Consider the following 57671-nt stretch of genomic DNA (forward strand, 5'->3'; position numbering starts at 1 on the left):
ACGCCGTGACGGGCCATCCTTGGCCCAACACGGCTCTCCCGGCATCCATGCCGGTCGACCCACTCCGCGAAACCTCCACTCGGCCTCCCGAAGGGGCGGCAGATCAAAAGCCAAATCAAAAGCCAAATCAAAAGCAGATCAAACGCTCGCTTACGCTCTTGTAGCCGCTGACGAGGAACGAAGGCTGCGATCGAGTGCGCAGCGCTCGCAATAGGCATCACTCGGGTATGTCAGCCTCTACGAAACCGCAAAACCCCACTGCCTCTTATCAGCCCAGCCGTTTAAAAACAGGCGACCACGACGAAAAGGAGTAACCTGCCGTCCGGCTTTAATTCCCCGCCCCATGGAACCCCTATGTTTCCCAACGCTGAACGCTACAACCACTCCACCGAATACGCCAACAAACTGGTCGACCGCATCGGCCAAACCCCCGCCTGGATTGCCCAGCGCATCGGCGTCACCGAAAAACGCATGCGCTATATCCTCGCCGGCGTGCGCACGATCAAGGGTGACAGCACCGAAATCCTGATGAGCTACGCCGAGCAGTTTTGCCTGGAATGCCTGGCCGCCGAAGCCAAGGCCGCCAAAGACCGCGCTCGCTCCAAAACCGCGACTCAGGATTAAAACAAGCCCATCTGGCCGCCCACCAGGGCGCTGAAGTCGTCGTCGACGAACACCAGAATGGCATCCGCCACCGGTTGCAGTTGACGCGTCAGGTAGTGGTCGTAGTCCAGCTCAGCGGTGCGGTTCTCCAGCGGCTGTGGCCCGGCCAGGGTAATCACGTAGCTGATGTACCCACCATTCTGGTACTGGCGCGGTCGCTTTTGCTGGTCGTTGTACTCATCAGCCAGCCGCGCCGCCCGCACATGGGGCGGCACATTGCGCTCGTAGTCGCTGAGCGGACGACGCAGGCGTTTGCGGTAGATCAGCAGTTCATCATGCTCACCGGCCAAGGTAGCGCGCACAAACTCGCGCACGTAGTCTTGGTACGGTTCGCGATTGAAGATGCGCAGGTACAACGCCTGCTGAAACTGCCGAGCCAGCGGCGACCAGTCGCTGCGCACGGTCTCAAGGCCTTTGTAGACCATCTCGCGCTGCCCGTCGGGGTGCGCCACCAAGCCTGCGTAGCGCTTTTTACTGCCCTCCTCGGCGCCCCGGATCGTCGGCATCAAAAAGCGGCTGTAGTGGGTTTCAAACTGTAGTTCCAGCGCGCTGGTCAAGCCGTATTCGTCACGCACGTGGGCTTGCCACCACAGGTTGACGTGTTGTACCAGTTCGCGACCGATACGCGCCGCATCGGCTTCGCTGTGTTCACTGCGAAGCCAGACGAAGGTGGAGTCGGTGTCGCCATAGATCACACTGAAACCCTGCGCCTCGATCAGGGCACGGGTCTTGAGCATGATTTCATGCCCGCGCAAGGTGATCGACGACGCCAGCCGGGTGTCGAAAAAACGGCAACCGCTGGAACCCAGAACCCCGTAAAAAGCATTCATGATGATTTTCAGCGCTTGCGACAACGGCGCATTTTTTTCCCGTTTGGCCACCTCACGGCCATGGGCGACGCGCTCGATGATCGCGGGCAAGCAATGCCGGGTGCGCGAAAAACGCGCGCCGCGAAAACCCGGTACGGAGGTTTCGTCACCTGGCTCACGCAGCCCTTCTACCAACCCCAGCGGGTCGATCAAAAAGGTGCGAATGATCGACGGGTACAGGCTCTTGTAATCGAGCACCAGCACCGATTCGTACAAGCCCGGCGCCGACTCCATGACAAAACCACCGGGGCTGGCCTGCGGCGGGTTGGCGCCGACATTCGGCGCGACGAACCCCTGACGGTGCATCAGCGGCATGTATAAATGGTAAAACGCCGCCACCGAACCTCCGCTTCGGTCAACTTCCAGCCCCGTGACCGAAGCGCGTTCGAGCAAAAAGGTCAGCAGTTGGGTCTTCTCGAAGATGCGTGTCACCAACTCGCAGTCCTTGAGGTTGTAACGCGCCAGCGCAGGCTTGTCCTCGGCGAACATGCGGTTGATTTCGTCCATGCGCTGGTACGGCGTGCTGATGTCCTTGCCCTCGCCCAACAGCGTTTGGGCAACGTTTTCGAGGCTGAAGGAGGGAAACGACCAGGTCGCTGAACGCAGGGATTCAATGCCGTCGATAATCAGGCGGCCCGGCGCACTGGCAAAGAAATGATTGTTGCGCGTGCCGTGTTCGCGCCACTGCATCTCGCTGCCCCCGCGCCCCAGCAGCAGCGGGATGCCCAGTCGCCGTGCATGCTCGTGCAACACGCGCATGTCGAACTGCACCACGTTCCAGCCTATGATGGCGTCGGGATCATGTTCGGCCATCCACTGGTTCAGCTTGAGCAGCAGGTCGCCACGGGTGGCGCAGAATTCAAGGTCGAAATCGACCGCTGCGTCGGTCTCAAGGGCTTTGCCCAGCATGTACACCTGACGCTGGCCACAGCCCTCCAGGGCAATGGAGTACAGGTCGCCGTGAGCACTGGTTTCGATGTCCAGTGACACCAGTTTCAACCGCGGCCGGTAATCGGGATGCGCTTTTATCCGGGTGTCGAGCCACACGCCATCGGCCTGCGAACCCGCGCCAAAGCTGACAGGCGCGGTGATAAAGCGTTCCATCAGGAAACGCTCTGGTGGGCGCACATCGGCTTCATATACGTCGACACCGGCGCGACGTAGACGCTGGGTGATGTCCAGCAACTGGGCGTATTGCCGACAGTACAGGCCGACCACGGGCCGCGACTGAAAATCACACAGCGCCAGCTCACGCAACTCGACACCACGCTCATCGCTGAGCAGCGCGTGTGCCTGATCACGCTGCGCCAGCGGGATAAACGCATTGCAGGTTTGATAGGGCAGGCGTACGCGTTGCGGCCCGTCATCGGTGGCGAGCCAGAATTCAACCTCGATGCCTGACGGCGTATCGCGCCAGTGCCGGGTCAGTACAAAGCCGTGTCTCAAGCCCATTGCACAGCGATTACAGGCATGTAGCCAACATCGCCAGACGGCGCATGGCCGAACTGTCGTCAGGTTGTTTGGCGTAATAACTGACTGCCGTACCGGTGCCTTGTGGCAGCAGATCGGCGAAGGATTCGGCGCTGCGGGTATAGACCGTCAACTGACCGGATTTTTCAGTGTTGATGTAAGCGCTGGCGTCCACGCCGAAGACGTTTTCGTCCTGCCATGAAAACTTGATGCACTCCGCCACCAATGGCGTGGGTTTGGCGGACGCCAGCACCCGTGTCGCAGGCTTGCTGCGGGCATCATCCATCGCCGGGGACACACAACCGGCCAGCAAGGCCACGCTCATCACGCCAATCAGCATTCGCATTGAAAATCCCCCTGAAAAAAGGTGAGCACGATAGCACGCTGCCAGTGTGAAAAGTCCCTCAGCCTAATCAGTTTCCGGCCAATCAGGAGACGCAAAATCACGTAGCAGCTGACGAGCAGCGCGAGGCTGCGTTCGGTCGCAAAGCGATCGTAAACCGCATATTGAGGTTTATCTGATGTACCGGTTTGAATGGTTTTACGACGGCTGCGCCGACGAACGCAGCCTCGCGCTGCTCGACAGCTGCTACAGGTTGCCATCGGCGATGCCTGCGAAACCTGACTCAGTCCACCGCCATGCGCTCAAGGCTGTTGGTCAGGTGCAATAACATCGCCGCCCGCGCCGCATCGGGATCTTGTCGACGAATCGCGCGCAAAATGGCCTCGTGCTCAAGCACGGCCATTTGCCCCAACTGTTTCAAATCAGCATCCCCGCGCTCATCGGCATCAAGGCGGGTTCGCGGAATCACCGAACGGCCCAGCTGGCAAATAATATCGGTGAACCAGGTGTTGCCCGTCGCCTGTGCAATCAGTTTATGAAAGCGCATATCCGCCTCGACACTGCTGTCGTTGTTGGCCAATGAACGCTGGTAGTCATCCAGCGCTTCACGCATGTGCAGCAATTGCACTTCAGTGCGGCGCAGGGCTGCCAACGCCGCCGCTTGCGTCTCAAGCCCCAGACGGAACTCGATGATCCCGCGCACGCTTTCAGCGGTATCGCGCCTGAGGTGCAAACCCTGACGCTGATCGCGCTCCAGCACAAAGGTGCCGATCCCGTGCCGGGTTTCGACCAGCCCCGAGGCCTGCAATCGGGAGATGGCTTCGCGCACCACCGTGCGGCTCACTCCATGCTCGCGGACGATGGCCGACTCGGACGGTAATTTGTCGCCCGCCGCCAATTGGCCCAACAAAATCCGTTGCGTCAAATCAGCCACGATGTCGTGGGCAAGACCTTGCGGGCGTTTGCGTTTCAAAGGGTCGTGCATAGGGCTTCCCTGTCTGTGATAACGCCCATTCAACCTCGCGCCAACATGTATGACAAGTAAAATAACCGGGTCCATTAAAGCCCCATCACCTCATCGCCAATCACCAAAACCAGTAAAAAAAGCCCCTAAATAGCCTCAGAAGACCATTGCTTGGCTAAAATTCAAGTCGTATGATGTCCGTCAACTGAAGGAAGGACCCTCAGCACATACCAACCCGCATAAAAATAATCAGTGGGGTTTTGCTCTGTGAATACTGTCGAAAACGTGTCTGCTGCGCCCGCCAACGACCCCGTCCTGGCGCGCGCGATCCATAAAGTGAAGCGCCATATCCTGCCGCTCTTCGTCATCATGTTTATCGTTAACTACATCGACCGGGTCAATATCGGCTTTGTGCGCACGCACATGGAGCATGATCTGGGGATTGGCGCGGCGGCCTATGGCTTTGGCGCCGGGCTGTTTTTTATTGGCTATGCACTCTTTGAAGTGCCTTCCAATATGCTGCTGCAAAAAGTCGGCGCGCGCATCTGGCTGACCCGCATCATGTTCACTTGGGGCATCACGGCCACGCTGATGGCCTTTATCCAGAACGAAACCCACTTTTATATCCTGCGCTTCTTGCTCGGTGTGGCCGAGGCCGGGTTTTTTCCGGGGGTGATTTATTACTTCACCCGCTGGCTGCCCGGCGCCGAGCGCGGCAAGGCGATTGCCATTTTCCTCAGCGGTTCTGCGCTGGCGTCGTTGATCTCTGGCCCGCTGTCCGGCCTGTTGCTGCAAATCACCGGCCTGGGCCTGCACGGCTGGCAATGGATGTACATCATCGAGGGCATGGCTTCGGTGCTGTTGTGCGGTTTTGTCTGGTACTGGCTGGACTCAAAACCCCATGACGCCAGCTGGCTCAGCCGCGCCGAACAAGATGCGCTGGTCAATGAAATTGACCGCGAACAACGCGAGCGCGATGCCGTCAACACGGTCAAGCCGAGTGTGTTCAAGCTGCTCAAAGACCGCCAGATCCTGCTGTTCTGCGCGATCTACTTCTGCATCCAGCTGACCATCTATGCGGCGACCTTCTGGCTGCCGAGCATCATCAAGAAAATGGGCGACCTGAGCGATATGCAGGTGGGCCTTTTCAACTCGATCCCGTGGTTGATTTCCATCCTGGCCATGTATGCGTTCGCGTCGCTGGCCAGCCGCTTCAAATACCAACAGGCGTGGATCGCTGCGGCCTTGCTGATTGCCGCCTTGGGCATGTTCCTGTCGACCACCGGCGGGCCGATCTTTGCCTTTATCGCCATCTGCTTTGCGGCCATCGGTTTCAAATCGGCATCGGCGCTGTTCTGGCCCATTCCACAGGCGTATCTGGATGCGCGCATTGCAGCGGCAGTGATCGCGCTGATCAACTCGGTGGGCAACCTGGGCGGTTTTGTGGCCCCCACCACCTTCGGCTTTCTGGAACAGACCACTGGCTCGATTCAAGGCGGCCTATACGGTTTGGCCGGTACGTCGATTCTGGCGGCCATCATTGTGTTCTTTGCCAAGACCAGACCCAAGCCTGCGGACGATGTTCGCGCCGTCTTGCAGCCCGCTTAGCCTCTAATAAAAATTCAAGGAGCACGCCATGAATGCCGAACACCAACACCACGCCAGCCAAGCACCTGTCATTACCAGCCTGCAAGTGATCCCCGTGGCCGGGCATGACAGCATGCTGCTCAACCTCAGCGGCGCCCACGGGCCGTTTTTCACCCGTAACATCGTCATTCTCAAAGACAGCAGCGGTCGTACCGGCGTCGGCGAAGTGCCCGGCGGCGAGCGCATTCGTGAAACCCTGGAAGATGCCCGCAGCCTGGTGGTGGGCCAGCCCATCGGCAACTACCAACGCATTCTCAACACCATGCGCACTACCTTTGCCGCACGGGATTCGGCGGGCCGTGGCCTGCAAACCTTTGACCTGCGCATCACCATCCACGCCGTCACGGCGATGGAAGCCGCCCTGCTCGACCTGCTGGGGCAATTTCTGCAGGTGCCGGTGGCTGCCCTGCTCGGTGAAGGCCAGCAGCGCGATGCAGTGAAGATGCTCGGCTATCTGTTTTATATCGGTGATCGTCAACAGACCGATCTGGCCTACCGCAATGAAGCGGATGGCGATGACTGGTTCCGCCTGCGTCATGAAAAAGCCATGACCCCACAAGCGGTGGTGCGTCTGGCCGAAGCGGCACAGGCCAAATACGGTTTTAACGATTTCAAGCTCAAGGGCGGCGTGTTGCGCGGCGCGGAGGAAATCGAAGCGGTCACGGCACTGGCCGAACGGTTCCCCGAGGCCCGCATCACCCTGGACCCCAATGGCGCCTGGTCATTGAAAGAGGCGGTGGCCCTGTGCCGAGACCAGCATAATGTACTGGCCTATGCCGAAGACCCCTGCGGTGCCGAAAACGGTTACTCGGGTCGCGAAGTCATGGCCGAGTTCAGACGCGCCACCGGCTTGCCGACCGCGACCAACATGATCGCCACCGACTGGCGCGAAATGGGTCACGCCATTCAGTCACAAGCCGTGGACATTCCACTGGCCGACCCGCACTTCTGGACAATGCAAGGCTCGGTACGGGTCGCGCAGATGTGCCACGAATGGGGCCTGACCTGGGGCTCACATTCCAACAATCACTTCGATATTTCCCTGGCCATGTTCACCCAGGTCGCCGCCGCGGCACCGGGCGACATCACCGCCATTGATACCCACTGGATCTGGCAGGACGGCCAGCGCCTGACCCGTGAACCGCTGAAAATTGTCGACGGCCATATCAACGTCCCGTCCCGTCCCGGTCTGGGCGTGGACATCGACATGGACGCCGTGGCCAAAGCCCACGAACTGTACAAAGGCATGGGACTGGGCGCACGGGACGACAGCGTCGCCATGCAGTACATTGTTCCGGGCTGGAAATACGACAACAAAAAACCCTGTCTTGTGCGCTGATCACTCACTGCGTGCTTAAAGCCTATCTAGCGAGGATTGAAACCATGTCGACCGTAACCGGCCACAACTTTATCGGCGGGCGCCGTAGCGCTGCTGGCACCACGACCCTTGAAAGCCTGAACGCCAGCACCGGTGAGGCGCTGCCTTACCGTTTTTATCAGGCCACCGCTGACGAAGTGAATGACGCCGCCAACGCTGCCGACCACGCGTTTGTTGCCTTTCGCCAGCTCAGCCCTGAACGTCGCGCCGAATTTCTCGATGCCGTGGCGGAAGAAATCGACCAGTTGGGCGACGATTTTGTCGCCATTGTCTGCGCCGAGACGGCGTTGCCTGCCGCCCGAATCCAAGGTGAGCGCGGCCGTACCAGCGGGCAGATGCGCCTGTTCGCCAAGGTGCTGCGACGCGGTGACTTTTTAGGCGCCCGAATCGACCTGGCCCTGCCGGATCGCAAACCGCTGCCTCGGGTTGACTTGCGCCAATACCGCATCGGCGTCGGCGCAGTGGCGGTGTTTGGCGCCAGCAACTTCCCGCTGGCCTTCTCCACCGCCGGTGGCGACACCGCCGCCGCCTTTGCCGCTGGCTGCCCGGTGGTGTTCAAGGCGCACAGCGGCCACATGGCCACCGCTGATCTGGTGGGCTGCGCGATTATCCGCGCGGCGGAAAAAACCGGCATGCCCCAAGGCGTGTTCAACATGATCTTCGGCGCAGGCGTGGGCGAAGCGCTGGTCAAGCACCCGGCCATTCAGGCCGTCGGTTTTACCGGTTCGCTGAACGGCGGCAACGCCTTGAGCAAAATGGCCGCTGAACGCGAACAGCCGATTCCGGTGTTTGCCGAAATGTCGAGCATCAACCCGGTCATCCTGCTGCCTCAAGCACTGACCGCGCGCGGCAGCAAAGTGGCGGGCGAACTGGCCGCCTCAGTGACCATGGGCGGCGGGCAGTTCTGTACCAACCCTGGGCTGGTCATCGGTATTCGCTCCCCGGAACTGACCGGGTTTATCGAACAGCTGACGCAGAACATGGCCGAACAAGCGCCACACACCCTGCTCAATGCAGGCGGGTTGCGCAGCTACGCCAAAGGCGTCGAACACCTGCTCAGCCATGCTGGCATCACCCATCTGGCAGGCCATGCACAAGCGGGCCAGCAAGCCCAACCGCAATTGTTCAAGGCGGACGTCAGCCTGCTGCTGAACAAAGACCCGCTGCTGCAAGAAGAAGTGTTCGGCCCGGCGACCATCGTCATCGAGGTTGAGGATGACGCACAGCTCAAAGCCGCCTTGCTGGCCCTGCGCGGGCAACTCACCGCCACCCTGATCGGTGAACCGGCCGACCTGCAACAGTACCAATGGCTGGTGCCGATTCTTGAGCAAAAGGTCGGGCGCATTCTGGTCAACGGCTACCCGACCGGCGTCGAAGTGTGCGATGCGATGGTTCACGGCGGCCCGTACCCGGCCACCTCGGACGCGCGCGGCACATCGGTGGGCTCGCTGGCCATCGATCGCTTCCTGCGCCCGGTGTGCTACCAGAACTACCCGGATGCCTTGCTGCCGCCCGCTCTGCAAAACAGCAACCCGCTAGGCCTGCAGCGTCTGGTCAACGGCGAGTGGAGCGCCAAAGCGATTGCTTGAATCACGCTGAGTAGCTGACTAACGGCGCCCGCAAAGGGCGCCGTTTTCGTGTCTGCGCCGTCACACGCATTGGATCGACACTCAAATTTCAGGCAAAAAAATCCCAGGTAGCTGATGGAAACCTGGGATTTAAAAATGCATTAACCGTGGTAGGTGAACGCCGGGCGATATTATCCCATTGTCATAACCAGTAACAACCCATTGTCCACGGTTTGTTGCGGCCCGGTACTGACCCACATCAGTGAATCAGCACCGGGCTGACGGCCGATGCGCGATCAACCGGGAAAGTTTGCCTTCAAGGCTGCCAGGCCACCTTCGTAGACACCTTTGAACAAGGCGTGGGCCTCTTCATCGCTCACGCCCACCGGCGTAAAGCTGCCCGACCAGGTGACGCGAGTGCCCTCTCCCTGAGCTTCCACTTTCAAAGTGGCCAGATAATCGGCGACCGGGAACGGCGACTCAACGATGGAATAGCTGTAGGTTTTGCCCGCGTTGTCGAAGGTTTGCAGGCGCTCGACAATGGCGGCGTCGGCGGTTTTAAGGTGGCGCAAGCGCCCGCCTTCACTGGCTTCGCTGCTGACAATGAACGGCAGCCAGTCCGGCAGCGAGTTGAAACCACCTACCAATTGCCACACCTGATCGGCCGAAACAGGAATATCGATAAACGCTGATGCAGTTGCCATGTGATGTGTGCCTCTGGTTGTGAAGATGATGCGACCGGCAGTTTACGCCATGAGGTCAGTCACCGATCAACCCCGTTTGAATGTTACCCACCACCTCGTGCATGGCCGGGAGGAATCGCCGGGCGGCTTCTTCGACGGGCATGGCTTTAGCGATATACACCAGATTCAGGCAGCCCATGACTCGCGCCTCGTGCATCACCGGGATGGCAATGGCGGCGATTTTGCGTTCCTCGCCCCAATGCGCGTTGTTTTCGCCATAGCCTTTGCTGCGCGTGTGTTCGATCAAACGCTCGACAAAACGACGGTCCGCCGCCAGCGCCGACTGCCCATCGTCACGGCTGATCATCAGCTCGATCAATTCTTCCCGTTCGGCTTGCGGGCAAAAGGCAAAGTAAGCACGCCCGGTCGCGGTCATCAGCAACGGCAAACGGCGGCCGACCATCGAACGGTGAAATGACAGACGGCTGAAGCGATGGGTGGTTTCGCGGATCACCATTGCGTCGCCGTCCAGGGTACAGAGGTCGGTTGGCCACGCCACTTGTTGCAGTAACTGGCCGAGCAAGGGGGCGCCAATGGCGGATATCCACTGTTCATCGCGAAAGCCTTCGCAGAGTTCGCGCACTTTGAGCGTCAGCCGGTAGCTGTCATCGGATTCGCTGCGCCGCACGTACCCTTCAGCCTGCAAGGTTTCCAGTAATCGACGCACGGTGGTGCGGTGCAGACCGCTCTGTTCGGCCAGTTGCGCCGTACTGGCACCGCCATCGAAACGGTTCAGACCGTTGATCAAGGCCAGCCCCCGGATCAAGCCACGCACGGCTTTGTATTCGGTTTCGCTCATGTGTCTTCCATTATTTTTATCGGTAAATCAACGATGTGCACAGAGTGCACCCTAACAAGGGTTGTCGTTGTTCACCAGCCTCTGGATTTCCATACTGCGCGCAACAAGAAATCCAAAAAGCGCTGTACGGAGATACCCATGAGTACTGCCCACCTGTCTTGCCCTGTGGAGCTGTCCACTGATGTCGCCATTGTTGGCGCCGGCCCTGTCGGACTGATGATCGCCAACTACCTGGGCCAATGTGGTGTGAACGTCACCTTGGTAGAAAAGCTCGACAGCCTGATCGACTACCCCCGCGCCATCGGTCTGGACGACGAAAGCCTGCGCACGTTTCAGGCCGTCGGCCTGGCCGAAAACGTGTTGCCGCATACCACTCCGTGGCATGCCATGCGTTTTATGACGCCCAAGGGTCGCTGCTTTGCCGATATTCAGCCCAAGACCGACGAATTTGGCTGGTCGCGCCGTAATGCCTTCATCCAGCCGTTGGCCGATCGAGTGCTGTTTGAGGGGCTGGCCCGGTTTGACACCGTCAAGGTGCTGTTCAGTCGCGAACTCGAAGGCTTTGAGCAAAGCGACAGCGGTGTGCAACTGACGCTCAAGGGCGCGGACGGTCGCCGTGAATGCTTGAAGGCCCAGTACCTGATTGGTTGCGACGGCGGCAACAGTCTGGTGCGCCGCAGCCTCAACATCAGCTTCGAAGGCAAGACTGCGCCCAACCAGTGGATTGTGGTGGACATTGCCAATGACCCGTTGAGCACACCGCATGTGTACCTGTGCTGCGACCCGGTGCGCCCGTATGTGTCCGCCGCCCTGCCCCACGGCGTGCGCCGCTTCGAATTTATGGTGATGCCCGGCGAGACGGAGGCCGAACTGAGCCAGCCCGAAAACCTGCGCAAGCTGCTGGCCAAAGTGCTGCCAGACCCGGACCGCATCGAGTTGATCCGCAGCCGTGTCTACACCCACAACGCACGCCTTGCGGGCCGCTTCCGCGAAGGTCGGGTGCTGCTGGCCGGTGATGCCGCGCACATCATGCCGGTGTGGCAGGGTCAGGGTTATAACAGCGGCATGCGCGACGCCTCCAATCTGGCCTGGAAACTCTCGCGGGTGATCAAAGGGCTGGCCCACGACCGCTTGCTGGACAGTTATGAACTGGAACGCCGTGACCACGCCAAGGCAATGATCGACTTGTCGGTACTGGCCGGCCATGTGTTGGCGCCGCCCAAGCGCTGGCAAGGCACCTTGCGTGATGGCGTGTCATGGCTGCTCAACTACGTGCCGCCGATCAAACGCTACTTCGTTGAAATGCGCTTCAAGCCGATGCCGCAATACACCCGTGGGGCCTTGATCGTGCCCAGCGAAAAAGGCTCGCCGGTGGGCAAAATGTTTATTCAGCCACAGGTGCTTACCGACGCCGGTATCACGGTGCTGCTCGATGAGGTGATCGGTGAGAACTTTGCGATTATCGGCTGGGGCTGCGACCCGACATGGGGCTTGAGCGCCGCGCAGATGGCCCACTGGCAAGCGCTGGGAACGCGCTTTATTCAAGTGCTGCCGGATGTTCAGCTAAAAGCGCCGAGCGACGCCCATCACGAGGTGGTGCGTGTGGGTGACAGCAGTGGCCGCTTGCGGGAATGGTTCGCGCGCGGTTCTTCGTCTATCGCCCTGCTGCGTCCTGACCGTTTTCTGGCCGGGCTGGCTACACCGCAAACCCTGGGCAGCGTCTGCGATGAGTTGGCGCTGGCACTCAGCGCCCAGCAGCTTGTCAGCCTGACCCCTGTCGTCAGCAAGGTGGCCTGAGATGAGCGCATATTTGCACTGCATGTCGCACACCCCGCTGGTGGGCTTCGTGGACCCGGCCCCTGAGGTACTGGCTGAAGTAGACGCCATGATCGATGAGGCCCGCGAGCGTATCGCCCGCTTTGATCCGCAACTGATCGTGCTGTTCGGCCCGGATCACTACAACGGTTTTTTTTACGACGTGATGCCGCCGTTTTGCATGGGCATGGCCGCCGAGGCCATCGGTGATTTCGACACCGCCGCCGGGCCGCTGGACGTGCCTAAAGCGCTGGCCGAAGGCTGCGCACAGGCGGTCATGGACGCGGGTATTGATACCGCCGTGTCCTACCGCATGCAGGTCGATCACGCCTTTGCGCAACCGCTGGAGTTGCTGCTGGGCGGGTTGAGCCGGTGCCCGGTGATTCCGGTGTTTATCAACTCGGTGGCAGTGCCGCTGCCGGGTTTCAAACGCGCGCGATTGCTCGGTGAAGCCATTGGCCAATGGGCCAAATCGCTGAACCTGCGCGTGCTGTTTCTGGCCTCCGGCGGCCTGTCCCATCAGCCCCCCGTGCCGGAGTTGGCCAAGGTCGATGCGCGTATGGCCGACCGCTTGATGGGCAGCGGTCGCCAGTTGCCCGCCGATGAACGTCAGGCGCGCCAGCAACGGGTGATTCAGGCAGCACGCCACTTTGTTGAAGACCAGAACAGCTTGCACCCGCTGAACCCGGTCTGGGATCAGCACTTTCTCGACACTCTGGAACAGGGCCGGTTGAGCGACTTCGACGGTTTGGGCAATGACGAACTGTCAGCGCTGGCCGGTAAGTCGACCCACGAAGTGAAGACCTGGGTGGCCGCCTTCGCCGCCCTGTCAGCCTTCGGCCCTTACCAGAGCGAAGGCCGTTATTACCGCCCGATTCCCGAGTGGATCGCAGGCTTCGGCGCGTTAGGTGCCAAGCCGCTGCACACCTCCCTTTGAATTCAAGGAATACTGCCATGACTGCCACTGCATTCACAGAAGCGTCCACCAGCCGGTTTGCCCGTATCAAAGAGGGCGATCTGGATCTGCAACTGCACTACAACGATGTCGGCCAAGGTAAAGAAACCGTGGTCATGCTCCACGGTTCTGGCCCCGGCGCCAGCGGCTGGGCCAACTTCAACCGCAATATCGAGCCGTTGGTCAACGCCGGTTACCGGGTGATCCTGCTCGACTGCCCCGGCTGGAGCAAAAGCGACCCGGTGGTCAGTCAGGGCTCGCGCTCCAACCTCAATGCCACCGCGCTCAAGGGGTTGCTGAACGTGCTGGATCTGGACCGGGTGCATATCATTGGCAACTCGATGGGCGCCCACAGCACCGTGGCCTTCGCCCTGGAAAACCCAGAGCGCATCGGCAAGCTGATCCTGATGGGCGGCGGCACCGGCAGCCCCAGTGCGTTTGTGCCGCAACCCACTGAAGGCATCAAATTGATCGGTGCGCTGTACCGCGACCCGACCATCGACAACCTGAAAAAAATGATGAGCGTCTTCGTGTTCGACGCCAGCAGCTTGACCGAAGAGCTGTTTCAAACCCGCCTGGACAACATCCTGTCGCGCCGCGATCACCTGGAAAACTTCGTTAAAAGCAGCACCCTCAACCCCAAGCAATTCCCCGACTTTAGCCATCGCCTGCACGAAATCAGCGCCGAGACCTTGGTGGTGTGGGGCCGTGAAGACCGCTTCGTGCCGATGGACACCGGCCTGCGTCTGCTGGCTGGCCTGCCCAAAGCTCAGTTGCACGTTTTCAACCGCTGCGGGCACTGGGCGCAGTGGGAACACGCCGATGCGTTCAACCGCATGGTGCTGGACTTCCTCACCCATTGATCACTGAGACCCTTATGACTTTGACTTCGCAAACCTTGGCGCAACTGGCCGCCGACCTGCGTCACGCTGAAACCAGCGGTGAAGCCATCGAGCCGCTGCGCGAGCAGATCGGTGAAGACAACGCCGACGCTGCGTACGCCATTCAACAGCTCAACGTCGCCCACGGCGTGGCCAATGGTCGCCGTGTGGTCGGCCGCAAAATCGGCCTGACCAATCCCAAGGTGCAAGCGCAACTGGGCGTCGACCAGCCGGACTTCGGCACCCTGTTTGCCGACATGTGTTACGGCGACAACCAGACCGTGCCGCTGGAACGCGTGCTGCAGCCCAAAATCGAGGCAGAAATCGCCTTGATCCTGCAACACGATCTGCCGCACCCCGACACCACTTTTGACGAAGTCATGAGCGCCACGGGTTGGGTGGTGCCTGCACTGGAAATCGTCGGCAGCCGGGTGCAGCAATGGAATATCCGTTTCGTCGACACCGTGGCCGATAACGCGTCCAGCGGCTGCTATGTGCTGGGCGGTCCGGCCCAGCGCATTGACGGACTGGACTTGCGCGCCGCCGCCATGCGCATGACCCGCAACGGCGAAGAAGTGTCCACCGGCAGCGGCGCGCAATGCCTGGGCCATCCGCTCAATGCTGCGGTGTGGTTGGCCCGCACCATGGCGCGGCTGGGTACTGCGCTCAAAGCCGGCGACATCATTTTGACCGGCGCCCTCGGGCCGATGGTGGCCGTGGCCGCCGGGGACCGTTTTGAAGCGCACATCGAAGGCATTGGCCAGGTTGGCGTGGATTTCTCGTAAGACAGGCACCGCCGGGCAACCGGCATCCTGCGTGCACTTGAGGCAACAACCATGAATAAGAAACTAAAAGTCGCCATCATCGGTTCTGGCAATATCGGCACCGATTTGATGATCAAGATTCTGCGCCACGGCAAACACCTGGAAATGGCCGTGATGGTCGGCATCGACCCGGCATCCGACGGTCTGGCCCGCGCCGAGCGCATGGGCGTGGCCATCACTCATGAAGGCGTCGAAGGCCTTACCCGGATGGACGTGTTCAAAGACATCGACTTTGTCTTCGATGCCACCTCAGCCGGTGCCCACGTCAAGAACGACGCCTTTTTGCGCGGGGTCAAACCGGGTATCCGCCTGATCGACCTGACGCCTGCGGCCATTGGCCCGTACTGCGTGCCGGTGGTCAATCTGGAACAGAACCTCAACCAGCTCAACGTCAACATGGTCACCTGTGGCGGGCAAGCAACCATCCCGATGGTGGCGGCCGTGTCCCGTGTGGCCAAGGTTCACTACGCCGAAATCGTCGCTTCGATTGCCAGCAAATCCGCTGGCCCCGGCACCCGCGCCAATATTGACGAATTCACCGAAACCACCTCCAAGGCCATCGAAGTGATCGGCGGCGCGACCAAGGGCAAGGCGATCATCGTGATGAACCCGGCCGAGCCGCCGCTGATGATGCGCGACACGGTGTTTGTGCTGTCCGAGGCTGCGGATCAGGGTTTGGTTGAAGCCTCCATTGTCGAAATGGCAGCCGCCGTGCAGGCGTATGTGCCGGGCTACCGACTCAAACAAAAGGTTCAGTTCGACGTCATCCCTGAAAACGCGCCCTTGAACATTCCCGGTCTGGGCCGGTTTTCCGGCCTCAAGACCTCGGTGTTTCTCGAAGTCGAAGGGGCTGCCCATTACCTGCCCGCGTACGCTGGCAATCTCGACATCATGACCTCCGCTGCCTTGGCCACCGCCGAGCGCATGGCGTTGTCGATGCTTAACGCTTGAGGAGATGATCATGAACGGTAAAAAAATCTACATCAGCGACGTGACCCTGCGCGACGGCAGCCACGCGGTGCGCCATCAGTACTCGTTGCAGAACGTGCAGGACATCGCCCGCGCGCTGGACAAGGCCCGCGTCGACGCCATCGAAGTGGCTCACGGCGACGGCCTGCAAGGTTCCAGCTTCAACTACGGTTTTGCCTCGCACACTGATCTGGAATGGATCGAAGCGGCGGCGGACGTCATCACCCACGCCAAAATCACCACCTTGCTGCTGCCCGGCATCGGCACGGTGCACGACCTCAAGGCTGCGTATAACGCCGGGGCACGAGTGGTGCGTATCGCCACCCACTGCACCGAAGCCGACGTGTCGAAACAACACATCGAATACGCCCGCGAGCTGGGCATGGACACCGTCGGTTTTCTGATGATGAGCCACATGATTCCGGCCGAGCAATTGGCCGCGCAGGCCAAGCTGATGGAAAGCTACGGCGCCACCTGCGTGTACATGGCCGACTCGGGCGGGGCGATGAACATGCAGGATGTTCGTGATCGCTTCAGGGCGTTCAAAGCGGTGCTCAAACCGGACACTGAAACCGGCATGCACGCGCACCACAACCTGTCGCTGGGCGTGGCCAACTCGATCACGGCGGTGGAGGAAGGCTGTGACCGGATTGACGCCAGCCTCGCGGGCATGGGCGCAGGCGCAGGCAATGCGCCGCTGGAAGTGTTTATCGCCGCAGCCGAGCGTCTGGGCTGGAACCACGGCACTGACCTGTACACCTTGATGGATGCGGCGGATGACATCGTGCGGCCGTTGCAGGACCGACCGGTGCGGGTCGACCGCGAAACCTTGGCGCTGGGCTATGCGGGTGTGTATTCGAGCTTCTTGCGCCACGCCGAAATCGCCGCGCAGAAATACGGTTTGAAGACCCTCGACATTCTGGTCGAGCTGGGCAAACGGCGCATGGTCGGCGGTCAGGAAGACATGATCGTCGATGTCGCGCTGGATTTGCTTAAACGCTGAATCAAACACCCCCACCCCGTAGCAGCTGCCGAAGGCGGCGTCCGGCGACGCAGTCGTCGTGAATCCAGCTAACGCGTTTTGCCTGAAGCACCGCGTTTTCAGGATTTACGATCGCTTCGCAATCGGACGCAGCCTTCGGCAGCTGCTACGGGCGTACTACAACAATAAAACGGGTACAGCCCATGACATCGCTCAACGTCAGCACCGCCTTGCCGGTGGTGCGCACTATCGCTTTGTGTTTTCTCGTGGCCATGATGGAAGGCCTCGATCTACAAGCCGCCGGGATCGCGGCCCAAGGCATGGCCGCCGCTTTTGAACTGGATAAAGTACAGATGAGCTGGGTGTTCAGCGCCGGGATCTTTGGCCTGCTGCCCGGCGCGTTCGCGGGTGGCTGGCTGGCTGATCGCATCGGCCGCAAACGCGTGCTCATGGCGTCCGTGGCCCTGTTCGGGGTGTTCTCACTGGCCACGGCGCTGGCCTGGGATTTCAATAGCCTGTTGATCGCCCGGTGCCTGACCGGGGTAGGCCTGGGCGCCGCCCTGCCCAACCTGATTGCGCTGACCAGTGAAGTCGCCGGACCGCGCTTGCGCGGTATGGCGGTCAGCCTGATGTACTGCGGCGTGCCGCTGGGCGCCGGGTTGGCCGCGATCATCGGCATCGCCGACCTGGGCGGCAGCTGGCAGAGCGTGTTTTACGTGGGCGGTATCGTGCCGCTGTTAATCGTACCGTTGCTGGCACTGTACTTGCCCGAGTCGCTGGCACTTCAAAATGCTCAAGGGGCTTGCCCGCCCGGCGTGGTTCAGGGTTTGTTCCGCGAAGGCGCCGCGCTGCCCACGCTACTGATCTGGGTCAGCTATTTTTTCACCCTGATGGTGGTGTACATCCTGATCAACTGGCTGCCGAGCCTGGTCATCGGTCAGGGCTTTAGCGGGCGTCAGGCCAGTTGGGTGATGCTCGCCCTGCAACTGGGCGCCGCCGTCGGCACGCTGTTTCTGGGCTGGGCGATGGATCGCCTGCCCGCTTGGGCACTGTCGGCGTTGATCTACCTGGGCATTCTGCTGTCACTCACCGCGCTGGGAATGGCCAAAGACTTGCAAAGCATGCTGCTGGCAGGCTTTGTCGCCGGTTTTTTTGCCACCGGAGGCCAGTGCGTGCTGTATGCGCTGGCGCCGCACTTCTATCGCCCGTCCGTGCGCGCCACAGGTGTGGGCAGCGCGGTGGCCATCGGCAGGCTTGGCGCCATGAGCGGCCCCTTGGTGGCCGGTAAAATGCTTGCACTGGGCACCGGCACCGCTGGCGTCATGCTGGCGTCTGCACCGGGCATCGTCATCGCCGCCGTGGCGATGTTTTACCTGTCGGTGCGGCGTAACAGCACCGCCGCTGACCATTTAAAACAGCAGAAAGGGGCCAATGGGCTGGCTCAGCAGGCCGAAGTTTCGCTAAGCTCTGCCACCCCCATCAGCCACCAGCGGTAAGCGCATGATTGAAGTCACCGAGGTTTCCATTGCCCACCTGCGCGCGGCGCTTGAGTCCGGCCAGACCACAGCTGTGGAACTGGTGCAGGCTTATCTCGCGCGCATCGACGCCTATGACGCCCTCAACACGCCCACCGCGCTGAACGCAGTCGTGGTGCGCAACCCTGAGGTGCTGGCTGAAGCGCAGGCGTCTGACGAGCGCCGGGCCAACGGCCAAAGCCTCGGCCCGCTGGACGGTATTCCCTATACCGCCAAGGACAGTTATCTGGTCAAGGGCCTGACCGCGGCTTCGGGCAGCCCGGCCTTCAAGGACCTGATTGCCTACCGTGATGCGTTCACCATCGAGCGCTTGCGCGGTGCCGGGGCCATCTGCCTGGGCAAGACCAATATGCCGCCGATGGCAAACGGTGGTATGCAGCGCGGTGTGTATGGGCGCGCTGAAAGCCCGTACAACCCGGACTACCTGACGGCACCGTTTGCCTCAGGCTCGTCCAACGGTGCTGGCACCGCGACGGCGGCCAGTTTTTCGGCTTTTGGTCTGGCCGAAGAAACCTGGTCGAGCGGCCGGGGTCCAGCCTCCAACAATGGTTTGTGCGCCTACACGCCTTCACGCGGGGTCATTTCCGTGCGCGGTAACTGGCCGTTGACCCCGACCATGGACGTGGTGGTGCCTTTTGCCCGCACCATGGCCGACCTGCTGGAAGTGCTGGAGGTGGTGGTCGCCGCCGACCCGGACAGCCGTGGCGACCTGTGGCGCCTGCAACCCTGGGTGCCGATTCCCAGTGTCGCCGGTGTGCGCCCTTCTTCTTATGCAAGCCTTGCGGTCAAGGCTGATGCACTGGCGGGCAAGCGTTTCGGTGTGCCGCGCATGTACATCAATGCCGACCCTGAGGCCGGTACGTCCGAGGCGCCGGGCATCGGTGGCCCAACCGGGCAACGCATCATCACCCGCGCTTCGGTGATTGATCTGTGGCAAGCCGCGCGGGCAGCCATCGAAGCGCAGGGCGGCGTGGTGATCGAGGTGGATTTCCCGCTGGTGTCCAATTGCGAGGGCGACCGCCCTGGCGCACCGACCGTGTTTAACCGTGGTTTGGTGTCCAAGGAGTTCTTGCGCGACGAATTATGGGAGCTGTCAGCCTGGGCGTTCGATGACTTTTTGCGCGCCAATGACGATCCAAAACTGAACCGTCTGGCGGACGTCGACGGTGCGCAGATCTTCCCCCACGACCCCGGCACCTTGCCCAATCGCGAAGATGATCTGGGTGCGGGCATGGACGAGTACGTGCGCATGGCCCAACGCGGCATCACCCCGTGGGACCAGATCAGCTCCTTGCCGGACGGTTTGCGCGGGCTGGAACAGACCCGTCGTGTCGACCTGGAAGACTGGATGGACCGGCTGGAGCTGGACGCGGTGGTGTTCCCAACGGTGGCCGATGTGGCCCCGGCGGATGCCGACGTGAACCCGGTGTCGGCCGACATTGCCTGGAGCAACGGTGTGTGGGTGGCCAACGGCAACCTGGCGATTCGTCATCTGGGCGTGCCGACCGTCACCGTGCCGATGGGCGTGATGGCCGACATTGGCATGCCGGTGGGGCTGACGTTTGCCGGCCGTGCGTACGATGACTCAACGCTGCTGCGTCTGGCTTCAGCCTTTGAAGCGACCGGCAGCAAGCGCCTGATTCCGCCACGCACCCCGCCGTTGGCTTGATGCCACGTCCGTAGCAGCTGCCGAAGGCTGCGTCCGATTGCGCAGCGATCGTAAATCCAGAAAACGCGGTGCGACAGGCAAAACGCGTTAGCTGGATTTACGACGACTGCGTCGCCGAACGCAGCCTCCGGCAGCTGCTACGCCATTCAGGGTCAGAACGTGTATTTGCCGTTAAACGACACGTAGTCGCGGTCGGACAGCGTTCGCCCTTGCGCGATGTTGGCCGAACTCAAGTACGCCACATAGGTCAACCCCAACTGGAAGTTGCCCAGGTATTTGAAGTCGCCGCCCACGGTCAGGCGTTTCTCGGCGCGGCCCAGACCCGAGTAGGCACTGCCGTCGATGTTTTGCGTCCAGGTCGCCTTGGTAGTCAGGTCCCAGCCATTGAATACGCTGGGGTGATCAAAGTACGCACCGATTCCCAACAGGCTCGACCCGCGTGTCTGGCCGTCATACACAAACTTATTGAACGTGCCGTCCGTCCCCTCCCCGCCGCCGGTAATGGTCAGGTCATCGACGCCTTGAATTCGCTGATGCACCACTTCGGTCATCAAGGTGGTTTGCTGAGCCATAAAGGTCGGCCCAATCATGTACACGGCATTCAGGTTGCCTTGCCACACTTGCCCGCGGGCCGGTGCGCCATTGCTCAGGTACACCGCTGCGCCGTCGCGATAGCTCAGGTCACCGGCAAACTGCACCGAATCGCCCACCTTGGTGGTAAAACTCACGCCAGTCAGTTTGATGTTGTCGAAGTAACCCAACTGGTAGCTGGGGCCATTGCCGTTACCGCCGACTTTGCCCAGCGATGAATAGTGGGTCTGCCCGGTAAAGTCGAAAAACAGGGCCGGTACGCGGTCGTGATAGCGGTAATGGAACAGGCCGATTTCGGTGTTCTGGGTCAACCGATAACGCGTGCCAAGCCCCCACTCGCCACTGTCGCCGGGTTTGACTGAACCGCCATAGCCCACGGCGCGAAACTGCGGGTCGGGCAAGCTTTCAATAATCCCCGGCGCCAACCGATAGAACTCGGCGCCGGGGCCAAAGGTGTCACTGCCAAAGTAGTCACCCACCGGATTGAGCAGGGTTTCTTCCCATTTGTATTGGTAGAAACCGAGCAAGGCCAGGTCTTCGTTGATCGACCAGGAGCCGGACACTTGTCCGACTGGCAGGTAGGCGTCTTTGGCTTCGGTGCCCGGCACGTTGAATTTGGTCGAATCGACCGGCGCCTGCCCCTGAGAGATGTTGGGCCAGAACAAGCTTTCGCCCCAGGCCACCAGATGCCGCCCGGCCTTGAGCGACAGATACTGGTCGTCATTGACCGTGAAGTCGCCATACACGTAGGCATCCAGCAGGCGCGCCTTGCTGCCGCTGAGCTTGCGGGTATCACTGATGAATTCGTCATAACGCCCGGTTTTGTTAACCGTATCGGGCGAGTCGTTGGCGTTGCGCTGATGGTAGACCTCATCGTAGAAATGGCTGCCGCGCAGTACCGCACCGAGGTTTTCATGCTTGAGCATCAATTCGCCAAACACACTGACCCGGTTGTTGATCAGCGAGCCACGCTTGAAGTTGCGCGTGGCGTCGTCGTAATTAAGGTTGTTGAGGTATTCGCTGTCGGGTTTGACGGTTCGCATCGAGGCGGTGTAATTGACCGTCAAGGTGGAGTCCAGGGTGGTGTTATCACCGAATTCCAACGTCGGCAAAGCCACTGCAAAGGTGCTCAACCCGCTCAGAAAACCGGCCCCCAGCACACGGCTGACAGGCTTGATGCGTGTGTACGGCGTCAACATGCGATGCTCCTTTTTATTGTTTTTGTGCTCATGTGCAACGCTGCGCAGCCGACTGCTCACAGGCCGGGCCTGTGGCAGTCATGACGTGCGCAGTGGGGGTTATTTGCCTGCGCGGCGAGCGGCTTCAGGGCCGAAGTCACCCGGCCCAATCCCGCCTTTGTTGAGGATGTAGCCGTCGCGCTGTTCGTTGATCAGGTTGAAGGCCAGGTAACTGCCGGCGTTCAAGTCGTGATAAAGGCCAACGCCGGCTTGCCAGGTCTGGGTTTCGGGGGCGTAGAAGTAGTTGACCATCGAGGTGCGCCACAGCTCGCCACGGTTGTCGTAGTTGTCACCCATGATCGGGAACCAGGTGTCTTCGTCGATGTACATCGTGCGCTTGCCATACAGGTGGCGGTTGCCGGGCTTGAGCACGCCTTCAAGTACCCAGACCCGATGCAGCTCGTAGCGCATGTTGTCGGGGTTGATATGACCGGGGGTCAACATGCTCGCGTATTTGAGGTTATTGGCATGCAGACGCGCCGTGTTGTACGGGATGTACAACTCTTTTTTGCCGACGATGTTCCAGTTGTAGCGCTGCGCCGAACCGTTGAAGATGCGCACTTCATCGACCGTGATCGAACCGCCGGAGCCGGGGAATGCCATGTCGAAGCCATAGCCCGGTGATTGACGAACGCGACGGGTGCCGGGGTCGTAGCGCCAGCTTTGGCGAGGCTCGGTCTTGTCGTTCCAGTACTCGGTGCCGGTGTTAATTTCGCCTTTGTCGCGTTGCGGCAGCAGGGTTTCGTTCAGGTAAAAGGACGAGTTGCCGGTGGTGTCACCGATCTTGCCCGGCGCCAGGCCCGGCGCCAGGTTGCGCGAGTGCACGCGGCCCCAGTTGATATTGCCGCCCTTTAGTACATAGGCGTTGTCGGAGGTGTATTCCTCGGTCCAGGCCCGCACGGTGAACAACGAGGCATTTTTCAGCAGTTCGATGCCGCTTTGCGGGATGGGAAACGCCACGCCGCCGGTGCGTGCCACGACCCCTTCGCCATCGTCCACCAACTTGGCCATCGTGGCGTTTTCCAGTGCGGCTTTGCACACGCTGTCGGCGAAACGGAAGTCGCGGTGCGAGGGGTAAATCGGCATGCGGAACGTTGCCGGGTAGAGCTTGAACAGGGCTTTCTGCCCTTCGGACAAATGCGCGCCGTATTGATCGAGGTTTTGCGCGGTGATCACAAACAGCGGTTTTTCGTTGGGGTACGGGTCAATCGGGTGCTTGCCCGTGCCTTCAAACGTGATGCCGGGCGGCGCGCCCAGCCACTGGCCGCTGTAGGCCGGGATGGTGCCCTCGGCATTGCCTTCTTTTTGCGCGCCGACGCAGGTCAGGTCTTTGCCCAAACGGGCAATCTGATCGGCGGGTGCCTGAGCGAGCGTCAGGGCGCTGTAACTGTGTAAGGCCAGAGCGACTGAGAGCCAGCCGCCCATCTGAGAGAGTCGTCGCATGGGGGGTCTCCTTGTTATTTTTGTCGGTAAAGCAAAACCCCGTAGCAGCTGCCGAAGGCTGCGTTCGGGCGCGAAGCGGTCCTGATGCGAACCACTCAATCTGTCGATATGGATGCGTTAAGCGCTTCACGGCCGCTGCGCGCCCGAACGCCGCCTGCGGCAGCTGCTACGGGTGATTTGTCTACCACCAACGGCTTGCCCAGGTTGAACCACGCAGCCAGCGCCGGTAGCAGGAAGATCGCGCCCAGCACGTTGACCATGAACATGAAAGCCAGCAGTAAGCCCATGTCGGCCTGAAATTTGAGCGGGGCAAACACCCAGGTGCACACCCCCAACGACATCGTCAAAGCCGTGAACACCGCCGCCGTGCCGCGTTGGCACATGGCCCGGTAGAAGGCTTCGCGCAGGTTCTGGCCCTCGGCCATTTCATGCTCGATGCGCTCGTAGAGGTAGATGCCGTAGTCCACCCCCACGCCGACACCCAAGGCCATCACCGGCAAGGTGGCGACTTTGAGGCCAATGCCCAGCAGCGCCATCAAGGCGTTGCACAGCACCGCGACTATCGCCAGTGGCACCAGAATGCACAGCACTGCGCGCACTGAGCGGAAGGTCAGCAGGCAGAACAGCGCCACCGAGATAAACAAGGCGGCCAGCATCACCACTTCGGCTTGTTTGACGGCTTCATTGGACGCCGCCATCACCCCGATATTGCCGCCTGCCAGTTTGAAACTCACACCCGGTACGTGGATGCCGTTAATGATGCGTTTGGCTTCGCTGAGCACGTGGGCTACGGTGGCGCCTTCATGGTCAGTCAAAAACACCAGAATCTGCATCTGCTGACAGCCGTCGGTCACCAGCCCGGAATCCGGCGAATAGGCGTAGGCGCCCTGCTGCAAGCCCTGAGATGAGCCGGGTATGGCAGCCCAGCGCGGGTTGCCTTCGTTGTTGCCGGCAATCACCTCTTTACTCATGCCCGCCACGCTTTGCACCGACTGCACGCCGGGCACCTCGCGCATCTTGAAATCGAAGGTTTCCACCGCACGCATCACGGCCGGGTCAAGGCAGGCTTCGCTGCGATCGCTGACGGTCAGGAACACTGACAACACGTCCAGCCCAATGGAGTAGCTGCTGATAATCGCCTGGTTGTCCTGGTTGTAGCGCGAGTCTGCGCGCAACTCGGGGGCACCGGCACCGATGTCGCCGGTGGCCAGATCCCGAGCTTTGTAGGCCCCCGCTGCCAGCAATATCAGGCTGACAGCAAACACCCACAAGGCCGGACCGGGCGTGGCCAGTGCCGATAAACGCCACCACAGCGGGTGACGCTGCTCGTTGAGACGTACGCGGGCCGTCATCAGGCGAGGCTCAAGGTGCACGTGGGCGATGATCAGCGGCAGCATGATTTTATTGGTGATGATCATCAGCATGACGCCGATGCAGGCAGTGATGCCCAGCTCATGGACGATAGGAATGTCGATCAGCATGATCACCCCGAACCCCAGCGCGTTCATCAGCAGCGCCAATGCGCCGGGGATGAATATCGTGCTGAAGGCCGCCTTGGCGGCCGTCACCGAGTCACTGCCTGCGAGCACTTGCTGCTTCCAGGCATTGGTCATTTGCACGGCATGGGACACGCCAATCGAGAAAATCAGAAACGGCACCAGAATCGACATAGGGTCGATCCCCAAACCCAGCAGAGGCAGCAGGCCAAGCAGCCAGATGACCGGCAACAAGGCGACAAACAAGGCCACCACCGTCAAGCGTAACGAGCGTGAGTACAGCCACAGCAACACGCCGGTGATCACAAAGTCGATGGCGAAAAAGCCCATCACAGTGTTCAGTCCTTCGACGACATCCCCCACCAGCTTGGCAAAGCCGACAATGTTAATGTCGATGTCAGCGCTGCTGTATTTGCTTCGAATGTCTTCAAGGCGCTGGGCAATTTGCACATAGTCCACCGGCTGCCCGGTTTTGGGATCAACGTCTTGCAGGTCGGCCCGCACCATCGCCGACTTCAGGTCATTGGCCAGCAGGCGGCCGATTTGCCCGGAACGGGCCGCGTTGCTGCGCACTTGCTGCAGGTCTTCGGGCGTCGCGGCATATTGCGGCGGCACCACCAGATCGCCGACATAGCCCTCTTCAGTGATTTCGATATAGCGCACGTTGGGGGTAAACAGCGAGGTCACACTGGGGCGGCTGACGCCCGAGATATAGAACACGTCGTCCGTGACCTGTTGCAGGGTTTGCAGGAACTCGGGGTTGTAGATATCGCCCTCGCCCTTCCAGTGCACACTGACCAGCAGGCGATTGGCGCCGGTAAAGATCCGGCTGAAATCCAGAAAGTTGAGCATGTACGCATGGCGCACCGGGATCTGTTTGTTGAAGCCGGGGTCGAGCCGTACCTGAGTGGCGCTGTAGCCCAGCGCCAGGGTGATCAGCAGAAACAGTCCGAGCAGGGGCTTGCGGTGGGCGAGCAGCCGCTCGGCACACTGGTTGACCAAACGCTGCGTCAGGGTGAGTTCAGGCGCAATGCTCATCGCAGCCTCGCACAGCAAATGAAAAGACGATGGCGCCCATGCACACGATCCCTCGCAGATTTTTATTGTCAGGGATCATCAGGCGCAGTTGTGCCTGGAACATCGTCCATAAGGCTTAGGCTGTTTGAAGGGGGAAACGCGGACTCGTAGTCGCTGACAAGGAACGAAGGCTGCGATCGAGCGCGAAACGCTCGCAAAACGGGACAACGTGGTGTATCTGAACCCACACCCGACCATCGCGGCAGGGCTGAGACTTTGGCTGGATGGTTTTACGACGGCTGCGCCGCCAATCGCAGCCGTCGTTCCTCGTCAGCGACTACGCGCGACAGGGTCATTCTTTGCTGGGTTTGAACTTGAGCACACCTTTGGGCCAGGTAGCTGCCTTCTTGGTGATCGCCTTCAGGGTTTTGGTCAAGCCGCCTTCCAACTGCTGGTTTGCCGCAAATACCAGCATGACCGTTTGACCTTCCTTGAACACAACGCCTTCACCCTCGGGCGAAATGACATAGGCATAGTCGCCAATGCCATAAACCGTCATTTTGATTTCACGAAACTTGATGTCGAATTTGCCGCCTTCACGACTGGGCAAAACGGCGGCGCTGAAATGATCACCGACTTTAAGCTTGAGACCGGGTTTGTCATCGACCACCAACGCTGTTTCAGTGTCGATCTCGGCGATGTAAATACCTTCCGCCGTTTGCTCGGTGACATAGACAAAACGGGAGTGGAACAGCTTTACCAACCGAGCCCGCAAGTCACCCAAAACGAATAACGCATGCATCTCCAAATTGCTGACTGCCAACGAAAAACCCTCGAAACCTGAAGTGAAACCACCTGAAAAATCAAGGCAGCAAAAAAAGGCATCAGCCACGTAATGAAAAAATTCGAGTACCACAATGTCTCCTGACTGCTGGAGTCGGGAGACAAGAAACATCAAGACTAAAGGATCCGCACTCTGATTACCCCGGCGAACAGACGCCAGTCACTGAAGGAAATCAGCCTGAACCTGCACGTAGAAAACGGATAAAAAAAATCAGTCGGGCCGGCATTCTACCGGCCATGCACGCAGATGGGTATAAACATCCTCATCCGAGTCGAGCATTTCTGGCATTTTTTGCCACTTGACCCTTCAAATGACCCGGCATTCGTCGCGCACATCAGTTAACTGCGCCACACACCATCAACTACTGCCATACTCGCCGAAAAAATCGACTTGGCCCATGAAGCCGGGTTCGCCGGGCTCCATTACCTATAAGGGAACGTGACACGTGACGGAATTTGATATTGGCGAGTTTTTCATCCACGGAGACGTCAGAGAAGTCGAAGGCGAGTTTCAGGCCGTGATCGTGATGCGGGCCAAGCCACCGCTGACCACGGTCACTTACCACCAAGTCGAAAAGGATCGCTGGTTCAAGACCGCTGATGGCGCCAAAACGGCGGGTCTTGAATCCGCCCAGGCATTGAAAAATGCAGTCGATGCAGGTGCCCTCAACGCTTGACTCCACCCGGATGCGCTGGCTCAGGCGTGCCGGGCATTACCCGCATAGCCTCTGTGCTGGCCTCCCAGTTGCGCAAGCCAGGCTGCGCGGCACTCTTCAGCTTCAAGGCGAGTTGAAAAAGCCGTGCCGCGCTGCTCGCCATTGACCAACACCACCCAGCAGGCTTTACGGCCCGCCTCGCGCAAGCTTTTGGGAACACCGCTGCCAATCATGACGGCTACATCAACCTGGTGAGGCATGATGAATTCTCCAGTTATTAGTTAGTCACCTAACGATGTCGGCCATTCTAGTGACTAACGCACGCCGGAAAAAGCTATCTGGGGCATAGCTCAATTGCATGGGCGGTAACAATCGCAGACTTAAACCCATTCGCCGAGCGGCATGCGCTGATCGAACACCGAGCGCCCGCCTTCGCGCGGCCGGTTGAAAAATGCCTGAGCCATCACACCCGTACCGCTGCCCACGCCCGGGTTCCAGTTGGCCGAGCGATGAACATAGCGTTGGCGCAACAGACGCTCCTGGGCAGCGCTGAGTTGAATAACGCCCGTGCCCACCTGAGCCTCAATACTGGCGGCAATCGCTGACAGTTCGTCGGGCAGCTGGGCCTCAGCGGCGGTCAAGGCACGCAAAGGCACACCCTGATCACACGCCAGCCGGTGCATGATGCGCATGTACACACACGACAAGTGCCCATACACCCTGCGCTGCATGAATATGGCCGCCTGCACACGCTGCATCGGGTCCTGACGGGAGCCTGCGGGATGAGACTCGCTGCGTATCTCCAGCAGTCGACCCGGGTCGTGGGGGTCCAGCAAATCTTCGCGCTGCCACTCAACCAAATCTGTCGCGGCGACCGCCCAGGCACGGGTCAGTTTGAGCGGTGTGGACGGGCTGACCAGATTGGTTTGCCAACGGGTCAGATATACCTGCTCTTGCATCTCCAACGGATAGCCACCACCCACATCGGCGTGCACGCCCGGCACGGCTATGTCCAGCGTCCACTGCGGGGCAATGCGGCTCAGTGCGAAATTCCTCCGCTGTTCATCTCGGGCACTGAGTTGCACCACCTGACGGGCACACTCCGGGCTCAGATAAAGGTTAAGTCCCGGGTTGAAGTCGTCGCCTATGTCGCCCATATCGACCAGCCCACCCATGGCAGCCACGGTGTCGAACAGGCCGACAAAACAGATCTCACAGCTAAAATGATCCGCCAGCGCAAAGTGCGCAGCGAAATCAGTTGCGTTGATTTGATTGGTGAAATGACGGGCCGCCGCCGCGCCTCGACTGAAACCAAAAATATCCAGTTGCAAGCGGCTCAGGGTGCCAGGCGCGAGGGTTTGCACAAACGCTTTCAGGCACTGATTCAGTTGCGCCTGAGCCTCCTCGACTTTGCCCAGTACGCCCGTGCTGCCCCGCCCATAGGTCTGCGCCGGAAAGCGCGTATCCGCCTTGCCGGTGGTGGTGCCTATGCCGCTGACATACAGCGAAGTGACGGCCTTGCCCGTGGCATCAAAGGCTGATTGCACGGGGTAGCACTGATGCAACCGGGCAATATTGGTGTCAACACCGTCGTAGCTGCTGCCGGAGTCAACCCTCAGGCCCTGTGCTTGACGCTCCTGTCCCAGCAAGCTGTTGCACGTGTTATTCGCCGTCCCGTCAAAAAAGACACCGACACGCAACACAGGTCCCGTGTGGCTGGAATTGCTCATGAATGCTGCCCTCTTATTCGTTTGCACGCACAAATGCGCGGCCAAATATAAGGGTGCTCAGCACCAGCGACCAGTTCAAGACCAGCAAATTGTATGTGGACGGATTACTACGGATGGGAGGCAGAACAACAGTACGAATGACTGTCGCTTGGGGCAAATAACCGAAACCAATTTGGCTACGAAAACCCAGGAGGTGTTCTCATTCAGTTTGCACACGGGGCAAAACCTGTGAGAACACCTCCGCTGGCGCTTAGGCCTGACGCTGGTGCTTGTCGATTTGCTCGTGACGCTCTTGAGCTTCGATGCAGTACTTGGTCGTCGGGCTGATCAGCAGACGCTTAAGGCCAATGGCCTCGCCGCTGTCATCGCACCAGCCGAAGCTGTCTTCTTTAATGCGCTCCAGCGCTTGCTCCAATTGCGGCAGCATACGTTGATCGCGGTCGATAGAGTTCACCAGCCAGGTGCGCTCTTCTTCTACCGAAGCAGCGTCCGCCGGGTCGGCCGGGGTATCCAGACTTTCAATCGCGATACGGTTCTGCTCGATGCGCTCGTGGGTTTCAACCTTCATGTTTTGCAACAGCTCACTGAAAAAAGCATGTTGCTCGGCATTCATGTAGTCATCCGCCGGCATGGCCAGCAACTTATCCTTTGTCATTGATTTCTCTATAAAAAATACGTGCATTAAGGCGAACTGGGGAGCGTTCTGACCGATATTCGCCCCAACCCGTCAGGTGCCATCTGTTTCAAGCGCCACCCGGCACTCAATTTACGAGGGGCGGCAGTCTAAGGCCGAGTTATCGACTCAGCAACTGAAATGACATCTATTTGTCCAGCAAAACCTGAAAAGCGATAAAAAGGGCTCTAATGGAGTGCGATCGCTGCCAGAAATTCCCTGCGCGAAGCCATTCCTCCCTTAAAACCCAACGGACTCTGCTGAAAAGGATGCCAACATGCCATCTCTTTTCCGGTGCCGACAGCTCAAATGGCCCGATCCGGTTAATGACACAGCTCTTTGAGTAGGCATTGGCGACAGGCGCTGATCGACCCAGCGCCATTGCGCCAGCGAAAAATACTTCACTTTATTACCTGAATGTCATTGGACGTAAAAATGATATCCCTTGAAGGTGCGACACTGCCTTTGCCGATGTACGAAACAAACCCCTCAAAACTCCTCCTTTTCACGCTGAAGAATCCCACGAATATCTCCGTAAATCTTATCGATAGTTACGCATTGACTGACAAGACTGAGGGGGCCTAGCCCTTTACAATCGATCGCACGAATCCCAGATCCCAAGCCAAGTAAATGCCCGATATGTCACTGCTTGTATCGCGACCAACGGCATTTACGAGCTCTGCCCCCACTCAGTTGAGAGTCCAAATCTGAACCACCCCCTCAGATAGCCCAAATACCGGTCAACCCATGAAGACTGCCAACCAAGCACTGACTGCCTGGTTGACACATTCGCCACAAGACACTGCCCGGTATTGTCCAAATAGCCTTACTTAGGGAGCACGACACGATGAGTTATTCCTTGTTTGCCCAGACTAAGCCTGCACTTGAACCCGACTTGTGTGCCACAGCCCCGACGGCTGACGGCCCGGCCCCTATAGACGTGCCGGAACTGAGCAGGCTGGTCAAGCTGCGAGATGCACTGTTGATGCTCAAGGTTCCCATGACCCATAACGAAGGTTTGCGCGACGTTATCAAAGGAAGATTGTTAAACAACGAAGTCTATGAGCGCGTTTTGGGCAAACTGGCGTCCGAGAACCCCAATCACGTGTCAGTGACGCCTCCCTAGGGTTAACAACACATCATCGTCGTGTGAAACAGTGAAACCGGCTTAAGCTCAATAATAATGCAGTTAACGCTCATTATTATGAATTTGCAGATTGGTTGAGCATTGGGCAGACTTCACGCGTTCCTCCCCCACATGAAGGGACATTTTCAAGGGCTTGACGGGATACCCGCCAAGCCCTTTTTTAATCTTCATACTCGCCAAACCGGATTGTCATCACCATGCAAACCCGCTGGATCAGCCGTCTGTTGCCTGCTTCTACCCATACCCGACCGACCGAATGGAGCCGCGCCGCCATTGGCGTATCACTGGGGACCCTGTTCAGTGTATGGGTCTGCAGCCTGTTTTTTGGCCTGCCGGTTGCCCTGCATCTGATCGGCCCGCTGGGAGCTTCCGCAGTGTTGTTGTTTGCCGTTTCTTCGGGCGCGCTCGCGCAACCCTGGTCGATTCTGGGCGGCTATTTCTGTGCCACGCTGGTGTCATTGGTGGTGGTGTACTTTTTGGGCCGCAACCTCAACAGCGCGTGCCTGGCGGTGGGCGTAAGCCTGATAGCCATGTGCCTGTTACGCTGCCTGCACCCGCCTGCCGGAGCACTCAGCCTGCTGGTCGTGCTGGCGGACCCCGACAGTGCCAGTCTGGGCTGGGCCGTGCTGGAACCCGTGATGCTGGCAGCTGCGTGCATGCTGGTATCGGCGATGGCCTATAACAACCTGACCCGAGTGCGTTACCCGAAAAAAGCTGAAGCCGCCGCCGTCCCAACTGTGCCGGCCGCTGCCGGCGATCCGCGGATTACTGCACAGGATTTGCAAAAAGCCCTGGAGCAGATGGAGGCTTTTATCGACGTGACCCCTGAAGACCTGGAAGCCCTGATCAAAGCCAGCGAACAGAATGCACGTCGGCGCAGTGTCACAGAAGTTTTCACTCAAGGCCCGAACTGACAAAACGGCCTCTGCCATCAGGGGCCGGTTAAATCAGGCGCTGTATCTGCTTGTGCCTCCACACCAGTCGGTAATACAGGGTTTGCAGAATCAGCATGGCGATATACGTCACCGGAAACGCCATCCACACCCCTTGAAGACCAAAATGGGCATCCAGTGCATAGGCTGCAGGTAACTCAATGCACAACACACAAAACAGGGTGATGCCCATAGGCACCAGCACCACGCCGCTGGCCCGCATGATCCCGCCGATGACGGCCTGAAAGCCGAACACCAGAACGCTCCAGAGCATGATGTGCAAGAGGTGCTCAGCCCTGATCAGTGCGTCCACGTCCGTGATGAACAGCCCCAGCAACCAGTTGGACAATCCATACCCCACCAGCACCAGCGCACCGGTCAGGCACAGGTTGATGAGCAGACCAGTGCGCAGGATCGGGCTGATGCGCTCCATGCGCCCTGCCCCGATGGCTTGCGCCCCCAGAATCGACGCCGTGATGGCAATCGAAAGCGCCGGAAACTGCACATAGTTGACGATCTGCGTGACCGCACCGTAGGCCGCCGTGGCCGATGAGCCATGGCTGTTGACCAAGGCCAGAATCACTAGCTCGGACAGCGACAGCACCACCATCTGCACCCCGGTCGGCAAGCCGATGCGCAGGACTTTCTGCAAAATGGCCCAGTCCAGACGCAACGCTGCAAAGAATTCCCGATCCGGTGCCATCGCACTGCGTTTGTGGCGCAGACGCAGCACCAAAAAAACCATCGCCAGGGCATTGCCCACCAGCCCGGCCAATGCAGCGCTTTGAATGCCCATGGGCGCGATGCCCAACCAGCCGAGTATCAACGCCGGGGTCAGCAACAGGCCTGTTGCCGTCGACACAATCAGCGCCAACAAAGGCGAAACCGTGTCACTGATGCCCCTCAACAGTTGGGTGAACAGAATAAACACCAGCAAGAGCGGCATGATCAGCATCATCACCCGCGCGTAGGCTACGGCGTCTTCCAGCACGTCCAACGGCGTGCCCAAGCCCTGCAGTGCAGGGCGAGCCAATACGCTGCCGAGTACGGCCGCCGCCAATCCAATGATTGCGCCCAGGGTCAGCGTGGCGCCGGTGACTTTTTTCACCAGCAAGGTTTCCCCCGCCCCCCACGCCTGACCGATCAACACCGATGCACCGGCGCCCAGACCAATCACCAGGGCGATAAAGAAAAACACGATGGGGAACATCCCCGACACGGCTGCCAGAGCCTGAGTGCCCAGCAATTGACCGACATAAATGCCGTTAAGGGTGCCTGAAAAGCTTTGCAGGAAATTGGACAGCACCATCGGCGCCAGGAAGATCAGGTAGATCTTCCACAGCGGCCGTTGTGAAGGGGTTTGCATAACGGTTTGCCCTTGGAAAAAACGCATGGGCCGTTATACCGCAAAAGATTGAAATAAATCTCTTCAGGGTGCCGCGATGGCCGCGGCCACCTCCTTAACTCAACTCAAACAACCCCGCAGCCCCCATGCCGCCGCCAATGCACATGGCCACCACGACAAACCGCGCGCCCCGGCGACGGCCTTCCAGCAGGCTGTGCCCCACCATTCGCGCCCCGGACATGCCAAACGGATGGCCAATGGAAATCGCCCCGCCGTTGACGTTCAGGCGGTCATTGGGGATCTGCAAACAGTCGCGGCAGTACACCACCTGACACGCAAACGCCTCATTGATCTCCCACAGGTCGATGTCCGACACCGTCAGGCCGAAGCGCTTGAGCAGTTTGGGAATGGCAAACACCGGGCCAATACCCATTTCTTCCGGCGCACAACCACTGACCGCGATCCCGCGATAAATACCCAGCGCTTCGATCCCGCGCTGTTTGGCCTCGGCGCGGCTCATCAACAAGACGGCGGCAGCACCGTCGGAGAATTGCGAAGCATTGCCCGCGGTGATGAACTCGCCCTGCTGCACCCATTGGCCGTCTTTCCACACCGGTTTCAACGCAGCCAGGTCTTCAAGGGTGGTCGAGGGGCGATTGCACTCGTCACGGTCGGCCACCACCTCTTGATGGCCACTGGGCCTGCCTTCCTTGTCAAAGCACAGCTTGCGCGCGGCCAAGGGCACAATCTCCTCGGCAAACAGCCCGGCGGCCTGTGCGGCGGCCGTTCGCTGCTGGCTTTGCAGTGAGTACTGATCCTGCACCTCACGGCTGATGCTGTAGCGCCGGGCCACGATTTCAGCGGTTTCAAGCATCGGAATATAGGCCGTTGGCATGCACGCCAGCACGGCTTCGGACTGTGCCCGATAGGTGTTTTTGTATTTGTTCTGGGTCAATGACAGCGACTCGACCCCGCCCGCGACCGCAATCGACAGTTCGCCGGTCATGATGCCCTTGGCGGCCACACCGATACTCATCAACCCCGAGGCGCACATGCGGTCAATGGCCATGCCCGGCACGGTGTTGGGCAAGCCGCCGGTATTGGCGCACAAGCGGCCAATGTTGTAGCCCTGGGTGCCTTGTTGCGCCGCAGCGCCCATGATCACGTCCTCGACCGAGCCTGGCTCGATGCCCGCGCGCTCAACCACAGCCCGCACCACATGGCCACCGAGCACCGGGGCTTCGGTATCGTTGAACGAGCCACGGAAGGATTTGGTCAGGGCCGTACGGGCCGTGGAGACGATTACAACGTCATTCAGGTTCATGTCAGCACTCACTGTTCAATAGGGTTGAAGGTGTAACGGCTGATGGTGTCCACCACACAGCCGGGACGCTCGCTGCCTTCGATTTCAACGCTGATGCGCACCACCGCCTGTAAGGCCGCCCCGAGCGCTTCGACCTGCATGATCTGGCCATGCCCGCGCACCCGCGAGCCGACTTTGACCACGGCCGGAAAGCGCAAGCGGTCGCTGCCGTAATTGACCCCCATGGCCAGATTGGCGAACTGCATCAACTGCGGCATAAACAGATTGGCCAGTGCCAGCGTCAAATAGCCGTGGGCAATGCAGGCACCAAACGGGCCGTTGGCCGCTCGCTCAGGGTCGACATGAATCCATTGATGATCGCCCGTGGCTTCGGCGAACAGATTGATGCGTTCCTGCGTCAGCTCCAGCCACTCGGTCCGGCCCAGATCCTGCCCCTGGGCGCCAAGCAATTGCGCGGCGCTGCTGAAGAGTGTGCTCATGGGTTCCCCTCAGGCCTGCTGCGAACTGACCGGTAAGACTTCACCGACCATATAAGAGGCGTAGTCGCTGGCCAAAAACACCATGACGTTGGCCACTTCCCAGACTTCAGCCGCGCGACCAAAGGCTTCGCGGCTGGTCAATTGCTCCAGCAACTCGCTGCTTGAGGCTTTTTTCAGAAAGTCATGCAAGGCAATCGACGGTGCGACGGCATTGATCCGCACCCCGCTTTCGGCCGCCTCCAACGCGCTGCAACGGGTCAGCGCCATCACGCCGGCCTTGGCTGCGGCGTAATGGGCCTGTTCTTTTTGCGCCCGCCAGCCCAGTACCGAGGCGTTGTTGACGATGGCCCCAGCGCCGCGTCGTTCCATGTGCGGCAGCATGGCGCGGGTCATGCGCATGGTGCCGGTGAGGGTGATGTCGAGCACTGAAGACCACTGTTGATCGGTCATCTCGGTGAGGCGCACCTGACCGCCCAGCCCTGCGTTGTTGATCAGCACATCAACGCCGCCCAAAGCGTCTTCGGCGGCAGCGATGAGGGCTTGCACGTCGGCTTCGACCGTGACGTTGCACAGTTGGCCGTAGACCGCTTGCAGACCGGTTTCAGTTTTGAGGCGCTCAACCGCTTCTTCGAGGCGACGTGGGTGAATATCGGAAATCATCAAGGCGCGACAGCCTTCTTCGGCGCAGCGTTTGGCGGCGGCATAGCCGATACCTGCACCGGCGGCGGCGGTGATCAGGATCGACTTGCCGGCCAGTAGCTGGTGGCCGGGGACGTAGGGAGGTGCTTGTCTCATGGTTGAATTCTCTTATTGTGATGGCAAACAAAAGCCCCTCACCCTAGCCCTCTCCCAAAGGGAGAGGGGACTAAGAGCAGATCAAAGCCCCTCACCCTAGCCCTCTCCCGGAGGGAGAGGGGACTAGAAGCGGATCTGCTTTTGCCTTTAGCCCCCTCTCCCTCCGGGAGAGGGCTGGGGTGAGGGCAAGGGATCTCAGCTCCCCCAAACCCTTTGCGGCTTGGGCGCTTCAGCCAATATCTGGCTCATGGCGACGCCCACTTCTTCAAGCTGCCATTGCGCGCCCTTGTCACGGGTCACTCCGGTTCGCCAGCCATCCCCCAATGACAGCCGCCCGCCCTGGCTCTCGATAATCTGCCCGGTCACATCACGGGACAGGCTGCTGCCCAACCACACCACCAACGGAGCGACATTTTCGGGCGCCCAGGCATCAAACCCGCCGTCGTCAGGCTTTTTAACAACGTCCGGCATGGCACTTTCCGTCATCGAGGTGCGCGCCGCCGGGGCCAACGCGTTGGCCGTAACGCCATAACGCGCCAGTTCAGCCGCCTGTACCAGCGTCAGCGCGGCAATCCCGCCTTTGGCCGCGCTGTAATTGGATTGCCCCACCGAGCCCTGCAAACCCGCACCGGAGCTGGTATTGATAATCCGCGCATCTACGGGATGCCCGGCCTTGGCCTGATCGCGCCAACGCTTGCCCAGAATATTGGCCAGACAGAAGTGCCCCTTGAGGTGCACGCGCATCACCGCATCCCAGTCATCTTCGCCCAAGCTGATAAACATCCGGTCGCGCAAGATCCCGGCGTTGTTCACCACCACATGGACTTCACCGAACGCAGCCAGCGCGGCATCGACGATCAATTGCGCCGTCGCAATCGTGGTGATGTCATCGGCGTTGGCAATCGCCTGCCCGCCGCGCTCACGAATTTCGCCCACCACCTCTTCAGCCGCTTCACGGCGAATGTCGTTCACCACCACATTGGCGCCCTGCTCGGCAAACGCCAGGGCATAAGCGCGGCCCAGGCCACCGCCTGCGCCGGTAATAATCACGGTACGTCCTGCACAAATGGCCATCTCGGTACTCCTAAAGACGCTCAATGATGGTTACGTTGGCTTGCCCGCCGCCTTCGCACATGGTCTGCAACCCGTAACGACCGCCACTGCGTTCCAACTGATGGAGCAGGCTGGTCATCAACCGGGCACCACTGGCGCCCAAGGGATGGCCCAAGGCAATAGCGCCGCCATTGGCATTGGTTTTCGCCGGGTCATAATCCAGCTCCTTGGCCCATGCCATGACGACCGAGGCAAAGGCTTCGTTGATTTCCACAAGGTCGATGTCTTGCATGCGCATTCCGGCTTTTTTCAACGCCATGCGCGTAGCCGCAATCGGTGCCGTGAGGTGCCAGATCGGATCGTCGCCCATCACGCACAGGTGATGGATACGGGCTCTGGGGGTCAGGTTATAGCGCTTGAGCGCCGCCTCGGAGACCACCAGCAAAGCGGCCGAAGCGTCACAGGTCTGACTGGAAACGGCTGCGGTGATCGACGGAAATTCAGCGGACACCGGCTCCAGTTCAGCCATTTTGGCCAAGCTGGTCTGACGCGGTGTTTCATCGTCCCATACGCCTTCGCACGGCACGATTTCAGTGACAAAACGGCGCCCGGCAATGGCGTCCAGCGCACGCCGATGACTTTCCAGTGCGTAAGCTTCCATCTGCTGGCGGCTGATGTGCCAGTGATCGGCGATGCGCTGCGCCGCGTAAAACTGATTGACCGGCTGGTTGCCAAATCGCGCCTGCCAGCCCTTGCTGCCGGAAAACGGATCACTGAACCCCAGCGGCTGCCCCGCCAACATCGCCGATGAAATCGGGATCTGGGTCATGGTTTGCACGCCACCCACCGCAATCACATCCTGGGTACCGCTCATCACCGCTTGCGCGGCAAAGTGCAGCGCCTGCTGCGATGAACCGCACTGACGGTCAATGGTGGTGCCCGGTACGGTCAAGGGCAGCCCCGCCGCCAGCCAACTGGTGCGGGCAATGTCCCCGGCCTGGGAGCCAATGGTGTCAACGCAACCAAATATCACATCGTCGTATTCGTCGGCGGGGATCTGGTTGCGCTCCACCAGCGCTTTAAGCACATGGGCGCCCAGGTCAATTGCATGCACATGGGCCAACCCGCCTTTACGCTTGCCGGTCGGGCTGCGCAAGGCATCAACAATATAGGCTTGAGGCATCATCATTCCTCGAAGGTGTGGCCTGGGCCCAGAGGCGCAGCACCGCTGAGTACGTGGTCAGCCACGCGTCTTTTATGCAGGGCGCGATCGCCCCAGGCGTTGTCCAGTGCCCACGCGCGCTTCATGAACATTTGCAGGTCAACTTCCCAGGTGTAACCCATGGCGCCGTGTACCTGAATGCCGTGACGAGCCGCCAGCCAGCTGGCCTCACAGCACGCCAGACGCGCTTGCGAGACCCAAACAGCGGCGTGTTGCTCACCGTGAGCCAGCGCATACGCCGCGCGATACAACACCGGCTTGGCAAACTCAATCTGCGTGGCCACATCGGCCAAGTGATGTTTGACCGCTTGAAAACTGCCTATCGGTTTGCCGAACTGTTTGCGCTGCGCGGCGTAGTCCACCGAGAGGTCGAGCATGCGCTGAGCCAGACCGAGCAATTGCCCGGCCACCGACAGCGCCCCCCGGTTCAAGGCCTGCGCCCATAAGTGGCGACCCGCAGGGCCGTCGGCCACCAGCGTTGAAGTGCTCGACTGCCAACTGACACGGGCCAGACGCCGTGAGGCATCCAGGCTGCTGAGGGGTTGCACATCGACCTGGCTACGGGGTACCACGTGGACTTCGTCGCCCTGGGCCAGCAGCAGCAAATCCGCGTGAGCCGCATCGGCCACCAGCGGGTTGACCGGGTGACCAAGCGCAATGCGCAGGCTGCCGTCTGCAATGCCGCTCAGCCATTCCTTGCGGGTGGCGGTGTCCGGTGCCAAACCGGCAATCATCGCGCTGGCTACATAAGCGGTGTCGCTGAGTGAATCAGGAATGGCGTAGTAGCCCAGCTCCTGGGTCATCAATGCCCACGCCACATCGTCCATGCCCAAACCGCCGTAAGCCTCGGGCACTGAGAGCGCAGTCAACCCCTGCGCCGCAATCTTGTTGCGCAAGTCTGGCGAACGACCGAGATCGGTTTCCCAGATTTCGCGGAGCATTTCGGGTGCGGCTTCAGTCATCAAAAAACGACTGATGGCTTCGCGAAACGTTTGCTGGTCTTCGGTAAAGGTAAAGTCCATGCCCGGCCTCACTTCGGCAGACCGAGCATGCGCTCGGCGATGATGTTGCGCTGGATCTCGTTGGTGCCGGCGTAAATAGGCCCTGCCTGAGCAAACAAAAAGCCTTCGAGCCAGTTGTAGCCACTGTCCGTTTGCCCGGTCAATTCGCCCAGAGCACCGAGAATACGCATGGCGATTTCGTGCATGCGCAGGTCAAGTTCCGACCAGATGATTTTATTGATGCTCGACTCGGCACCAATCTGCGCTCCACGGTTCAGGCGTCCCACCGTGTGATACGCGGACAAGGCATAGGCCTGGGCGTCCGACCACGCCTTGCACACCTCGTCCCCCAGGGTTGGGTCGCGGTCGGCACTGAAGCGATGGTGTTGATACAACTCCACCAACTTGCGCGCGGTGTACTGAAAACGGGCAGGCGAACGCAACAGCAAGCCCCGCTCAAAACCCGCCGTAGCCATCGCCACGTGCCAGCCCTGCCCTTCATCGCCAATACGGTTTTGCAGCGGGATACGCACGTCATCAAAAAAAACTTCGGCGAAAGCATCTTTACCGTTCAGCGCCTTGATCGGCCGCACCGTGACGCCCGGCGCATTGAGCGGCACCATGACAAACGACAAACCATGATGGCGGCTGGACGACGGATCGCTGCGAAACAGGCCAAACAGCCAGTCGGCAAAAATCGCTCGGGTCGACCAGGTTTTCTGACCATTGAGCACATACTCGTCACCCTGACGAGTGGCTTTACTGGTGATGGCGGCCATGTCGGAACCGGCGTTCGGTTCAGACCAGCCTTGCGCCCACATGTCGGCACTGGCGGCCATGCGCGGCAGAAAACGTTTTTTCTGTTCCTCGGTGCCGAACTCCATCAAGGTGGTGCCGAGCAGCAGCTGACCGTTCTGGTTAACCCGCATGGGGGCACCGGCGCCGTAATATTCTTCCTCGAAGATCAACCACTCAATCAGGTCGCAGCCGCGCCCACCCAGTTCGGTGGGCCACATGACCATCGACAGGCGATTCTCAAACAGCTTGGCTTCCCACTGGCGGTGCTGCTCAAAGCCTTCGCGGGTGTCGTAACTGGCCAAGGGACGGCTGGGCAGATTGGCGGCCAGCCATTGCCGCACTTCCTGTCGAAAGGCCTTTTGTTTCGGGGAGTAAGTCAGGTCCATCGTCAGCTCCTCAGAACGTAGCGTCGCGTTTTTCAACAAACGCGCGGCGGGTTTCAGCGGAGTCCGCACAGGTGTAAGCCTGTAAGGTAAAACCCTGTTCCCAACGGTATTTATCTTCCAGGTTGCCGTCTTCGATACCGTTGAGCGCTTCTTTGGCGATGCGGATCATGGCCGGGCTTTTGCTGGCGATTTTGTGGGCGATCTGCAACGCGGTTTCGCGCAGTTGCTCACGGGGCACAACACGCTCGATAAAGCCGTATTGCTGAGCTTCCACGGCTCCGATCTTGTCGCCGGTGAAGAACAGATAACGGACTTTTTGCACCGGAAACAGGCGCTGCAAATGTGCGCCGCCGCCCATCGCCCCGCGGTCCACTTCGGGCAAGGCGAAGGTGGCGCAATCGGAGGCCACGACAATGTCGGCGGCGCCGGTAATGCCAATGCCACCGCCCAGTACAAAGCCATGCACGGCCACAATCACCGGCACCGGATTGCGATGCACCGCCTTGAAGGTGGCGTAGTTACCGGCATTGACCTGCACGATCAGTTCGGGGTTGGCGTCCAGTTCCTTGATGTCGACGCCAGCGCAGAAACCCCGGCCTTCGGCTCGGATCACGATGACGCGTACGTCCGGGTTGGCGCCCAGGGCCTCAATTGTGTGCGCGAGGTCCAGCCATTGCTGGCTGTTGAGCGCATTGACGGGGGGCCGATCAATCACCAGCTCAGCGACGCCGGCGTCGATGGCGGTGTGAAATGCAGTGTGGGTTGCGCTGATCACAGGTGCTCCTGAAATGGCCGTAGGCATGGGAGCAGTATGGGAATGTGCAGGGGGCCAATCATCGTCCATAAAGACTAAGCACAACGTCTGGCCCGGACGTGTCAGCAGGGTTGTAGCTGCCCGTCAGGTTCGCTGGCCCAGCGATCCGAGGTTAACGGCTGAATGGACTAGTCCACCCAAAGGTTTTCTCCACCTTGGGCCACTCTCATGCTTGCGCCTTAAACCGTATTCATTTATGAGAGCCCCCCTATGGAGTTAGCCCTGACTGACGAGCAACGCATGATTGTGCAGTCTGCCGAGCGCTTTTTGGCTCAGGTGGCCGACAGCACAGCTGTGCGCACGGCAATGGCCAGCGAGCGCGGGCATGACGCTGACACCTGGGGGCGCATTGCCCGCGAACTGTACTGGCCGGCGCTGGCCATTCCTGAGGCGTATGGCGGGCTGGGCCTGGGGTTTGTCGAAGTCAGCCTGCTACAGGAACAACTCGGCCGTCGCCTGCTGCCCTCGCCGTTCTTCGCGACCTGCTGCCTGGCCACCCCCGCCCTGCTGCTGAGCCAGAATCAGGCGCTCAAGGAGCGCTGGTTGCCCCTGATTGCAGCAGGCGAACTCAGCGCCAGCCTGGCTTACACCAGTTCAACGCGCTGGGATGACGCCGGCGTGCAGGTCTACGCCCAAAGCCACGGCGGCGGTTACCGCCTCAATGGTCACTACCTTTACGTGATCGACGGCGCCGACTGTGACCTATTGATCATTGCCGCACGCACACCGGGCAGTGTCGGAGAAGCCGGTATCCGTCTGTTCGCCGTGCCTGCCGACACCCCCGGCATCAGCCGCCAGCGCCAACCAACTTTGGACCAAACCCGCAGCCTGGCGACCATCACCCTTAAAGACGTAGCCCTGAGCGATGAGCATTTACTCAGCGAACCCGGACAAGGCTGGCCCCTGTTGCGCACTGTGCTGCATATGGCCGCCATCGGGCTGGCCGCCGAGCAGACCGGAGGCGCCCAGCAGTCGCTGGACCTGACGTTGGAATACATAAAAGGTCGTGAACAGTTTGGCCGCAGCATTGCCAGTTTTCAGGCGGTCAAACACCGTTGCGCTGACCTGATGCTCGCCATTGAATGCGCACGCTCGGCCAGTTACTACGCCGCCTGCATTGCCGATGAATGCTTGAAAATCGATGGCGATCCACTGGCCCGACGAGAACTGGCCGAGGCGGCCAGCGCAGCCAAAATCCACGCCAGCGAAGGGTTTTACCAGTGCGCCGCCGAGTCCATCCAGTTACATGGCGGCGTCGGCTTTACCTGGGAATACGACCCGCACCTGTATTTCAAACGTGCCCGTGCCAGTGAACAGCTGTTGGGCAGCCCGGACGTTCACCGCGAGCAACTGGCCAAACTGATTTTTGGAGAATACCCATGAACACCGGCTTTAGCGCGGCAGATGAACAGTTTCGCCAGCAGGTGGCAGCGTGGATGCAGCAACACTTGCGCGGCGAATTCGAAGCCCTGCGTTTTCGCGGCGGGCCGGGCGATGAGGACTTCGCGCCCGATCAGCGCAAGGCGTGGGAGCAGGTCGTGGCCAGTGGTGGCTGGATCGGTGCCGGCTGGAGCACTGAACATGGCGGGCGGGGGTTGAGCATCAACCAGCAAGTGATCTTTTATGAAGAATACGCTCGCGCTGGTGGGCCCGGTCGCATGGGTCACATTGGTGAGGGGCTGGTCGGCCCGACCATCGCCGCCTTCGGTACCCCTGAACAACAACAGCGGTTTTTGCCGCCGATTCTGGCCGGTAAACATTTTTGGTGTCAGGGCTACTCCGAACCGGGCGCCGGGTCTGACCTGGCCAATATCAAAACCCGCGCCAGCCTCGATCCCCATAGCCATCAATGGCTGATTAACGGCCAAAAAGTCTGGACGTCGCTGGCCCACGAGTCTGACTGGTGCTTTGTGCTGGCCCGCACTGAAGTGGGGAGCGTGGGGCATCGCGGCTTGTCGTTTTTACTGGTGCCGATGGACCAACCCGGCATTCGGGTGCAACCCATCCGCCAGATGACCGGCACCAGCGAATTCAATGAAGTGTTTTTTGATCAGGCGCACACCTCGGCAGACAACCTGATAGGACAGCCCGGTGACGGCTGGAAAATTGCCATGGCCTTGCTGGGCTTTGAACGCGGCGTATCAACGCTGGGCCAGCAAATGCAGTTTCAAAATGAATTGGACGAAGTGGTGCGCATTGCCAAGCACAATGGCGCCGCGCAAGACCCGATCCTGCGCCAACGCATTGCCCGCGCCTGGAGCGGCTTGCGGGTGTTGCGCTACAACTCGTTGCGCATGCTGTCGGGGGTGCAGGACGGCAGCCTGCGGCCCGAAGCCACCATCTACAAACTGGCGTGGTCCAGCTGGCACCTTGAGCTGGGCAAACTGGCCATGGACGTACTGGGCCCAGAGGCGGAACTACTGGAGTCAGGCCCGTATCAATTGACACGTCTGCAAGCCCTGTTTCTGTTCACCCGCGCTGACACCATTTATGGCGGCAGCAGTGAAATTCAGCGCAACATTATTGCCGAGCGCGCCTTGGGCATGCCGCGCGAGGCCAGATAACACGGGGGGGCAACCCTTCGCAGGGTGCTGAGCCGCAAGGGCGTCAGCACCGCTGCGCGAATAAACCACTGAGCGCGCCCTGTCAGTCGGCAAAAGCAATACCTCATGTTTCGCCCTCTTGCTTAACGTAAAACTGTCCCCACCTGACAGATCTGTCATCTCGCCATCAGTTGCCTGACAGGCCCGGTGGTGCAGCCTTCACATTTACGTTAAGAGGTAGCCCATGAAAACCCCACTGCGTCTTGTGGCTTTATCAGCCCTGCTGCTGACTTCAATGGCGCAAGCTGCTGAATCACTGACCATCGACGTACACCGCGATGCCAACTGCGGGTGCTGTAAATCCTGGATTTCACACCTGCAAGCCAATGGCTTCAAGGTCAATGACCATGTAGAAGCCGACATGAGCCAATTTAAACAACAGGCCGGGGTTGAACCGCGTCTGGCTTCGTGCCACACCGGGATCATCAACGGCAAATTCGTTGAAGGCCATGTGCCCGCCGATCAAGTGAAAGCGTTGACTCAGCGTGACGACCTCAAGGGTATTGCCGTGCCCGGTATGCCGATGGGCTCACCGGGAATGGAAATGGGCGATCACAAAGACGCTTATCAGGTGATTGGCCTGCGTAAGGATGGTCGCGAAGAAGTGATCGCCGAATACGCCGGAAATTAAACACCACGCCCTATAAATGCACCGCAATGGTGCATTTATAGGTTCTTATCAATCTGAACAGTGCCCTTTAAACCCCGTCCGTCGTGGCCGCTTCATGCCCCATTTACACCGGGCATTTCAATGATTCATATTTTTGTCCTACAAGATTCAAACATCCCTCCTACACTCCAGCCTGTCGTATTTCGCCGTTCTATTTTCGTTGTTAAAAAAACGAACCTTCTGTCTCTGAGGCAGGTCAAGTGAATAAGAGGGCACGCTGCTTCGTGCAATCCTTGCTACGACCTGTTTACGTCAGTCGTTCATACCATCGATTAATGATGTATTTCGATGGTGTGCATCATCCAAACGGAAAAGGGTGATTGGCTGCCGGAAGGAAAGCGCTAGCCAACAACTATAAAGGGAGTGAGTCATGATCAGTGCTGCTGTGCCCAATCAAGATGAACGGCTGGGTATACCTGCCGTAGACCGAATTTCGTTGTCTGACCTAACCCCTGCCGGCGGTAAAGCGGTTCTGCCGGCCGGGAGCGCCAACCCCAATAAAAAGAAAGTCTTGTTTGTGACGTCTGAATTGGCCGATCTGGTCAAGACCGGCGGGTTGGGCGATGTCTCCGCTGCACTGCCACGGGCCATGCGCCATTTGCATGATGTGCGGGTCTTGATCCCCGGCTATCGCCAAGTGCTGAACAGCGATAACCCGATTCACATCATTGGTGAACTCGGCGGCCATGCGGCCCTGCCCGCTTGCAAAATCGGGCGCATGGACCTCAAGGACGGCCTGGTCATTTACGTCCTGATTTGCCCGGAATTGTATGAACGTGACGGCTCTCCCTACGGCGCCAATAACGGCCGGGACTGGCCCGACAATCACATTCGCTTCGCCCGACTGGGGCTGGCCGCGGCTGATATCGCCGCCAACCTCGCGCAGATTCACTGGCAGCCTGATCTGGTGCACGCTCACGACTGGCCTGCAGGGCTGACACCGGCCTACATGCATTGGCGTGGCCAACGCACGCCTACCCTGTTTACGATTCACAACCTCGCTTATCAAGGTGTATTCAGTCGCGCCAGCTGCCCGGAACTGGGCATCCCGCACCATGCCCTGCAACAGGACGGCATGGAGTTTTACGGCAAACTGTCCTACCTCAAGGCGGGCATGGCCTATTCCAGCCATATCACCACGGTCAGCGCCACCTATGCGCAGGAAATCACCACCCCTGAATTCGGCTGCGGGCTTGAGGGCTTTCTCTCCAGTAAAACCCAGCAAGGCTTGCTCAGCGGTATTCCCAACGGGATTGATGAAAGCTGGGAGGCGTCCACCGATCCGCATCTGACGGCGCCCTTCTCCATCGGCGACTGGGAAGGCAAAGCCCGCAACACCGAGCATGTGCGCGAGCTGTTTGGCTTAACACCGTCCAAAGGTCCGTTGTTCGCCGTGGTTTCGCGCCTGGTGTACCAAAAAGGACTGGACCTGACTGAAGCCGTTGCGGCCTTTATCGTCGCCTCGGGCGGCCAGATCTGCATCATCGGCCGGGGCGAGCCCGAAGAGGAACAGGCCATGCGCGAGTTGGCCCTGCGCCATCCCGGGCAAGTGGGGGTGAATATCGGCTTCAATGAAACCGACGCCCGGCGCATTTTCGCCGGCAGTGACTTTTTATTGATGCCTTCTCGTTACGAGCCCTGCGGCTTGAGCCAGATGTACGCGCAACGCTTCGGCTCGCTGCCGGTGGCGCGCAACACCGGCGGCCTGGCTGACACCATTGAAGATGGCGTAACGGGCTTTCTGTTTAACGAGTCCACTGTTCAAAGCTATGAAAACGCCTTGCGTCGGGCTTTCAAGGTGTTTGCTTATCCCGATTTGCTCAATGCCATGCGTTGCCGCGCCATGTCTGCCCCCTTTAACTGGTGCCAGGCCGTGGAACCGTACGCCGAGCTGTATGAGCGACTGGTGGCCCAATCATTGAGCAGAACCGCACACACCTGACGCCCTTGAAGAGGCCTTTTATCGATGCCTTCACAGACATTGGCTACATGGCCCCACGGCGCCCACTTGCTGGATGCACACCACACACGTTTTGCCTTGTGGGCACCTGACGCACACAGCGTCAGCGTGACCCTGCAAGACGGGCGATCTGTGGCCCTCTCACCTGAGCCTGACGGCTGGTTTGTCGGTGAGGTCGAGTGCCCAAAAGGCACTCGTTATCGCTATTGCATCAATGGCGACACCGAGGTGCCTGACCCGGCTTCTCGGGCCCAGGATGGCGGCATCGACGGTTTCAGCGTGGTGGTAGACCCGCATGATTTCGTTTGGCGCCACCGTCACTGGAAAGGCCGCCCGTGGCATGAAGCAGTCATTTATGAAGTGCATGCCGGGGTGCTGGGCGGTTATGCCGAGGTCGCCAAACAGTTACCGCGTCTGGCGCAGTTGGGCATCACTGCGATTGAGCTGATGCCACTGGCGCAATACAGCGGCGAGCGCAACTGGGGCTATGACAGTGCCTTGCCCTATGCACCCCATGACACCTATGGCTCGCCTGCCGCACTCAAAGCGCTGATCGATGAGGCGCACGGCCTGGGCCTGATGGTGATCGTCGATGTGGTCTATAACCATTTTGGTCCGCTGGGCAATTATTTGCCGACCTATGCCAAAGCCTTTCTCAATTACCAGCATCACACTCCGTGGGGCGCCGGGATCAATTTCGAGCGCCGTGAAGTCCGCGATTTCTTTATTGAAAATGCCCTGATGTGGCTGCTCGATTACCGTATCGACGGCTTACGGCTGGATGCGGTGCATGCCATCAATCACCCCGGTTTCATGCAGGAGTTGGCCCATCGTGTGCGTCACAGTGTCGATCCAGCGCGGCATGTGTGGTTGACCCTTGAAAATGAGTTCAACCAGGCTTTTTTGCTGGAGAAAGACTACAACGCGCAATGGAATGATGACGGCCATAACGTCCTGCACGTGTTGCTGACCGGGGAAACCGACGCCTACTACGCCGAGTTTGCCGAACATGCCAGCCAGCAACTGGCCCGCTGCCTGAGTCAGGGCTTTGTCTTTCAGGGTGAAAAAGACCGCCACGGGCATCCGCGCGGTGAACCCAGCGGTCAGTTACCCCCCAGTGCCTTTGTGCTGTTTTTGCAAAATCACGACCAGGTGGGTAATCGCGCCTTTGGCGAACGCCTGCACCAGCTCTGCCCGCCTCAAGCGTTACACGCAGCCACCGCGCTGTTGCTCTTGTCGCCTATGATTCCGCTGCTGTTTATGGGCGACGAAAGTGCCGCGCCCGAGCCCTTTACCTTTTTTACCGACTACACCGGCGAGCTGGCACAGGCCGTTTGCGAGGGGCGGCGCAAGGAGTTTTCCGCCTTCAGCCATTTCGCTTCAGGTGAGCATGCCCCACTGATTCCCGACCCCAATCTTCGCTCAACCTATGAAAGCGCCCGGCCCTCTTTGCCAAACGCTGATGACGAAGAACGTCAGCGCACGCTCGCGCTGTATCAACACCTGCTGCGCATCCGCCATCAGTCGATCATTCCACGACTGGACGGTGCCCAGGCATTGGGTGCTCAGGTGTTGGCGACAGGCGCTGTCGCGGCCCGCTGGCGCATGGGCGATCACAGCGTGTTGCATATCGCCCTCAACTTGAGTGCTCAAGCGGTGCCTTACAGCGCCCCGGCCGAATCCGAAGTCCTGTATCAAACCCCGCCGCAGTTGCTCGCGCACCTTCGCGAACATGGCCTGTTAGCGCCTTACAGCGCGCTCGTCGCTCTGGTTCGCAGCCCTTATCACCCCACGTCCCTGGAAAGTGCCCATGAGTGAATCACAGCTTGAAATACTCGCTGGCCGTGCAGGTTTGGCCGTGGACTGGGTCGATGCCAACGGCCGTCCACAACGCGTCGAGCCTCACGTGCTGCAAGCCGTGCTGGCCGGTCTGGGCTTGCCCGCCGACAGCGGCGCAGCCATAGAAACCAGCCTGTTGAACTTACAGCTCGAGCAGCAGAATAAACGCCTGCCGCCCCTGTTGACCGCCGATGTGGGCAAAGGTCTGGACCTGACGCGCTACTTCAACCCCCACAGTCAGTGCGTGGTCTATCTGGAAACCGGCGGCTCGCTGGATATTCAGCTGGACGCCGATGGGTATTTGCCCGGCATGATTCCGGTCGGCTACCACCGTGCGCAAGTGGATGACCAACACTTTACGTTGGCGGTGGCCCCACCCCGCTGTTACAGCATGGCCGATGCGCTTGACACCCCAACCCCGCGGGCCTGGGGTTTGAGCGTGCAGCTGTATGCCTTGAGGCGCGAAGGCGACGGCGGTTTTGGCGATACCCAAGCGCTAGAACGCTTTGCCAAAGCCGCCGGTGAACGCGGAGCCGATGCCGTGGCCATCAGCCCCATGCATGCCATGTTCAGTTGCGACCCCCACCGTTACAGCCCGTATTCGCCGTCCAGCCGACTGTTTTTCAACAGCCTGTACGCCGCACCCGCGATGGTGCTGGGGGAAGTGGCCGTGCAACGGGCCATTGAGGCCACCGGCCTGACCGACGAACTGCATAGGCTTGAGCAATTACCCTTGATCGACTGGCCCGCCGCTACCGTGGCCAAAAACACCCTGCTGCGCCAGCTTTACGAAGATTTTCTGCTGGGCGAGCAACCGCTGCTCGAAGACTTCAATCAGTTTCGCGACAGCGGTGGCGAGGCCCTCGAAAACCACTGCCGCTTTGAAGCCCTGCAAGCTCAACACGTCGCCGACCATCAAGGGCTGGACTGGCGCCAGTGGCCCGAACAGTGGCGCGATCCCAACAGTCCGGCGCTGTTGGTGTTTGCTGAAGAACACGCCCACAGCATTGGTTATTTCGCCTTTAACCAATGGCTGATTGCCCGCTGCCTGGCGCAGACCCATAAATCGGCCCGGGACAGTGGCATGGCCATTGGTTTGATTGCCGACCTCGCCGTGGGCGCCGATGGCGGCGGCAGTCAGGCCTGGTGCCGCCAGGACGAACTGCTGGCACAGCTGACCGTGGGCGCACCGCCCGACATGCTCAATCGTCACGGCCAAGGCTGGGGGATCTCGGCGTTTTCTCCGGATGGGCTCAAGCGCAACGGTTTTCGCGCCTTTATCGAAATGCTGCGCGCCAACCTCGCGTATGCCGGGGGCCTGCGCATCGACCACGTCATGGGCCTGCAACGGCTGTGGGTGATCCCCTTGGGCGCGCAACCCCATGAAGGCGCTTACCTGTATTACCCGGTGGAAGACATGCTGCGCCTGCTGGCGCTGGAATCAGTGCGCCATCGCGCCATTGTGTTGGGCGAAGACTTGGGCACCGTGGCCGACGGCCTACGTGAAAAACTCAGCGAGCGGGCCATTCTCGGCATGCGCGTATTGCTGTTTGAACAGGATTACGGGGCGCGCTTCAGGCCCATCCTCGACTGGCCCGACAACGCGCTGGCCACTACCAGCACCCATGACACGCCGACACTCAATGGCTGGTGGCTGGAACGCGACATCGACTGGAATGCCCGTCTGGGCATGGTCGATGAGCCCACCGCCGTGCATTGGCGTGAACACCGTCAACACGAGCGTGACGGCCTGCATAGCGCCCTGAGTCAGGACCCGCAAAACTTTCAGAACGAATCCAGCGGCGCCGATCAAGTGCTCGATGCCAGCGCGCGTTTTCTCGGGCATACGCGGGCCCCTCTGGTGCTGCTGCCCATCGAAGATGCGCTGGGGCTTGAAGAACAGCCCAACCTGCCGGGCACCGTCAGCACCCACCCGAACTGGCGCCGACGGTTGCCTGCCGAGGCCGAAGCCTTGCTCGACTCGCCCGGTGTGGCCCGCCGCCTGGAACTGCTGGCCTGCGCACGTCTGCAAGCACAGGAGCGCGATCAGTGAATCGTCACCCGGCAGTGGACTGGCGAGCCACCCTGCGTCTGCAATTGCACGCCGGTTTTACCCTGGACGACGCCTGTGAGCAGGTGCCCTACTTTGCCCGTCTGGGCATCAGCCACCTCTATGCGTCACCCTTGCTGACCGCGCGTGAAGGCTCCATGCATGGTTACGACGTGGTCGACCCCACCCGCGTCAGCCCGGCACTGGGCGGTGAAGACGCCCTGCGCCGACTGGTGGCCGAACTGCGCGCACACAACATGGGCTTGCTGCTCGATTTCGTCTCCAACCATATGGCCGTAGGCGGCGCCGATAACCCGTGGTGGCAGGATGTGCTGGCGTGGGGCCGGGCCAGTCCGTATGCGGAGTTTTTCGACATTAAGTGGCATTCAGCCGACCCGCTACTGGAAGGGCTGTTATTGCTGCCATTTCTGAGCGACGACTATGGCCCCACACTGCGGGCAGGCGACATTGCTCTGCGTTTCAATGCCCGGCAGGGAACGTTCCACGCCGAGCACGGCCCGCATCATTTTCCGATTTGCCCGCAGGATTACCCGGCACTTCTGGGTGCCAGTGAGTTGCCTGAGCTGCAGTCTTTGGCACAAGGCTTTTCTGCGCTGACCCAGTTCGGCAATCCCCGCGATCAAGCGGCGGCCTTACACCGCCAGCTGGCAGAGCTAAGCCAATCGCCCGCCACCGTCGCCGCCATCGAGCAACATTTGCAACGCTACGATTCACGTCACAGCGAAGGCTTTGCACGCCTGCATCAACTGCTCGAAAAACAGTCCTGGCGGCTGGCCAGTTGGCGCACGGCGGCGGACGACATCAACTGGCGGCGCTTTTTCGATGTCAACGAACTGGCCGGTTTACGCGTCGAGCGGGCCGCAGTCTTTGAAGCCACTCACGGCAAACTCTTTGAGCTGATCGCTGAGGGTCTGGTTGACGGTGTACGCATCGACCACATCGACGGCCTTGCCGATCCCGGCGGTTATTGCCGCAAACTCAGGCGCCGGATCGACAGCCTCAGCCCGGATCGGCACGTGCCGATCTATGTCGAAAAAATTCTCGGGGGGCATGAGCAACTGCCCCCCGACTGGGGCGTGGACGGCACCACCGGTTACGAGTTCATGAATCAGGTCTCACTGCTGCAACACCAGCCCGAGGGTGAGCAAGCACTGGCCTTGTTATGGGCCGCCCACAGCCACCGGCCTGCCGACTTCAAAGCCGAAGCATTGCTGGCGCGCAAACAGATCCTCAACGGCGCACTGGCGGGCGACTTCGAACGCGTGGCACTGGCGCTACAGGACGTGGCACGCAGCGACATCATGACCCGCGACCTGACGCTGGGCGCCATACGCCGAGCCTTGCAAGCGCTGGTGATTCATTTCCCGGTGTACCGCACTTACATCACCGCCGCTGGCCGCAGTGAGGCCGATGATGCGGTGTTTGAGCAGGCACTGACAGGAGCACGCGAACGCTTGAGCGAAGCCGACTGGCCGGTACTGGACTATCTGCAACAGTGGCTGGGCGGCGACCCCTGGCGCAGCCGACCGCTGGGGCACGCCCGCACCCTGCTCAAACAGGCCTGCATACGCTTTCAACAATTGACCTCGCCCACGGCCGCCAAAGCCGTGGAAGACACCGCCTTCTATCGCTATGGGCGATTGCTCTCGCGTAATGACGTCGGCTTCAGTGCCGAGTGTTTCAGTGCACCCGTCGAGGCCTTTCATCAAGCCTGCGAAACACGTCTGGCGAATTTTCCTGACAACCTGCTGGCCACCGCCACCCATGACCACAAGCGCGGCGAAGACTGCCGCGCACGATTGGCCGTGCTCAGCGAACGCAGCGACTGGTATGCGCACTGCATTGCCCGCTGGCTGCCGCTCGCACGGCAACTGCGGGCCGACCCGCAAGGTCCGAACCGCGCGGATGAATTGATCCTGTTTCAAATCATCCTCAGCAGTTGGCCCCTGCAATTGCTCCCGGATGACAGGCCAGGCCTGGAGCGCTATCACGCGCGCATTTGGCAGTGGCAACTCAAGGCCCTTCGCGAAAGCAAACTCGACACTCAGTGGGCGGTGCCCAATGAACCTTATGAACAAGCGATCAACGCCTTTATCGAACGGCTGTTGCTGCAACCCGAAGGGTTGAACCTGCGTACCGAGTTGTATAACGCAGCGCAAAGCATCGCCCCGGCCGGTGCGATCAACGGCCTTGCCCAATGCCTGCTGAAACTCACCAGCCCCGGCATCCCTGATATTTACCAAGGCTGCGAAGGCTGGGACCTGAGTCTCGTCGACCCCGACAACCGACGCCCGGTGGACTATGCCCGGCATCTACAAATGCTCGATGACACCCTCAGCCCGCAGGCCCTGCTGGCTGACTGGCGCAGCGGAGCGATCAAGCAGGCCTTGATTGCCCGCACCCTCAACGTCCGCGCCCGGCACCCGCAGCTGTTCAGCCGGGGTCGCTATATACCGCTGGCTATTCGCGGAGAACATGCCGATCACCTGCTCGCGTTTGCCCGTCAGTGGCATGAGCAAGTGGCTATCATCGTTGTGCCACGCCTTATCGCCAATCACACCCAAAAACACTTACAACTGCTGGAAAAAACACCCGAATGGGGTGAAACCTTCATCGAACTACCGTTCGACGGAATAGATGCAACATTTAAGGGATTTTTTGGTTCGCCCGCAGTCATTACACATAGGACGCTAAGGGTCAGCGACGCTCTGGACACCTTCCCCGTCAGCCTCATGATCAACACTTGAGTTCAGGAGCTTTGCGATGAGTACTAACGAAAAACGCATTCGTGAATTTGCTTACCAAATCTGGGAGTCCGAAGGACAACCCCATGGGCAGGAAGCCCGGCATTGGGAGATGGCGCACAAACTGGCGCAGGCCGAGGCGTTAGCGCCGACCAAGGCCGAAACGGCCAAAGCGGCCAAAGCGCCGGCCAAGTCCGCAGCCGCCAAGCCAGCCACCAAGGAAGCGGCCGTTAAAAAGCCACGGGCACCGCGCAAGCCGGCCACGCCTTAACGCTGCTCAGTTAACGCCGAACGTCATTTTGAACAGGACCATAACGCCTGACGGGCACTTATTGCCCGTCACTAGCGACACTTTACCCAGGAGCCACTATGTCTCAGCGCAAGTCAGCACCCTCTGCAACACCGGACGTTGAACCCTCGCGTATTCGCGAAGGGCTGCCCTTCCCGCTTGGCGCCACTTGGGACGGGCTAGGTGTGAATTTTGCGTTGTTCTCGGCCAATGCCACCAAAGTCGAGCTGTGCCTGTTCGACTCCACCGGCGAAGTGGAACTGGAACGTATCGAGCTGCCCGAGTACACCGATGAGACCTACCACGGGTACTTGCCCGACGCCCATCCGGGGCAAATCTACGGCTACCGCGTGTACGGCCCGTATGACCCGAAAAATGGCCATCGTTTCAACCACAACAAACTGCTGATCGACCCCTACGCCAAGCAACTGGTCGGCGAACTGAAATGGTCAGAAGCACTGTTCGGTTACACCATCGGCCACCCCGACGCGGACCTGAGCTTCGATGAACGCGACAGCGCGCCCTTCGTGCCCAAATGCAAAGTGATCGACCCGGCCCACACCTGGGGCCACGACCATCGCCTCGTGGTGCCGTGGGAACGCACGATTTTCTACGAAACCCACGTGCGTGGGATCACCATGCAACACCCCGCCGTCCCGGAAAATGTGCGTGGCACCTTTGCCGGTCTGATGGTCGATGAAGTCATCGAACACATCCGCAAACTGGGGGTCACCAGCGTCGAATTGCTGCCCATCCATGCCTTCGTCAATGACCAGCACCTGCTGCAAAAAGGCATGACCAACTACTGGGGCTACAACAGCATTGCGTTCTTTGCCCCCGATCCGCGTTACCTCGCCAGCGGCAAAATTGCCGAGTTCAAGGAAATGGTCGCGCACCTGCACGAAGCCGGGCTGGAAGTCATCATGGACGTGGTCTACAACCACACGGCCGAGGGCAACGAGCAAGGCCCGACCCTGTCCATGCGCGGGATCGACAACGCCTCTTACTACCGCCTGATGCCCGATGACAATCGCTACTACATCAACGATTCCGGCACCGGCAACACGCTGGATTTGAGCCACCCCTGCGTGCTGCAAATGGTCACCGACTCGTTGCGCTACTGGGCGCAGGAGATGCACGTCGACGGCTTCCGCTTTGATCTGGCCACCATTCTGGGCCGCTACCACGACGGCTTTGATGAACGCCACAGCTTTCTGGTGGCCTGCCGCCAGGACCCGTTGCTGCGTCAGGTGAAAATGATTGCCGAACCTTGGGACTGCGGCCCCGGTGGTTATCAGGTGGGCGGCTTTCCACCGGGCTGGGCTGAATGGAATGACCGCTTTCGCGACACCGTGCGCGCCTTCTGGAAAGGCGACGAAGGTCAGCTGGCCGATTTCGCCGCGCGCATGACCGCTTCCGGCGAACTCTTCAACCAGCGCGGACGGCGCCCTTACGCCTCGGTCAACTTTATAACCGCCCACGATGGCTTCACCCTGCACGATCTGGTGTCCTACAACGACAAGCACAACGAAGCCAACGACGAGAACAACCAGGACGGCAGCAATAACAACCTGTCGTGGAACCACGGCGTTGAAGGCCCCACCGAAGACGAAGAAATCAACACCCTGCGCCTGCGCCAGATGCGCAACTTCTTCGCCACCCTGTTACTGGCCCAGGGCACGCCGATGATCGTGGCCGGTGACGAGTTCGCCCGCACTCAGAACGGCAACAACAATGCCTACTGCCAGGACAGCGAAATTGGCTGGATAAACTGGGAGCTCGACGCCGATGGCAAGTCGCTGCTCAAGTTCGTCAAACGCCTGATCAAACTGCGCATGAGCTATCCGATCCTGCGCCGTGGCCTGTTTCTGGTTGGCCATTACAACGAAGAACTGGGCATCAAAGACGTGACCTGGCTGGCCCCCGAAGGCACCGAGATGAGCATTGAGCAGTGGCAAGACCCCAATGGCCGCTGCCTGGGGATTTTGCTCGACGGTCGCGCTCAAGTGTCTGGCGTGCAGCGCGCTGGGGCCGATGACACGGTGTTGATCACGGTCAACGCACAACATGACGCCGTCGATTTCACCCTGCCTGAAGTACCCGAAGGTTGCGGCTGGATCTGCAAGTTCGACACCTTCGATCCGGACTTCAAAAACCGCGATACGTTGGCTTTCAACAGCACTTACAGCCTTAATGGGCGTTCGATGGCGCTGTTCGAACTGATCCGCACCGCCGAGGAATAACCATGGATCTGCACGATTTTTTCAAGACCGTCACCCTGCCTCTGACCACCGCGCAGGCGCTGGGTGATTGCTTGCAAAAGATGGTCGATGCCGGGCTGGACACCCTGCCCTTACCGGGCAGCGGGCGCACACTGGAGCGCTGGCAGCGTCTGGCGTTGGTGGCGGGCAACGACTTGGGTTTGTGCAAACTGTATGAAGGCCATACCGACGCGCTGGCAACGATGCAGGAACTGGATGCAGAGCGTCCGCCCGCCGGCAGCACTTGGGGGCTTTGGGCTGCAGAACCGCCCAATGCCCGCGTGCAGGTGCGCACGGTCAATGGGCACGCCGTGCTCGACGGCCGCAAGTCGTGGTGCTCGGGGGCGGCGGTGGTCAGCCACGGTTTGCTGACCGCGTGGGATGAACAGGGTGCCGTGCAATTGGTGGCCGTTGAAATGCAGCAACCGCAGATCAGCATCACCACCCACGGTTGGGAAGCCGTGGGCATGAGCGCCACCGCCAGTCTTGATGTGCAGTTTGAACAAGCGCGGGCAACCTGCATCGGTGGTCCCGGCGACTACTTGCAGCGCCCCGGCTTCTGGCAAGGGGCAATCGGCATCGCCGCATGCTGGCATGGCGCGGCCAGCGCATTGGCCCACACCCTGCAACAGCACTGTAGCCAGCGCGCCGATCCTCACGCGCTGGCACATCTGGGTGCGGTCAATGCCGCCTTGTTCAGCGCCACCTGCGTGTTCGCCGAGGCGGCCCGGCACGTGGACGCAGCGCCCACGGCTGATGCACAACTATTGGCCCGTCAAACCCGCGCCCATATTGAAGCCTGCGTTGATCAGGTCATTGCACACGTCGGTCGGGCGCTCGGCGCGGGGCCGTATTGTAAAAACCCGCACTTTGCCCGTTTGAGCGCCGACCTGCCGGTCTACTTGCGCCAAAGCCATGCCGAGCGCGACCTGCAAGTGTTGGGCGAACAGGCGGCCCTGCTGCCCGAAAGGAAATGGCCACTATGACCACCAACCTGATTGTGGGTGCGGGCACCGAGCTGGATCACTGGAACAATGCCCGGTGCCTGACCCACATGCCCCACATCGACCTGACCCGTCTGGTGCCTGACGGCGTTCGTGCCGTCATCATCGCCCCGCATCCCGATGATGAAATTCTGGGCTGCGGCGGCGTGCTGCAACTGCTGCACGCTGCCGGTCGATCACTGCTGTTGATGTCCATCACCGACGGCACGGCCAGTCATCCGGGGTCTGCTCAATGGACCCCGGAGCGTCTGCGTCAGGTACGCCCGCAGGAATCCGAAGAGGCCGTGACCCGTCTGGGCCTGAGCGGCTTGAACTGGGTGCGTGGCGGGTTTGAAGACACTCAGGTCGCGAGCAGCGAAGACGCCGTGAGCGACTTCATCAAACAACACCTGCGACCCGGCGACGTGGTATTCGCCACCTGGCGCGAAGATGGCCACAGCGACCACGACGCTGTGGGCCGTGCCAGCAGTCGAGCCGCCAAAGCCGTGGGTGCGACCCTGCACGAGGTGCCTATTTGGGCCTGGCACTGGGCCCACAATGACGATCCCCGGGTGCCGTGGAAGCGTGCGCGCAAAGTGGCTTTAAGCCCTTATGCCATCGCCCGCAAACGCTACGCAGCTCAGGCATTTACCAGCCAGCTGGAACACGACCCGAGCACCGGGCTCGCTGTATTGCCTGCGCCCGTACTGGAACGCTTGCTGCAACCGTTCGAAGTTGTTTTTTTACAGGAATAAATCATGAGTGTGCCAACCACATTTTTCGATCAGCTTTATGAACATAACCCTGATCCCTGGGCCTTTCGTGACCGTTGGTACGAGCAGCGCAAACGCGCGCTCACCCTGGCCAGCTTGCCGCGCCAGCACTATGCATCGATTTACGAACTGGGCTGTGCCAATGGCGAACTCAGTGCCGGCCTGGCCCAACGCACCGACCGCTTATTGTGCTGTGACGCGGCGGCCAAAGCGGTTGAACTGGCGCGAGAGCGTTTGCGTCATTGCCCGCATGCGCAGGTTCAGCAAAGCCGCATTCCGGCGCACTGGCCAGAAGAACACTTCGAACTGATCGTACTCAGCGAACTGGGTTACTACCTGGATGAGGCTGAACTGCATCACCTGATTGAGCGCGTAGTGCGCAGCCTGACCCCAGACGGGCACTTTCTGGCGTGCCACTGGC

At 60.0% G+C, this 57671-nt stretch carries 48 protein-coding genes (1 of these 48 running past the window's edge); 27 read left to right on the forward strand and 21 right to left on the reverse strand.

The genetic code is table 11. The features are described 5' to 3' along the window. The first annotated feature begins 354 nt into the window (after positions 1-354). Positions 355-624 carry a hypothetical protein gene (locus GHN86_RS16490; RefSeq protein WP_153386946.1) on the forward strand — a complete coding sequence of 90 codons (270 nt, stop codon included), beginning with the start codon at positions 355-357 and terminating at the stop codon, positions 622-624. Here the strand turns inward: GHN86_RS16490 and GHN86_RS16495 are convergent. The 3 genes from GHN86_RS16495 to GHN86_RS16505 all read right to left on the reverse strand — a co-directional run bounded on the left by GHN86_RS16495 (position 621) and on the right by GHN86_RS16505 (position 4330). Next, the gene (locus tag GHN86_RS16495; protein ID WP_153383125.1) at positions 621-2984 is read right to left on the reverse strand and encodes a DNA polymerase II; all 2364 of its coding nucleotides are present in this window, start codon (positions 2982-2984) and stop codon (positions 621-623) included. The two genes, GHN86_RS16490 and GHN86_RS16495, sit on opposite strands and share 4 nt — an antisense overlap. A 10-nt stretch (positions 2985-2994) precedes the next feature. Next, positions 2995-3348 carry a hypothetical protein gene (locus tag GHN86_RS16500; protein WP_153383127.1) on the reverse strand — a complete coding sequence of 118 codons (354 nt, stop codon included), beginning with the start codon at positions 3346-3348 and terminating at the stop codon, positions 2995-2997. 280 nt (positions 3349-3628) lie between these two features. Next, entirely contained in the window at positions 3629-4330 is a 702-nt protein-coding gene (locus tag GHN86_RS16505; protein WP_153383129.1) for a FadR/GntR family transcriptional regulator, read from the reverse strand. 246 nt (positions 4331-4576) lie between these two features. On the opposite strand from GHN86_RS16505, the gene GHN86_RS16510 reads away from it, so the two are divergent. The 3 genes from GHN86_RS16510 to GHN86_RS16520 are packed head-to-tail and all read left to right on the forward strand — an operon-like array spanning position 4577 to position 8923. After that, entirely contained in the window at positions 4577-5917 is a 1341-nt protein-coding gene (locus tag GHN86_RS16510; RefSeq protein ID WP_323369627.1) for an MFS transporter, read from the forward strand. Positions 5918-5945: 28 nt separating this feature from the next. Further along, entirely contained in the window at positions 5946-7295 is a 1350-nt protein-coding gene (gene gudD / locus GHN86_RS16515) for a glucarate dehydratase (RefSeq protein WP_153383131.1), read from the forward strand. A 44-nt stretch (positions 7296-7339) separates the two neighbouring features. After that, positions 7340-8923, forward strand: coding sequence for an aldehyde dehydrogenase (NADP(+)) (locus tag GHN86_RS16520; RefSeq protein WP_153386948.1), 1584 nt, complete (start codon positions 7340-7342; stop codon positions 8921-8923). 275 nt (positions 8924-9198) lie between these two features. On the opposite strand, the gene GHN86_RS16525 is transcribed toward GHN86_RS16520, so the two are convergent. Together GHN86_RS16525 and GHN86_RS16530 are read right to left on the reverse strand one after the other, a co-directional pair. After that, positions 9199-9606 carry an SRPBCC family protein gene (locus GHN86_RS16525; protein WP_153381027.1) on the reverse strand — a complete coding sequence of 136 codons (408 nt, stop codon included), beginning with the start codon at positions 9604-9606 and terminating at the stop codon, positions 9199-9201. Between the two features lie 55 nt (positions 9607-9661). Beyond that, positions 9662-10444 carry a DNA-binding transcriptional regulator gene (locus GHN86_RS16530; protein ID WP_153381029.1) on the reverse strand — a complete coding sequence of 261 codons (783 nt, stop codon included), beginning with the start codon at positions 10442-10444 and terminating at the stop codon, positions 9662-9664. A gap of 138 nt (positions 10445-10582) precedes the next feature. Between GHN86_RS16530 and GHN86_RS16535 the strand changes: the two genes are divergently transcribed. From GHN86_RS16535 to GHN86_RS16570, 8 genes are all read left to right on the forward strand, one after another. After that, positions 10583-12241 (forward strand): bifunctional 3-(3-hydroxy-phenyl)propionate/3-hydroxycinnamic acid hydroxylase, encoded by a 1659-nt coding sequence (locus GHN86_RS16535; RefSeq protein WP_153381033.1) that lies wholly within the window; start codon positions 10583-10585, stop codon positions 12239-12241. Position 12242: 1 nt separating this feature from the next. Then, entirely contained in the window at positions 12243-13196 is a 954-nt protein-coding gene (mhpB, locus tag GHN86_RS16540) for a 3-carboxyethylcatechol 2,3-dioxygenase (RefSeq protein WP_153381035.1), read from the forward strand. Between the two features lie 17 nt (positions 13197-13213). Further along, complete coding sequence (locus GHN86_RS16545; protein WP_153381038.1) at positions 13214-14077, forward strand: alpha/beta fold hydrolase; 864 nt, start codon at positions 13214-13216, stop codon at positions 14075-14077. A gap of 14 nt (positions 14078-14091) precedes the next feature. Then, a complete protein-coding gene (mhpD, locus tag GHN86_RS16550; protein WP_153381040.1) occupies positions 14092-14880 on the forward strand; it encodes a 2-keto-4-pentenoate hydratase in 789 nt (262 codons plus the stop codon). A 51-nt stretch (positions 14881-14931) separates the two neighbouring features. Next, complete coding sequence (locus tag GHN86_RS16555; RefSeq protein WP_153381041.1) at positions 14932-15870, forward strand: acetaldehyde dehydrogenase (acetylating); 939 nt, start codon at positions 14932-14934, stop codon at positions 15868-15870. Positions 15871-15880: 10 nt separating this feature from the next. Continuing rightward, positions 15881-16891: a 4-hydroxy-2-oxovalerate aldolase gene (dmpG, locus tag GHN86_RS16560; protein ID WP_153386951.1), complete on the forward strand. Its 1011-nt coding sequence runs from the start codon at positions 15881-15883 to the stop codon at positions 16889-16891. A 182-nt stretch (positions 16892-17073) separates the two neighbouring features. After that, complete coding sequence (gene mhpT, locus GHN86_RS16565) at positions 17074-18366, forward strand: 3-(3-hydroxy-phenyl)propionate transporter MhpT (protein ID WP_153381045.1); 1293 nt, start codon at positions 17074-17076, stop codon at positions 18364-18366. A 4-nt stretch (positions 18367-18370) separates the two neighbouring features. Beyond that, complete coding sequence (locus GHN86_RS16570) at positions 18371-20074, forward strand: amidase (protein ID WP_153381047.1); 1704 nt, start codon at positions 18371-18373, stop codon at positions 20072-20074. Positions 20075-20226: 152 nt separating this feature from the next. On the opposite strand, the gene GHN86_RS16575 is transcribed toward GHN86_RS16570, so the two are convergent. The 4 genes from GHN86_RS16575 to GHN86_RS16590 all read right to left on the reverse strand — a co-directional run bounded on the left by GHN86_RS16575 (position 20227) and on the right by GHN86_RS16590 (position 26682). After that, positions 20227-21864, reverse strand: coding sequence for a DUF1302 domain-containing protein (locus GHN86_RS16575; RefSeq protein ID WP_153381049.1), 1638 nt, complete (start codon positions 21862-21864; stop codon positions 20227-20229). Between the two features lie 99 nt (positions 21865-21963). After that, a complete protein-coding gene (locus tag GHN86_RS16580) occupies positions 21964-23346 on the reverse strand; it encodes a DUF1329 domain-containing protein (RefSeq protein ID WP_153381051.1) in 1383 nt (460 codons plus the stop codon). Positions 23347-23441: 95 nt separating this feature from the next. Continuing rightward, complete coding sequence (locus tag GHN86_RS16585) at positions 23442-25880, reverse strand: efflux RND transporter permease subunit (RefSeq protein ID WP_153386953.1); 2439 nt, start codon at positions 25878-25880, stop codon at positions 23442-23444. A 331-nt stretch (positions 25881-26211) separates the two neighbouring features. Next, positions 26212-26682, reverse strand: a complete 471-nt coding sequence (locus GHN86_RS16590; protein WP_194286257.1) for a hypothetical protein — start codon at positions 26680-26682, stop codon at positions 26212-26214. Between the two features lie 466 nt (positions 26683-27148). On the opposite strand from GHN86_RS16590, the gene GHN86_RS16595 reads away from it, so the two are divergent. Then, positions 27149-27379: a hypothetical protein gene (locus GHN86_RS16595; RefSeq protein ID WP_323369443.1), complete on the forward strand. Its 231-nt coding sequence runs from the start codon at positions 27149-27151 to the stop codon at positions 27377-27379. Positions 27380-27399: 20 nt separating this feature from the next. Here GHN86_RS16595 and GHN86_RS16600 read toward each other — a convergent pair whose 3' ends face one another. The 3 genes from GHN86_RS16600 to GHN86_RS16610 form a co-directional block, all read right to left on the reverse strand. Then, entirely contained in the window at positions 27400-27618 is a 219-nt protein-coding gene (locus tag GHN86_RS16600; RefSeq protein WP_153381055.1) for a hypothetical protein, read from the reverse strand. Between the two features lie 120 nt (positions 27619-27738). After that, on the reverse strand, positions 27739-29088 hold the full coding sequence (locus tag GHN86_RS16605) for a T6SS phospholipase effector Tle1-like catalytic domain-containing protein (RefSeq protein WP_153386956.1): 1350 nt from the start codon (positions 29086-29088) through the stop codon (positions 27739-27741). A gap of 250 nt (positions 29089-29338) precedes the next feature. Beyond that, the gene (locus GHN86_RS16610; protein WP_122783642.1) at positions 29339-29743 is read right to left on the reverse strand and encodes a TraR/DksA family transcriptional regulator; all 405 of its coding nucleotides are present in this window, start codon (positions 29741-29743) and stop codon (positions 29339-29341) included. Positions 29744-30608: 865 nt separating this feature from the next. Between GHN86_RS16610 and GHN86_RS16615 the strand changes: the two genes are divergently transcribed. Further along, on the forward strand, positions 30609-30887 hold the full coding sequence (locus tag GHN86_RS16615; RefSeq protein ID WP_153381059.1) for a type VI secretion system contractile sheath small subunit: 279 nt from the start codon (positions 30609-30611) through the stop codon (positions 30885-30887). A gap of 218 nt (positions 30888-31105) precedes the next feature. Then, positions 31106-31822 carry an HPP family protein gene (locus GHN86_RS16620; RefSeq protein WP_153381061.1) on the forward strand — a complete coding sequence of 239 codons (717 nt, stop codon included), beginning with the start codon at positions 31106-31108 and terminating at the stop codon, positions 31820-31822. 28 nt (positions 31823-31850) lie between these two features. On the opposite strand, the gene GHN86_RS16625 is transcribed toward GHN86_RS16620, so the two are convergent. From GHN86_RS16625 to GHN86_RS16665, 9 genes are all read right to left on the reverse strand, one after another. Further along, positions 31851-33206 carry an MATE family efflux transporter gene (locus tag GHN86_RS16625; protein WP_153381063.1) on the reverse strand — a complete coding sequence of 452 codons (1356 nt, stop codon included), beginning with the start codon at positions 33204-33206 and terminating at the stop codon, positions 31851-31853. A gap of 94 nt (positions 33207-33300) precedes the next feature. Further along, on the reverse strand, positions 33301-34509 hold the full coding sequence (locus tag GHN86_RS16630; protein WP_153386958.1) for an acetyl-CoA C-acyltransferase: 1209 nt from the start codon (positions 34507-34509) through the stop codon (positions 33301-33303). An 8-nt stretch (positions 34510-34517) separates the two neighbouring features. After that, positions 34518-34988 (reverse strand): MaoC family dehydratase, encoded by a 471-nt coding sequence (locus tag GHN86_RS16635; protein WP_153381067.1) that lies wholly within the window; start codon positions 34986-34988, stop codon positions 34518-34520. Positions 34989-34997: 9 nt separating this feature from the next. Then, positions 34998-35783: an SDR family oxidoreductase gene (locus tag GHN86_RS16640; RefSeq protein WP_153381069.1), complete on the reverse strand. Its 786-nt coding sequence runs from the start codon at positions 35781-35783 to the stop codon at positions 34998-35000. A gap of 195 nt (positions 35784-35978) precedes the next feature. Beyond that, positions 35979-36857, reverse strand: coding sequence for an SDR family oxidoreductase (locus tag GHN86_RS16645; protein WP_153381071.1), 879 nt, complete (start codon positions 36855-36857; stop codon positions 35979-35981). A 10-nt stretch (positions 36858-36867) separates the two neighbouring features. Further along, the gene (locus GHN86_RS16650; RefSeq protein ID WP_153381073.1) at positions 36868-38019 is read right to left on the reverse strand and encodes an acetyl-CoA C-acetyltransferase; all 1152 of its coding nucleotides are present in this window, start codon (positions 38017-38019) and stop codon (positions 36868-36870) included. 2 nt (positions 38020-38021) lie between these two features. Then, on the reverse strand, positions 38022-39080 hold the full coding sequence (locus GHN86_RS16655; protein ID WP_153381075.1) for an acyl-CoA dehydrogenase family protein: 1059 nt from the start codon (positions 39078-39080) through the stop codon (positions 38022-38024). An 8-nt stretch (positions 39081-39088) separates the two neighbouring features. Next, complete coding sequence (locus tag GHN86_RS16660) at positions 39089-40243, reverse strand: acyl-CoA dehydrogenase family protein (protein ID WP_153381077.1); 1155 nt, start codon at positions 40241-40243, stop codon at positions 39089-39091. Between the two features lie 10 nt (positions 40244-40253). Beyond that, positions 40254-41045 carry an enoyl-CoA hydratase family protein gene (locus GHN86_RS16665; protein ID WP_153381079.1) on the reverse strand — a complete coding sequence of 264 codons (792 nt, stop codon included), beginning with the start codon at positions 41043-41045 and terminating at the stop codon, positions 40254-40256. Between the two features lie 222 nt (positions 41046-41267). Here GHN86_RS16665 and GHN86_RS16670 point away from each other — a divergent pair, with 222 nt between their 5' ends. The 12 genes from GHN86_RS16670 to GHN86_RS16725 all read left to right on the forward strand — a co-directional run. Continuing rightward, positions 41268-42440 carry an acyl-CoA dehydrogenase family protein gene (locus tag GHN86_RS16670; protein WP_153381082.1) on the forward strand — a complete coding sequence of 391 codons (1173 nt, stop codon included), beginning with the start codon at positions 41268-41270 and terminating at the stop codon, positions 42438-42440. Continuing rightward, positions 42437-43621 (forward strand): acyl-CoA dehydrogenase family protein, encoded by a 1185-nt coding sequence (locus tag GHN86_RS16675; protein WP_153381083.1) that lies wholly within the window; start codon positions 42437-42439, stop codon positions 43619-43621. The genes GHN86_RS16670 and GHN86_RS16675 overlap by 4 nt, the downstream gene beginning before the upstream one ends. A 223-nt stretch (positions 43622-43844) precedes the next feature. Beyond that, a complete protein-coding gene (locus tag GHN86_RS16680) occupies positions 43845-44291 on the forward strand; it encodes a DUF411 domain-containing protein (RefSeq protein ID WP_153381085.1) in 447 nt (148 codons plus the stop codon). Between the two features lie 409 nt (positions 44292-44700). Continuing rightward, complete coding sequence (gene glgA, locus GHN86_RS16685) at positions 44701-46272, forward strand: glycogen synthase GlgA (protein WP_153386961.1); 1572 nt, start codon at positions 44701-44703, stop codon at positions 46270-46272. Positions 46273-46296: 24 nt separating this feature from the next. Next, positions 46297-48108 (forward strand): malto-oligosyltrehalose trehalohydrolase, encoded by a 1812-nt coding sequence (treZ, locus tag GHN86_RS16690; RefSeq protein WP_153381089.1) that lies wholly within the window; start codon positions 46297-46299, stop codon positions 48106-48108. Further along, the gene (gene malQ, locus GHN86_RS16695) at positions 48101-50182 is read left to right on the forward strand and encodes a 4-alpha-glucanotransferase (protein ID WP_153381091.1); all 2082 of its coding nucleotides are present in this window, start codon (positions 48101-48103) and stop codon (positions 50180-50182) included. The genes treZ and malQ overlap by 8 nt, the downstream gene beginning before the upstream one ends. Beyond that, entirely contained in the window at positions 50179-52947 is a 2769-nt protein-coding gene (locus GHN86_RS16700; protein ID WP_323369983.1) for a malto-oligosyltrehalose synthase, read from the forward strand. Before malQ ends, GHN86_RS16700 begins: the two co-directional genes overlap by 4 nt. A gap of 16 nt (positions 52948-52963) precedes the next feature. After that, positions 52964-53215: a DUF2934 domain-containing protein gene (locus GHN86_RS16705; protein WP_153381095.1), complete on the forward strand. Its 252-nt coding sequence runs from the start codon at positions 52964-52966 to the stop codon at positions 53213-53215. A 98-nt stretch (positions 53216-53313) separates the two neighbouring features. Then, positions 53314-55476, forward strand: coding sequence for a glycogen debranching protein GlgX (gene glgX, locus GHN86_RS16710; protein ID WP_153381097.1), 2163 nt, complete (start codon positions 53314-53316; stop codon positions 55474-55476). A 2-nt stretch (positions 55477-55478) separates the two neighbouring features. After that, positions 55479-56480, forward strand: a complete 1002-nt coding sequence (locus GHN86_RS16715; protein ID WP_153381099.1) for an acyl-CoA dehydrogenase — start codon at positions 55479-55481, stop codon at positions 56478-56480. Continuing rightward, a complete protein-coding gene (locus GHN86_RS16720; protein ID WP_153381101.1) occupies positions 56477-57232 on the forward strand; it encodes a PIG-L deacetylase family protein in 756 nt (251 codons plus the stop codon). The genes GHN86_RS16715 and GHN86_RS16720 overlap by 4 nt, the downstream gene beginning before the upstream one ends. Before the next feature lie 3 nt (positions 57233-57235). Then, positions 57236-57671 carry the 5' portion of an SAM-dependent methyltransferase gene (locus GHN86_RS16725; RefSeq protein WP_153381103.1) on the forward strand. Its footprint extends 164 nt past the window's final position, so 436 of the gene's 600 nt are visible here — the first part of the coding sequence; it begins with the start codon at positions 57236-57238; the stop codon falls past the right edge of the window.

It is taken from the genome of Pseudomonas helleri (genome assembly GCF_009600315.1).
In the GTDB taxonomy this organism is placed as follows: Bacteria; Pseudomonadota; Gammaproteobacteria; order Pseudomonadales; family Pseudomonadaceae; genus Aquipseudomonas; species Aquipseudomonas helleri_A.

Bases quoted from the DNA above. Each gene is read 5' to 3' on its own strand.
- GHN86_RS16490 (WP_153386946.1), top strand. From the start codon at position 355: ATGTTTCCCAACGCTGAACGCTACAACCACTCCACCGAATACGCCAAC.
- GHN86_RS16495 (WP_153383125.1), bottom strand. From the start codon at position 2,984: ATGGGCTTGAGACACGGCTTTGTACTGACCCGGCACTGGCGCGATACG.
- GHN86_RS16500 (WP_153383127.1), bottom strand. From the start codon at position 3,348: ATGCGAATGCTGATTGGCGTGATGAGCGTGGCCTTGCTGGCCGGTTGT.
- GHN86_RS16505 (WP_153383129.1), bottom strand. From the start codon at position 4,330: ATGCACGACCCTTTGAAACGCAAACGCCCGCAAGGTCTTGCCCACGAC.
- gudD (WP_153383131.1), top strand. From the start codon at position 5,946: ATGAATGCCGAACACCAACACCACGCCAGCCAAGCACCTGTCATTACC.
- GHN86_RS16520 (WP_153386948.1), top strand. From the start codon at position 7,340: ATGTCGACCGTAACCGGCCACAACTTTATCGGCGGGCGCCGTAGCGCT.
- GHN86_RS16525 (WP_153381027.1), bottom strand. From the start codon at position 9,606: ATGGCAACTGCATCAGCGTTTATCGATATTCCTGTTTCGGCCGATCAG.
- GHN86_RS16530 (WP_153381029.1), bottom strand. From the start codon at position 10,444: ATGAGCGAAACCGAATACAAAGCCGTGCGTGGCTTGATCCGGGGGCTG.
- GHN86_RS16535 (WP_153381033.1), top strand. From the start codon at position 10,583: ATGAGTACTGCCCACCTGTCTTGCCCTGTGGAGCTGTCCACTGATGTC.
- mhpB (WP_153381035.1), top strand. From the start codon at position 12,243: ATGAGCGCATATTTGCACTGCATGTCGCACACCCCGCTGGTGGGCTTC.
- GHN86_RS16545 (WP_153381038.1), top strand. From the start codon at position 13,214: ATGACTGCCACTGCATTCACAGAAGCGTCCACCAGCCGGTTTGCCCGT.
- mhpD (WP_153381040.1), top strand. From the start codon at position 14,092: ATGACTTTGACTTCGCAAACCTTGGCGCAACTGGCCGCCGACCTGCGT.
- GHN86_RS16555 (WP_153381041.1), top strand. From the start codon at position 14,932: ATGAATAAGAAACTAAAAGTCGCCATCATCGGTTCTGGCAATATCGGC.
- dmpG (WP_153386951.1), top strand. From the start codon at position 15,881: ATGAACGGTAAAAAAATCTACATCAGCGACGTGACCCTGCGCGACGGC.
- mhpT (WP_153381045.1), top strand. From the start codon at position 17,074: ATGACATCGCTCAACGTCAGCACCGCCTTGCCGGTGGTGCGCACTATC.
- GHN86_RS16570 (WP_153381047.1), top strand. From the start codon at position 18,371: ATGATTGAAGTCACCGAGGTTTCCATTGCCCACCTGCGCGCGGCGCTT.
- GHN86_RS16575 (WP_153381049.1), bottom strand. From the start codon at position 21,864: ATGTTGACGCCGTACACACGCATCAAGCCTGTCAGCCGTGTGCTGGGG.
- GHN86_RS16580 (WP_153381051.1), bottom strand. From the start codon at position 23,346: ATGCGACGACTCTCTCAGATGGGCGGCTGGCTCTCAGTCGCTCTGGCC.
- GHN86_RS16585 (WP_153386953.1), bottom strand. From the start codon at position 25,880: ATGAGCATTGCGCCTGAACTCACCCTGACGCAGCGTTTGGTCAACCAG.
- GHN86_RS16600 (WP_153381055.1), bottom strand. From the start codon at position 27,618: ATGCCTCACCAGGTTGATGTAGCCGTCATGATTGGCAGCGGTGTTCCC.
- GHN86_RS16605 (WP_153386956.1), bottom strand. From the start codon at position 29,088: ATGAGCAATTCCAGCCACACGGGACCTGTGTTGCGTGTCGGTGTCTTT.
- GHN86_RS16610 (WP_122783642.1), bottom strand. From the start codon at position 29,743: ATGACAAAGGATAAGTTGCTGGCCATGCCGGCGGATGACTACATGAAT.
- GHN86_RS16615 (WP_153381059.1), top strand. From the start codon at position 30,609: ATGAGTTATTCCTTGTTTGCCCAGACTAAGCCTGCACTTGAACCCGAC.
- GHN86_RS16620 (WP_153381061.1), top strand. From the start codon at position 31,106: ATGCAAACCCGCTGGATCAGCCGTCTGTTGCCTGCTTCTACCCATACC.
- GHN86_RS16625 (WP_153381063.1), bottom strand. From the start codon at position 33,206: ATGCAAACCCCTTCACAACGGCCGCTGTGGAAGATCTACCTGATCTTC.
- GHN86_RS16630 (WP_153386958.1), bottom strand. From the start codon at position 34,509: ATGAACCTGAATGACGTTGTAATCGTCTCCACGGCCCGTACGGCCCTG.
- GHN86_RS16635 (WP_153381067.1), bottom strand. From the start codon at position 34,988: ATGAGCACACTCTTCAGCAGCGCCGCGCAATTGCTTGGCGCCCAGGGG.
- GHN86_RS16640 (WP_153381069.1), bottom strand. From the start codon at position 35,783: ATGAGACAAGCACCTCCCTACGTCCCCGGCCACCAGCTACTGGCCGGC.
- GHN86_RS16645 (WP_153381071.1), bottom strand. From the start codon at position 36,857: ATGGCCATTTGTGCAGGACGTACCGTGATTATTACCGGCGCAGGCGGT.
- GHN86_RS16650 (WP_153381073.1), bottom strand. From the start codon at position 38,019: ATGCCTCAAGCCTATATTGTTGATGCCTTGCGCAGCCCGACCGGCAAG.
- GHN86_RS16655 (WP_153381075.1), bottom strand. From the start codon at position 39,080: ATGGACTTTACCTTTACCGAAGACCAGCAAACGTTTCGCGAAGCCATC.
- GHN86_RS16660 (WP_153381077.1), bottom strand. From the start codon at position 40,243: ATGGACCTGACTTACTCCCCGAAACAAAAGGCCTTTCGACAGGAAGTG.
- GHN86_RS16665 (WP_153381079.1), bottom strand. From the start codon at position 41,045: ATGCCTACGGCCATTTCAGGAGCACCTGTGATCAGCGCAACCCACACT.
- GHN86_RS16670 (WP_153381082.1), top strand. From the start codon at position 41,268: ATGGAGTTAGCCCTGACTGACGAGCAACGCATGATTGTGCAGTCTGCC.
- GHN86_RS16675 (WP_153381083.1), top strand. From the start codon at position 42,437: ATGAACACCGGCTTTAGCGCGGCAGATGAACAGTTTCGCCAGCAGGTG.
- GHN86_RS16680 (WP_153381085.1), top strand. From the start codon at position 43,845: ATGAAAACCCCACTGCGTCTTGTGGCTTTATCAGCCCTGCTGCTGACT.
- glgA (WP_153386961.1), top strand. From the start codon at position 44,701: ATGATCAGTGCTGCTGTGCCCAATCAAGATGAACGGCTGGGTATACCT.
- treZ (WP_153381089.1), top strand. From the start codon at position 46,297: ATGCCTTCACAGACATTGGCTACATGGCCCCACGGCGCCCACTTGCTG.
- malQ (WP_153381091.1), top strand. From the start codon at position 48,101: ATGAGTGAATCACAGCTTGAAATACTCGCTGGCCGTGCAGGTTTGGCC.
- GHN86_RS16705 (WP_153381095.1), top strand. From the start codon at position 52,964: ATGAGTACTAACGAAAAACGCATTCGTGAATTTGCTTACCAAATCTGG.
- glgX (WP_153381097.1), top strand. From the start codon at position 53,314: ATGTCTCAGCGCAAGTCAGCACCCTCTGCAACACCGGACGTTGAACCC.
- GHN86_RS16715 (WP_153381099.1), top strand. From the start codon at position 55,479: ATGGATCTGCACGATTTTTTCAAGACCGTCACCCTGCCTCTGACCACC.
- GHN86_RS16720 (WP_153381101.1), top strand. From the start codon at position 56,477: ATGACCACCAACCTGATTGTGGGTGCGGGCACCGAGCTGGATCACTGG.